The sequence below is a fragment of the Nonomuraea turkmeniaca genome (assembly GCF_005889735.1).
Lineage (GTDB): Bacteria > Actinomycetota > Actinomycetes > Streptosporangiales > Streptosporangiaceae > Nonomuraea > Nonomuraea turkmeniaca.
This window is the reverse complement of the sequence record NZ_VCKY01000055.1, coordinates 1-49,523: the sequence shown is the minus strand read 5'-3', so window position 1 is coordinate 49,523 and position 49,523 is coordinate 1. Positions and strand designations below refer to the sequence as shown.

Here is a 49,523-nt window from a genome sequence, read left to right as displayed (position 1 = left end):
GGGGGCGGCGGATCGCGGGCGCGTTGCCGGTCGGTCCCACGGCGGCCCCACGTCTGGCCGTCGCCGTCGGCGCGCTGCTTGCGCTGCTCGTGCTGCTCGCGCTGGCCGAGTCGATCAACGCGGGCAGTGAGACGCAGCCGGCCATGGGATACACGGTGAGCGTGCCGGCGGGCGATCCGGCCGCGCGCATCGGCGGCCCGCCTCCGGCGTACACCCCCGAGGCGGTGCCCACAAGCGCCGCGGAGACGCAACCGACCGGGGCAGGGCCGCGCGGCGGCGGCGCCGGTGCGCCGCTCAACATCATGATCTTCCCGTTGCTCGCCCTGGCCACCACGCTTCCGCTGCTCCTGCTGTGGAGGCAGCCGCGGGTCGCGGCCGTCCTGATCTGCGCGGCGAGCGTGTTGTCGATCGTGGGTTTCCACGCGCTGACGGTGGCCGGCCTGATTGCGCAGCTGATCGCCGCTTACCGGTGCGGCCGCCATGGCGCGCCCGCCCCGGCCGTGCTCGTCACCGTGCCGTTCCCGGTGCTGGCCGTGGTGCTGGAGCTGACCGGTGCGACGGGTGGTGACCAGGTCCGGGTGCTCACGCTGGTGGCCGCCTGCCTGGCTCCGGCCGCGGCGCTGGGCGGGATCGCGCGCCGGGCTCACGGCAAGGCCCTGGCCGACACCGTCGCGCGACAGGTTGTCGCGGACAGCCTGCTGGAGCACACCGCCCGAGGGGAGCGGGCGCGCATCGCCCGTGAGTTGCACGATGTCGTCGCGCACCACATCTCCATGGTGGCCGTACAGGCGGAGACCGCCCGGCTGGCGGTCCCCGGGATGCCCGCCGCCGGAGCGGATCGGCTGCTGGCGATCGGCGACACCGCCAGAGCGGCGCTGACCGAGATGCGGCGGCTGCTCGGCGTGCTGCGTGAGGACGCGCAGGCGGAGGCGACCTGGCGGCCGCAGCCAGGCCTGCGCCTGCACGAGCTCAACGAACTGCTCGACGAGTCACGTGAGGCGTCGGGCGCCGGGACGCGGCTGATACTCCGCGGCACGCCGGTCGAGCTCGATCCGGGGGTGGAGCTGGCGGCGTACCGGATCATCCAGGAGGCGCTCACGAACGCGCGGCGGCATGCGCGGGGGGCCGCCGTGGACGTGGAGCTGCACTACACTGACGACGCCCTGCGGCTGGCCGTCCGTGACAACGGGCCCGGACCGTCCGGCGCGCAACAGGCCGGGCACGGCCTGGCGGGCATGCGCGAGCGCGCCGCGGCCGTCGGCGGCGAGCTGCGCACCGGTCCCGCACCCGGTGGCGGCTTCCTCGTCGAGGCTCGACTGCCGGGGAAGGACGCCGACGACGCGTCCACGACAGGCAGTGTCTCCGTGACAGGAAAGGACGCCAGCGACCCATGATCCGCGTGGTCATCGCCGACGATCATCTGGTCGTCCGGACCGGGTTCGCCGAGTTGCTCGACACCCAGCCGGACTTCGAGGTCGCCGGGACCGCCGCCGACGGGGCCGAGGCGGTGCGGGTCTGCCGGGAGGTGGCCCCCGACGTCGTGCTCATGGACGTGCGCATGCCGGGCATGGGCGGCATCGAGGCCACCAGGCGGCTCGCCGGCGCGGATGGGCCTCGCGTGCTCATCCTGACGACGTTCGACCTGGACGAGTACGTCTACGACGCGCTGCGCGCCGGGGCCAGCGGCTTCCTGCTGAAGGACGTCACCGCGGAGCGGCTCTTCGACGCGGTACGCGTGATCGCCGCCGGCGAGGCGCTGCTGGCTCCAGCGGTCACCAGGCGGCTGATCAGCGAATTCGCCCGCTTCGGGCCGAGATCCGAGGCGCCCGCGCTGTCGGCGCTGACGCCACGCGAGACGCAGGTGCTCCGGCTGGTCGCCGAAGGGCTGTCCAATCCGGAGATCGCGGCCCGGCTGATGGTCACGGAGGAGACGGTCAAGACCCACGTGAGCAGGGTGCTGAACAAGCTCGGGCTGCGCGACAGGACGCAGGCCGTCGTCGCCGCGTACGAGACGGGCCTGGTCGTGCCGCGCAGCCGGTCATGAGCTAGAAGTCGAAGTCGTCGATGTTGTCCTTGTTGAACACGGTCGGCTTGCCGAGCAGCACCTCGCCCTTGGCCCCGATCGTGTAGTCGCCCAGCTTGCCCGCCTTGAACTTCTCGCCCTCGGCGCCGGTGATCTGCCCGGAGGCCAGGGCCGCGGCCGCGTACGAGGCCAGGTAGCCCAGGTCGGCCGGGTTCCACAACTCGAACGCCTCGATGGTCCCGTCCTTGACGAACTTCCGCAGCTGGTTGGGGGTGCCGAGCCCGGTCAGCTTGACCTTGCCCTTGTACGGCGAGTCCGACAGGTAGCGGGCCGCCGCCGCGATGCCCACGGTGGTGGGCGAGATGATGCCGGCCAGGTCCGGGTACGAGCGCAGCAGGCCCTGGGTCTCGGTGAACGACTTCTGGTCGTCGTCGTTGCCGTAGGCGACCTTGACCAGCTCCATGTCCTTGTACTCGGGCTTCTTCAGCTCGTCCTTCATGAACTCGATCCAGGTGTTCTGGTTCGTCGCGTTCGGCGTGGCGGACAGCACCGCGATCTTGCCCTTGTGGCCGATCTGCTCGGCCAGGAGTTGCACCTCCGTACGGCCGAGGTCCTCGGCACTGGCCTGGTTGACGAACACGTGCCGGCCATCCGCGGCGGTGTCGGAGTCGTAGCTGACGACCTTGATCCCGGCGGCCATGGCCTGCTTGAGCGCGGGCACCACGGCGTTCGGGTCGTTGGCGGAGATGACGATGGCGTCCTGCTTCTGCTGCGTGAGCGTGTTGATGTAGGACACCTGCGAGGACGCGCTGGCGTCGGACGGGCCGACCTCCTTGCCTTCGCCGCCGAACTCCTTGGCCGCCTCGATCCCGCCGTCGTCGGCGATCGTGAAGTACGGGTTGTTGACTTGCTTGGGCAGGAAAGCGATCTTCAGCCCCTGCTTGAGCGGGGCGTTCGGGTTGGCCGCGGCCGACGACGCGGCGGTGGCGGCCGGAGCGGAGGACTGCTGCTGCTGTACGTCGGTCCTGGTGGTGCCGCCGCCGCACGCGGCCGTCAGCAGCACAAGTCCGGCTAGAAGCGCCGTCGGGCGCCAGGGGGTGCGCGTGGTCATGAAACGGACTTCCCTTCCAGTGGTGGTGATGTGCGCCGTCGCCGGATCGCCCCCAAGTTCGGCGCCAGCACGGATGCGACGAGCAGCAGGCCCGTCACGAAGTTGAGCACCTCGTTGGCCACGTCCGCCAGGATCAGCGCGTTGCGGACGACGCCGAGCAGCAGCACCGCCATCAGCACCCCCGGCAGCGTGCCCCGCCCGCCGAAGATGGAGACCCCGCCCAGCAGTACGGCGGCCACCACGGCCAGTTCCAGGCCGACGCCGTTGTCGGCGCGGGCGCTGGCGTACCGGAACGTGTAGACCAGGGACGCCAGCGAGGCCATCACGCCGGAGGCCACGAACAGCCAGAACTTGATGCGTTTGACCCGGATGCCGGAGAAATACGCCGCTTCCTCGTTCGAGCCGAGTGCGAAGATCGACCGGCCCAGGCCGGTCGCGTGCAACACCACGGCCGCCACCGCCGCCAGCACCGCGACCAGCACCGTCATCAGCGGTACGGGGCCGATCGAGGACGTCGCCAGGCTGGTGTAGGCAGGCGGCAGGTCGGCCACCGCCTGGTCGCCGAGCATCACGTACGCCAGCCCGCGGAACAGGGCGAACGTCCCGATCGTCACCGCCAGCGAGGGCAGCCCGAGCCGGGTGACCAGCAGCCCGTTGAACGCGCCGCACACCGCGCCGACCAGCAGGCAGATCGGCATGATCGCCTCGATCGGGAGCCCGGCGTTCCAGAGCCAGCCGAGCACCGCGCAGGACAGGCCGAGTGTGGAGGCCACCGACAGGTCGATCTCGGCTGCCACGATGACCAGGGTCATGGTCAACGCCATGAGGGCGATCTCGGTGGTGTCGAGCAGCAGGAACGAGACGTTGGAGGTGTTGGCGAAGCCGTCGACCCCGAGCGCCGCCCAGCCGGCGACCCCGACGAGCAGGACCAGGATCAGGCCCTCCCAGCGGCGGGCCAACCTGGTGAGGTCCCGTTCGGCGGGACGGCTCAGGTCAGTGGTCATCGTGGAACCTCCGGCGGCGCAGGGCGGCGGCCACCCGCAGCGCGAGCAGCCTGTCGAGGACGATGGCGGCGATCAGCAACGCGCCGTTGATCGCCGTCTGGGCCAGGGCGTCGACCCGCAGCACGGCCAGCGCGCTGGTGATGCTCGCCAGCAGCAACGCGCCCAGCGCGGCCCCGTACACGGTGCCGCTGCCGCCGAAGATGGCCACCCCGCCCACCACCACGGCGGCGATCACGTCGAGCTCCTTGCCGGTCGCCACGGTGGCGTCCACGGTGCCGAAGCGGGCCGCCCACATGACCCCGGCCAGCCCGGCCAGGGCACCGTTGGCCACGAACGCCGCGATGATCCTCCGCCGTACCCTGATCCCGGCCAGCACCGCGGCCTCGGGGTGGGAGCCGATGGCGTACAGCTCGCGCCCGGAGCGGAAGTTACGCAACATCCAGCCGACGACCAGCAGCACGGCCAGGGCGACCAGCGCGGGCAGGGGGACGCCGAGCACCGAGCGGGTGCCCAGGGACAGGAAGCCCTCGGGCATGTCGGCCGCGTTCACCTGCCGGCCGCCGGCCCAGGCGTAGTCGATGCCGCGGAAGGCGTACAGGGTGCCGAGTGTGGCCACCAGCGCGGGCACCTTGGCCGCGCCGACGAGCAGCCCGTTGACGGCGCCGCAGGCCGCGCCGAGCAGCACGCACCCGGCGATCACCACCGGGATCGGCACGCCGGGGTGGTCGGCGAGGATCAGCGCGCCGCCGAACGCCGACAGTCCCACGACCGAGCTGACCGACAGGTCCACGTTGCGGGTGATCACGACGAGTGTCTGGCCGACGGCGAGCAGGGCCACGATGGAGGAGTTGAGCAGGATGTCGCGCAGGCTGCCGTAGGTCAGGAAGCTCGGGTTCACCGCGCCGGTGACGCCGAACAGGGCGGCGAGCGCGACCACGATGCCCAGCTCCCGCACCCGCGCGACCCGGTCCACGAGCCGCCTGCCCCCGTTGCGCCGCACGGTCTCGGTCTTGGTGGCGGTGGCGGTCACGTGACGCTCCTTCCGGTGGCGGCGGCCATCACGCTCTCCTCGGTCGCCGCCGCGCGGTCGAGCTCGGCCACCAGCCGCCCTTCGTGCATGACCAGCACCCGGTCCGCCATGCCCAGCACCTCCGGCAGCTCCGATGAGATCATCAGCACCGCCACCCCGCTGCCCGCCAGCTCCGACAGCAGCCGGTGCACCTCGGCCTTGGTGGCCACGTCGATCCCCCGGGTGGGCTCGTCCACGATCAGCACCGACGGCCTTCGCGCCAGCCACTTGGCCAGCACGACCTTCTGCTGGTTGCCGCCGGACAACACGTTCACGGGATCCGTCAGCCGGGCGAACTTCAGCCGCAACCGCACCGCCCAGTCCCTGGCCCGCTCCCGCTCGGCCGGCCGCGAGATCAGCGGCCCCTTGTGGAGGGCCGCCAGCCCGGCCAGCCCGATGTTGCGCTCGATCGACAGGTCCATGACCAGGCCCTGCTGCCGCCGGTCCTCGGGGACCAGCGCCAGCCCCGCCGCCATCGCCGCCGTCGGGCTGGCCGGCCGCAGCCGTCTGCCGTCCACCTCCACGCTCCCGGCGTCCCACCGGTCGATGCCGAACACGGCCCTGGCGACCTCGCTGCGCCCGGCCCCCACCAGCCCGGCCAGCGCGACGATCTCGCCCCGCCGCACCTCGAACGACACGTCGGTGAAGATCCCCTCGCGGGTGAGCCGGCGTACGCTCAGCGCCACCTCCCCGGTGTCCGTCTCCTGCTTGGGGAACAGGGATTCCAGCTCCCTGCCGACCATGCGGCGTACCAGGTCGTCGGGGGTGATGTCGGCGATCGGGTGGCTCGCCACGAAGCCGCCGTCCCGCAGCACGGTCACCCGCTGGCAGAGCTTGAAGATCTCCTCCAGCCGGTGCGAGATGAACAACAGCGCGCAGCCCTGCCCACGCAGCGCCTCCGCCACGCCGAACAGCCGGGCGACCTCCTTGCCCGACAGCGCGGCGGTCGGCTCGTCCATGATCAGCACCCGCGCCTGCCGCGACAGCGCCTTGGCGATCTCCACGAGCTGCTGGTCGGCGATGGACAGCCCGCGGGCGGGCCGGTCGGGTTCGAGCTGCACGCCCAGCCGGGCGAACAACTCGGCGGCGGCCGTACGCATGGCTCGCCGGTCGATGCCGAAACGGGACCGCGGCTGGCGGCCCATGAAGATGTTCTCCATGACCGACAGGTCAGGGAACAGGGTCGGCTCCTGGTAGATCACCGCGACCCCGGCCTGCTGCGCGTTCGCGGGCCCGCCGAACTCCACCGGCTCGCCGTCCAGCAGGATCCGCCCGGCGTCCGGCTGGTGCACGCCTGAGAGGATCTTCACGAGGGTCGACTTGCCCGCGCCGTTCTCGCCGGCGAGGGCGTGCGCCTCGCCGGCGTACAAATCCAGAGAGACCTCGCGTACGGCGCGCACCGCGCCGAACGCCTTGCTGACCTGTGAGAGGGACAGAACGGGAGTGTCTTCCATTGCCGAACTCCCGGCAAAATCGTTTTAAGCGGTGGGAGGACGTTAGATCAGCGAATGGCGGTGCGTCAATGGTCGGTTGAACGGATATTTCCCGAACGTCTGGAGTCGCGGGCGCGTGCGCAAATTGTTACGTTTTAACAGCGTCTCTCGTGGGAAAGTTGGGACATTCGGTACGGCGATATTTGCCGGGTGGCATGCCGTACGCCCGCTTGAAGGCGTTGGCGAAGGCGAACTCCGAGCCGTACCCGACCCGGGAGGCGATCTCGCTCAGCGCGGCGTCCGACTCCCGCAGCAGCCGACCGGCGCTGGCCAGGCGCCACCACGTGAGGTACGTCAGCGGCGGCTGCCCGACCAGCGTGGCGAACCGGCGGGCGAACGCCGCCCGTGACAACCCGGCCCGCGAGCCCAGCTCCGCGACCGTCCACGGGCGGGCCGGATCGCGGTGCATGGCGTCCAGCGCGATGCTGATGCCGGGATCGGCCAGCGCCTGCGACCAGCCCGCGACCGTGCAGTGCTCAGGCTCACCCTCGTGCCAGGCGCGCAGGATGAACAGCAGCAGCATGTCGAGCAGGGACGCGACGACCGTGTCCGCGCCCAGCCGCGGGCGCTGGATCTCGGCTCCCAGGAGCTCCACGGCGGCACGCAACTCGGGGTGGCGGCCCAGCCTGGCCGGGAGGTGGATCATCGCGGGCAGGTCGCGCAGGATCGGGTGGGCCCGGGTCGGGTCGAGCTCGTAGCCGCCGCAGAGCAGGACCGTGGCGGCGCCGGGGCCGTCGATCGACGCGGAGGCGAACAGGTTGCCCTCCTCGCTCAGCGGATCGCACTCCGGCTCGGCCACCGGCGTGGACGGGCTGTCGGCCATGGCGAAGCCGTCACCGTGCGGGAAGAACACCACGTCGCCCACGGAGAGCGCGATCGGCGGGCCGTCCGGCGGGAGCAGCCAGCTCGACCCCTGCAGGACCACCTGGAAGCCGGCCGAGCCGGGCACGGAGGGGAAACGTTGTCCCCAGGGGGCGTGCCACTCGATGCGGGCCGAGCGGGGCCGCCCGGTGCGCATGATGGAGATCACATCGCTGAGCACGTCCATAGCGGCACTCTATACCGTGAGACGACGACGTATAAACAGAAGACATCAGCGCATTGGTTGTCTCGCATCGGGCTTCTACGGTTGATCGCGACAGAAGGAGTGCGTTGTGAGGCGAGTCTTGGTGGCCGGCGCGACCGGAACGGTCGGCCGGCACGTGGTGGCGTTGACGCGAGCGGCTGGGGCCGAGGTCACGGCTTTGAGCAGGAGCACGGGTGATCTGACGGATCCTGGCTCGCTGCCGCTCGACGGGGCGGAGTCAGTCTTCCTGGTGTGGCCGTTCGGCACGGCGAAGGGCGCGCGGGAGGTGATCGAGGCACTCTCCGGGCGGACCCGGCGCTCCGGGGGGTCGGTCGGGGCCGGTTGGCCGGGGAAAATCGTCTACCTCTCCTCCGCCGCGCTGCGCGACCATGAGCGCGAGGTGGAGCGGCTGATCGAGGAGTCGGGGCTGGAGTGGACGTTCCTGCGCCCGCACGCGTTCGCGGCCAACGCCCTGCGGTGGGCTCGGCAGGTGCGGGCGGGGGCGGTCCGCGGCGCGTACGGCCAGGCCGCCATGCCGGTGGTGCACGAGCGGGACATCGCGGCCGTGGCCGTGCGGGCGTTGCTGGACGACGGGCACCATGGTGCGGCGTACGAGCTGACGGGGCCGGAGCTGATCACGCAGGCCGAGCAGGTGCGGATCATCTCCGAGGTCACCGGGATCCCGGCCCGATGGGAGGAGATCCCGCCGGACCGGGCGCGCGCCGGCCTGCTGGCCAGGGGCTGGCCGCCCGAGGCGGTGGACGGTGTCCTGCGGGCCCAGGCGACCATGGCGGCATCGGTCACCTCCACGGTGGAGGAGGTCACGAAGAGTCCCGCGCGCACGTTCCGGGAATGGGTGGCGGAGCAGGACTTCCGGACGCTTCCCGAAGCGGCGCCCACGATGCGCGCGGCACGCATCCACCGGTTCGGGGACGCGTCGGTGATCCGCCAGGACGAGGTCCCCACGCCCCGGCCGGGCCCCGGGGAGGTGCTCGTCGAGGTGGCGGCCACGTCGTTCAACCCGTCGGAGGTCGGCCTGCGGTCGGGGCTGCTGCCCGAGGTGTTCCAGGCGACCCTGCCGCACACGCTCGGCTGGGACGTCTCCGGCACGGTCGTCGAGGTGGGCACAGACGTCACCACCCTGGCGCCGGGCGACCGGGTCTTCGGCATGGTGAGCGGCGCCGCGGCCGAGTACGTCGTCGCCCCCGCTGACGTCCTGGCCAAGGCCCCGGAGAGCATCCCGCTCGCCGACGCGGCCACCGTTCCCGTGGCCGGGCTCACCGCCTGGCAGGCGGTCTTCGAGCATGCCCGCGTCACGCCGGGACAGCGCGTGCTGATCAACGGCGCCGGCGGCGGCGTGGGCCGGTTCGCCGTGCAGCTGGCCAAGGCGGCAGGCGCGCACGTGACGGCCACGGCCGGCCCGCGCAGCGCCGCCGCGGTGAAACGGCACGGCGCCGACGCGGTCGTGGACTACACCGTGGCCGCGCTGCCCGGCGGCATGGACGTGCTGCTGAACCTGGCCGCGGTCACCGAGGACGCGGCCAAGGCCTTGGCCGGGCTGGGCCGGCTGACCGTCACGATCGCCGCTCCGATCGAGGGCGGCACGCACTTCGTGATGCGCTACGACCCAGAGCACCTGGCCGCCATGGCGGCCATGATCGACGAGGGGCGGCTCGTGGCCGAGGCCACGGAATCTCACCCTCTGTCGGAGCTTCCCGAGATCCACCGCAGGGCGGAAGCGGGCGACGTACACGGAAAGATCACGCTCTATCCCTAAGGATGCCGCTCAGGACCCCGGCCTGAAGTGCTGGAGCACCTCGGGATTCGCCATGGCGTCGGGATTGGCCGCCTCCTCCACCGGCGTGCCGAGCAGGATCTTGCGTACCGGAACCTCCAGCTTCTTGCCCGACAGGGTGCGGGGGATGCCGGGCACGACGCGGATCTCGTTGGGCACGTGCCGGGGAGACAGCTCCTCGCGCAGGGCCGCGCAGAGGGCGCGTTCCAGCGACTCGGTGAACTCGGCTCCCTCGGCCAGGGCCACGTACAGGAGCAGCCGCCCCTCCTGACCGAGCTTCCCCGTGTCGATCACGAGACTGTCGGCGATCTCCTCGAACCGCTCGACCACACGGTAGAACTCGCTGGTGCCCATCCGGACGCCACCGCGGTTGAGCGTCGAGTCGGAGCGGCCGTAGATCACGCAGCTGCCGTCCTGGTTGATCTTGATCCAGTCGCCGTGCCGCCACGCGCCCGGATAGACGTCGAAGTAGCTCTCGGTGTACCGCTCGCCGCCCGGGTCGTTCCAGAACATCACCGGCATCGACGGCATCGGTTGCGTCAGCACCAGCTCGCCCACCTCGCCGACGACCGGCTTGCCCATGGGGTCGAACGCCTCCACCTTCGCCCCCAGCGACCGGCACGGGATGATCCCCGCCCTGATCGGGTGGAGCACGGTGGCTCCGACGAACCCCGTGCACACGTCGGTGCCGCCGGAGAACGACCCGATCGGCACCCCGGGCAGCTCGGCCGCCACCCAGGCGAACCCTTCGGGCGGCAGCGGCGACCCGGTCGAGCCGACGCCCCGCAGCCGCTCCAGCCCGGACGGCCGCACACCTGCCTTCAGCGAGGCCATGATGTACGGCGCCCCGACCCCGAAGTACGTCACGCCCTCCGAATCGGCGATCCGCCACAACGCGCCGGGCGACGGATGCGTGGCCGAGCCGTCGTACATCACCGGCGTGGCCCCCACCAGCAGGGCGCCGATGAGGTAGTTCCACATCATCCAGCCCGTGGTGGTGTACCAGAAGAACACATCGCCCTCGCCCAGGTCCTGGTGGAACGAGAGCGACTTGAGGTGCTCCAGCACGACCCCGCCGTGGCCGTGCACGATCGGCTTCGGCAACCCGGTCGTGCCGCTGGAGTAGAGGATCCACAGGGGATGGTCGAACGGCACCCGCTCGAACTCCAGCGGCCACTCCTCGGCCCGCAGCCCCTCCCAGCCGATCACCTCGCCGTGCGGCATCTCCTGGGTGTGCGCCGGGGCGGGCTCGGCCTGCTGCGGCGCGCGGCCCTCCTCGGCCGCCGTCAGGTACGGGATCCACACGGTCGCACGGAGCGAGGGCAGCTCGGCGGCGATCTCGTTGACCGCGGCCGAGCGGTCGTAGCTCTTGCCGTTGTAGTGGTAGCCGTCGACCGCGATCAGCACCTTCGGCTCGATCTGCTTGAACCGGTCGACGATGCTCGGCACCCCGAAGTCGGGCGAGCCGGCCGACCAGATCGCGCCCAGCGAGGCGGTGGCCAGGAAGGCGATCAGGGCCTGCGGGATGTTCGGCAGGTAGCCGGCCACCCGGTCGCCCCGCGTCACGCCCAGCCGGACCAGCCCGGCACGCACGCGGGCGACCTCCTCGCGCAGCTCGGCGCGGGTCAGCTCCTGGCGGGCGCCGTCCTCGGAGACGAACACCAGGGCGGTGCCGTCAGTGCGGCGCAGCGCGTTCTCGGCGTAGTTGAGCGAGCTCCCGGCGAACCACTGCGCCCCGGGCATGGTGCCGGACACCACCGGCCCGTCGCCGCGCTCCCCGATCACGTCGAAGTAGTCCCAGATCGACGCCCAGAACTCCGCCGGGCGATCGACCGACCACCGCCACAAGTCCTCGTAGGACTCGTCCCGCCGTCCCAGCCATCCCATATAGCGGGTCAACCGGGCCCTTCCGACCACCTCTTCGCTCGGCTCCCAGAGAAGCTCGCCCTCAGCAACCATGTGCCCCATCCTGTCGCCCGATCAGTGGGAGGACATACCTGTACCCCTCACACAACTGACTATCTCCGTAGGTGGTCCACCGCCATACGCGCGGCCGTGCCGATGACGGCGTCGGCACGCGGCTGGTTGAGCGCGGTGCTGAAGGAACGGGTGAAGACCGCCACCGCGTAGCGCCGGCCGTCGGGATATTCGACGACACCGGACTCGGTACGCAAGGTGGGCAGCGTGCCGGTCTTGCCGCTGACCGCGACGTCGTCGTACGGGAAGCCGGAGGCCAGCCGATGCGGCCACACCTGCATGTTGAGCACGGTACGCATCCAGGCACAGGACGCGACCGAAGCCGCCTCGTCCCGCCAGATCAGCCCGAACAGCCGGGCCATCTCGCGCGGCGTGCTGCGGTTCGCCCGTGCCGGGTCGAGCGAGGTCAGCCTGGCCACCTCGTCGGCGTCCACGTACGGCCAGCCGTGGCCGGTGTCCCTGCGCATGCTCTCGTTGAGCTCCCGGCAGCTCTGCGACACCCGGGTCGAGCCGAGCCCGTAGCGTGCCAGCATGGCGTTGACCGCGTCCATCCCGACCCGCGCCAGCAGCACGTCCGCCGCGCTGTTGTCGCTCACCGCGATCATCAGGTACGCCAGGTCGCGCAGCGAGATCGTCACGTCGTCGAGCATGGCCGAGATCCCCGTCGGCCCCGGCACCCGGTCGCCGGCCGTCACCGTCACCCGGCTGGTCGGGTCGAGCAGCCCGGCGTCGGCCTGCCGGCAGAACTCGACCAGGAGCGGCACCTTGAACATCGACGCCGTGGGCAGCTGCTCGTCCGCCCCGTGACCGACCTCCCGCCCGGAGTCGAGGTCGGCCGCGTACAGCCAGCCGGTGACGCCCGCCATCCGGAACAACGTCTCGAAGTCCGGCCCACTCATGCCATCATCCCCGGCCTGCGGCTGATCCGCCGCGCGGGCACGGCGCCTTCGCCCGTCATCCCGGCGCTCTCCTTCAACGTCCGTACGGCCACGGCTGAGAAGTCGTCCACGCGCTTGTTCATGGGCATCGTGGTCGCCCGCCAGGCCGTGGAGATCCGGCACGCGATCGGCGAGCCTAGCAGCGGCCGCCATGCCAGCCCCGGAATCTCGACCTTCGGCCCGAACGCCACCGCCGCGCCCGCCAGCACCAGCCCGAGCCCGGCGCCCTCGTGCACCTGCGTAGGGACGTAACCGTGGCGTCGGCACTCCGACAGCGTCTCGGCGTGCATGCCGGGCTCGCCGTCCTTGGGCGGCATCAGCAGCTCCCGCCCCGCCAGGTCGGCCAGGTGCACCTCGCCCACGCCGGCCAGCGGATCGCCCGCGGCCAGCAGCACACCCTGGATCTGGACGAGCGGCTCGCCGAAGCGCAGTCCCGGCGCGGTCACGGGATGCCGGACGAGCCCGACGTCGATCACGCCCTCCGCCAGCGCGGTCACCTGGTCGGCGGTCCAGATCTCGGCGGGCGTGAGGCGTACCTCGGGATGGGTCTCGCGGAAGCCCGCGACCAGGGCGGCGATCACGGCGGCGCCCAGGTCGGGTGGGACTCCGACCTTGAGCATCGTGCCCTCGCCGTGCCTGGCCAGCTCGTGCAGGCGGTCCACTCTGGTCACGATCTCGCGGGCCTCGCCGAGGAGCAGCCTGCCTGCCTCGGTGAGGCGTACCTGGCGTGCGGAGCGGTCGAACAGGCGGGTGCCGAGCTCCTCCTCCAGGCGTTTGATGCGCTGGCTGAGCGGGGGCTGGGCCATGCCGAGGCGGATCGCGGCGTTGCCGAAGTGCAGTTCCTCCGCCACTGCGATGAAGTAGCGAAGATGGCGGACCAGGTCCATGACCAGCCACTATATCCAGATTCGTATCTATGAGGAGGTCATATCAGTATTGGACACACTTGCCGGACTTCTGGTGTTCTCTGCCCATGGCACCACAAACGGGGACAATACGACGGCGGCGGTCACGAAGGTGGCCGTGGATCACGGCGGGCCTGCTGGTTCCGGCCGTCGCGGCGGGAGGCGTGATCTGGGCGCTGCGCACGCAGGGCTCGCCGGAGGAGACCGCCGATCGCTACCTGGCGGCGTGGACCGCGCAGAATTACGGGGCGATGCGGGCGCTCGTCGCCGACCCGCCCGCCGACTTCGAGGCCCGGCACAAGCGTTTCCGCACCGATCTCAAGGTCACGCAGGCCGCCTTCCACCGGCCGCGCCCCACGGGCGTCTTCGCGAGCTCCGGCGGGGACACCGTGTCCTTCCAGGCCAAGCTCGCCGGCGGGCACGACTGGGACTACAGCGGCCGGCTCAAACTGGTCGAACGCGACCGCACCTGGAAGGTCGCCTGGACACCCGCCACCCTCCACCCCCTGCTCGCGCCCGGCCGCTCGCTGCGGGTGGTGGCGGAGAAGGGCGACCCGCTGCAGGTCTTGGCGGCCGACGGCACGCCGGTCAACACCCCGGACGCGCCCGGCTCGGTGCAGCAGCTCGTCGAGGGGCTCAGGCAGACCTACCCCGACCGCTTCAAGGCTCCCGACCGCTCCAGAATCGACCTCTACCAGGGGGACGAGCGCATCAGGACCGTCGTCGAAGCCGGCGGTAACCGGCCGCTCAAGACCACACTCGACCTGGCCGTCCACCGTGCCGGGGCCGCGTCCCTCGAGGGTGTGCGCAAGCCGGCCTCGCTGGTGGCGCTGCGGGCCTCGACGGGGGAGATCATGGCGGTGGTCAACAAGCCGGGCGGGTTCAACCGGGCGTTGCTCGGCAAGTATCCGCCGGGGTCGACGTTCAAGGTCGTGACGGCGTCCGCGCTGGTCGCGGGCGGGGTGTCGCCAGGTGAGCGGGTCACGTGCCCGGCCGAGAAGAACATCGGCGGTTTCCCGTTCCACAACGCCGGATTCAAGAATTACGGCACGTTGACGTTCCAGGAGGCGTTCGCGCACTCGTGCAACACGACGTTCGGCGAGATGAGCGTGGCGTCACTGAACGACGGGCGGCTGGAGGAGGTGGCCAGGAGTTTCGGCTTCGGGACGGCGATCATGCCGGGGGTGCCCGCCGTGCGCGCCGAGTTCCCCGCCCCCAAGGACGACACCGATCTGGCCTCCGCCTCGATCGGGCAGGGCCGGGTCCTGGCCAGTCCGCTGAACATGGCGTCGGTGGCCGCCGCCGTCGCCTCCGGCGCCTGGATCCCGCCCCGCCTCGTCACCGAGGAGCTGACCGGCCAGGACTCCGGGCCCCGGCCGCTCGATCCCGCGGTGGTGTCCGCCCTGCGCAAGCTCATGCCCGCCGTCGTCACGGACGGCACCGCCCACGCCGTACGCTTCCCGGCCGGCACGGCCGGCAAGACCGGCACGGCCGAGTACGGCTCCGGCGCGGAACCGCCGGCCCATTCGTGGTTCATCGGCTACAAGGGCGACGTGGCCTTCGCGATCATCGTCGAAGGCGCCGGCGCCGGCTCCACCGTCGCCGCCCCCGTCGCGGCCCGCTTCCTCACCGCCCTGCCCTGACCGCCCTGCCCTGACCGCCCGCCGCCTGCCGTGCGGTGCGGTGCGGTGGCAGGCGCGTCACCCAGAGCGCCCGGCCGGCCGGCGGTGACGATGGGATCAGCCGGCTTTGCGGCCGGCTGGGGAGGTGAGGCCGGCCACGGCGGCCACCACCTCCGAGGCGTTGGACAGGTCGGGCAGGACCAGGTCGGCACCGGCCTCGCGGAGCTCGGAGGTCATGGAACGCCCCGAGGCGACGCCGATCACCGCGGCCCCGCCGATCTTGGCAGCCTGCACGTCCCGCGTCGAGTCCCCGATCATCACGGTGTTGGCCGCCGTGAAGGGTGTCCCCAGGCGCTGCTTGGCCCGCCCCTGGGCGACCTGCAGCAGCGTCGCCTTGGGATAGGGCTCCTCGCCGTACCCCCCGAGCTCGAAGTCGATGTACTTGTCGAGCCCGAACGCCTTGAGCTTGTGCACGGCGTTGCTCTTGACCGTCCCCGTCAGCACCGTCTGCACCACGCCGTCCAGCCGGGACACCGACTTCAACGCGTCCCTCGCCCCCGGCATCATCCGCCCCTCCTTGGCCAGCCGCCCGCGCCGGTCGGCGAAGGCCGCGGCGAGGGCCGACAGGAACCGGGGCAGATGATCGTCCTCGGCCTGGATCCCGTTGACGGCGAGCGTCTCGAAGACGATCTCGGAGTCCGGACGGCCCATCGGCGGGACGAGCTTGACCAGTGGCCGGCCGGTCACGGCGCGGAACGCCTCGGCGTAGGCGTCTCTGGACACGATGGCGACGTCGACCAGCGTCAGGTCGACGTTCCACAGCACAAGGCGATTAATGGCAGCCTCCTGAGGGGGACAACTGCAAGGGTACGGGTGCTGCCCCGCCAAAGTTCTCCACCCGGACGATTTCGGTCGCGGATTATGCGTAGTCCAGGGCGTCGGCCAGCGTGTCGGTCACCGGGAACCCCGTGCTCTCCAGCTCGGCCCGCGTCGTCATCCCGCCGGTGTAGAGCACGGCCTTGGCCCCCACGTGCTTGGCCGCGAGCCCGTCGTCCACGCTGTCGCCGATCACCAGGATCTCGCCGGGGTCCACGCCCATGGCCTGGATGTGCGCCACCATGTGCGCGGCCTTCTCGCCGCCCGTGGTGCCGAGCAGTCCGTCGATCCTGGTGAAGTGTCCGCTGATGCCGAACGAGTCGACCTTGGGCACGAGGTGCGCGTGCGGCGCCATCGAGCAGAGCGACTGGGTGCCGGTCCAGCTGGCGAGCACGAGCTCGGCGTCGGCGGCCAGCCCGCAGGCGTCGCTCAGCCGGAAATAATGCTCGTGGAACCCGTCGTCCAGCAGCTCCCACTCACCCTCGGTGAGCGGACGGCCCAGCAGGCGCTCATAGGCGACCCAGATGGGCCGCGTGTAGACGGCGCGGAAGCCGTCGGCGGTCAGCGCGGGCAGCGCGTACGGTCTGAAGACCTCGTTGGTGGCCCCGACCACGGCGTCGATGTCGTGGAAGAGCGTGCCGTTCCAATCCCAGATGATGTGCTTCGTCATTTGACGTTCAGCCTAGTGGGCGGCTGTGACATTCCCATGAACAGAACGTGCTGGGTCGGGACCTTGCGAGGGGCGGCTCCGCAAGGTCCCGTCGAAGTGATCCATGTCATGGTCTCAGCAGGTCAGGGATCTCCTGGGTCGCGTACCACATGAGCTCGTGGGCCTCCGCCCCGTCCACCTTGAACCGGGCGTCGTCATCGCCCTGGTCGGAGGCGGGCAACGCGTCGATCGCGGCCTCGATGTCGGGCGTCGCGCCGAGGTCGTCGATGTGCACCGACGCCACCTTGGCCATGGGGACCGGCTCGGAGAGGCGTACGCGTGCGCGTTCCTCGAGATCGACGCCCGCGGAGACCGAGTGGTCCGGCACCTCGGCCGCGACCACCACCCTGCGGGGCGCGGCGGCGACGCCGTCGGCGCGGTCGGCGGTCAGCATCCGCAACGAGGCGCGGGCCGCCTCGGTCAATGCGACGTATTCGAGCTCCTCGGTGTCTCCCGAGGCGTACCACTCGGTCAGCGCGGGGGTCACCGCGTAGCCGGTCAGCGGGGCCGGGCCCAGCTCTCCCGCTTCGACGGCCGTGGCCAGTGCTGGGAGAGTGCACGGCAGATAGACGCGCATCACGAACCTTTCGTGCCTTCCGGCCGAGCTCTGCTCGGCGCGCTGAGACGGATGTCCTCGCGTGGCTGCGGATCCATCTCAGCCGTTGAGGTCACTATGATGCCCGCCGCAACGTGAGGCGTAGGAGAGACTCGAGTTCTGTGATGGTTGTGTCCGCGTCGCGGTGGTGGATGCCGGTCATGCCGAGTGCGCGGGCGGCCAGGATGTTGGCCTCGATGTCATCGATGAACACGCACTCCTCGCCCGTCAGCCCGACCTGCCCGAGGGCGTAGTGAAAGATGCGCGGCTCGGGCTTGCGCATGCCGATCTCGCCGGAGATCACCACCGCGTCGAAGAACTCGTGCCAGTCGTCACGCGGGTATTCGTTGGACCAGGAATTGGACACCAGGCACGTCTTGACGCCGTGCTCGCGTACGTCGCGCAGCATGTCGTACATGGCCTCCACCCGCTCGAACCCCGCGAACATGCGTTCGAGCAGGCCTTCGGCCACGGGCGGCACCCCGTCCAGGGTCAGCAGCCGGACGGCGAGATCGCGTTCGAAGGCGGGCCCGTCGAGCTCGCCCCGTTCGAGCGCGTGGATGGTGCTCTCCCCGTCGCCGTTGTAGGCGTGGTCGACCATCTCGCGCATCACGTGGCGGTAGTGCTCGCCGTCGATCCGGTCCCCCTCGATCCACTTGGCGATGGCGTCGGTGAGACCGGTGGTGAGCACCCCGCCCCAGTCGATCAGCACACCCGTGACCACGGACACCTCCTGGCTCGAATCTCGTTCTAGGGTAAGACCTCCATGGAACCGGCCGGCCCGGCGACATGCCTCACGAGGCTGTGCTACGAGGCGGTCGGCTGGTCGAGGCCGAAGAGCGGCAGGCACGCGGACAGGCCGTGGATCTCGAAACCGGGCGGCTCCGTCCAGTCCTCGGCGAACAGGCGGAAACGGCGGCTGACGGCAGGCTCGCCCCTGCGGTCGTAGATCGTGATCCCGTCCTCCCGGTAGCCGAGCTTCCGCGTCACCGCCAGCGAGGCGGGGTTGTCGTCGAACGCCTCCGTGACCGCGTGCGTCGCGCCGAGGCCGGCGAAGGCGAGGTGCAGGACGGCCGTACGCATCTCCGTGCCGATGCCCTTGCCCTGGAAGCGCCTGCCCAACCAGGAGCCTGAGCTGACGCCGCGGGTGACGGGGAAGTTCTTGCCCGAGATCCCCTGGGTGCCGACGATCCGGCCCTCGTACACGACGACGAGCTCGAGCGCCCAGTCGGCCGCCGTGAAGGCCCCCCACGTGCGGAACTGGTACTGCACCGTGCTCCTGGCCCGCTCGGCCGGCTCGGCCTCCGACCAGGGGACCAGGAAAGGCATGAACCCGTCCTCGTGGATGCCTTCGGCGGCGCGCTCGCCCAGCTCGTCGAGGTCGTCGAGGGTGGGGAGACGCAGCACCAGGCGGGGCGTCGTGAGGGAGAGCTGGAAGAGCGGCCAGTGACGCATAACGCCATATGGTCCCAGCCCGCTTGGCCGGCTCGCGACTCATTTTCCGAAATGACGTATTTAACAGGATTCATGAGATCGACGAGCTTTTGCTTGGCAAAACCTCTATTGGAGGTGAATTCTCGGCGATCCGGGTACCCGTCGATATATGAGCACAAAGGTACGGGGAATTGCCGCTCTGGTCCTCGGGTGCGGCTTGCCGTTCCTGGTGGGCGCGCCTGCCGGAGCGGAGACGGGGACGGACACGGACACGGACACGGTCGTCCTGAGGCCTGGCGATCGTGGCGCGAGCGTCCGGCTGCTGCAGCAGCGGCTGCACCACAGCGGCTACTACTTCGGCAGGATCAACGGCGTGTACGACGAGCAGACGAAGTTCGCCGTCTGGGCCCTCCAGAAGAACCGCAAGCTGGCGCCGAGGGGAGCGGTCGGCCCCGAGATCTGGAAGGCGCTGGAGCGGGAGCGCCGCGACCGCCCCATGGTCCCCAACGGGGGCGCGAACAGGGTCGAGATCGACCTGACCCGTCAGCTGCTCACCGTCTACCGCAACCGCCGCTCCGTTCTGACCTCGCACATCTCCACGGGCGCCGAGGTGAGTTACTGCGAGAACGGGCACTGCGGGAACGCGGTCACGCCGACGGGGGACTTCCGCGTCACCCGGCGTGCACCCGGCTGGACGACCGGGCGCCTCGGCTCGATGTTCAACTCGCTCTACTTCGTGGGCGGCATCGCGATGCACGGCTCGACGCAGGTGCCGCTGCGGCCGGCCTCGCACGGCTGCGTACGCCTGCCGATGACCGTCTCCAAGCGCCTGTACGAGATCGTCGACATCGGCGACCCCGTGTACGTGCGCGGCGCGTTCTACAAGCCCTGGGGCAGCCGGAAGAGCCGGGCGGGGTCGTAGGTGGCCTTCACCTCGGCCAGCCGCGCCGCGTTCGGCCCGTAATATGCGGTCCGCCAATTTCCCACATCAGGATCGATGTAGTTCACATAGGCATTATTCCCGAAATATCGGGACATGTCAGTGTGTAGCGCGCGAAGCCAGCTCCGGTCCATTCCGTCCTGGTAATACTGCACGCTGAAAAGCGCCGCCCGATGCGGGAACGCCGTGGCCGTCGGATTCACCCGGCCGATCGCGCCTCCCATGGCGTCCATCAGCACCATGTGCCGCCCGCCCCGCGCCACCCCTTTCACGAGTGCCCGGATCCCGTCCTCAGGCAGCCTCTGGTACGCCATGTGCGACTTGGCGGAGAACGTCGTCCGCGGGATCCGCCGGCACTCGGCCACCGGCATCGACGAGCAGCCGCCCATGATCTTCATGGCCTCCAGATGGGAGACCGTCCGCACCGAGCGGGACGAGGGCCGCCCGGCCCGCCCCACGAGCGGCGCCAGCAGCCGGTCGAGCGAGGACTTCCGGCCGAGATACGTGCCGACGAGCTCCACGTCCAGGCCGCCCGCCGACCGCGCCAGGTGCAACGACGACCACAGCTCGTCGGGCGCCGACGGGGCCCACGACTGCCACGCCCGCACCACCGCCCGCGCCTTCGCCCACGGCCAATGCAGGAAGAACACGGTCGCGTCGCCGGTCTCGAAGGTCCGGAACGTGAAGGACACGGCCACGCCGAAGTTGCCGCCGCCACCGCCTCTGCAGGCCCAGAACAGCCCGGGATGGCGGGTGGCGTCGCAGGTCAGCACGCGGCCGTCGGCCGTGACAACCCGTACGGACTCCAGGGCGTCGCAGGTCAGGCCATGCTTGCGGCCCACGACCCCGAGCCCGCCGCCGAGCGTGAGCCCGCTGATCCCCACCGTGGGGCAGGTGCCCGCGGGCACGCTCACGCCGTGCCGGGAGAGCCGGTCGTAGACGTCGATCAGCTTGGCGCCCCCGCCGATCGTGGCCCGGCCGTCGGCGTAGGCGACCGAGCGCATCCTGGACAGGTCGATCACCAGCCCGGTGCCGGTGGACCAGCCCGCGTACGAATGGCCGCCCGAGCGGGCGGTGACCGGGACACGGCCGGCCCGCGCGAACGCCAGGCACGCCGACACGTCGGCCGCGTTCTCGCAGTACGCGACCCCGCCCGGCCTGACCCGGTCGTAAGCCGGGTTGTACAGGCGGCGGGCGGCGGCGTACCCGGCGTCGCCGGGCAACACGAGCGTCCCCGCCAGCCGCCGGCGCAACCGCGCCCAGTCGGGCGGCGGCGCGGCCGGCGTCACCAGCGGCGCCAGCGGGGTCAGCGCGGCGGCACGCAGGACATCGCGCCGATCCATGGGCGGCGCGTCGCGCCACTCCACGGATGTGTCCTGGCGCGGCGAATCCCGGCGGTCCATCGGCGCCTCCCTCGTCATCGACGTCAATCGACTGATGAGACGCCCGGATGGTCCACCGGGTTTGGCAAAACCCTCATGTCACCCAGAGCTCATCCGGCCGTCCCCCGGGCTCTCGGAGCGGCGCCTACCCGCGTCAGCCGCGGCGCACTCGCCCCTGTCTTCATCATGCCGTCCTTGACCAGCCGCAACGGCGACCCGTTCGGCTTCGGAGCCGGCCCGCCGTGCCCGTCCCCGCTGTTCGAGCCCAGCCGCAGCGCCAGCGCCGGGCACATGTCGACCGCTCGCCGCGCCTCCCTGAGCATGAACTGGGGGATCTTCCTGAACGACGGGAACCCGTAGTCGTCCAGCTTCACGAACTCGGGCAGTAGATGGGCGCAGAGCCCGTGCCCGACGCAGCGGGACCAGTCGACCTCCAGGCGGTACTCGGGCTCGGGCTCGCGCTCGGGCATCGGCATGACGCCGCGTACCGGCCGCCCGCACGAGCCCTGCTCCAGGTGGAGCGCGATCTCGGCCTCGAACGAGTCCAGCGCCGACAACACGAACTTGGCCGTGCCGTCGGGGTGGAAGCACGCACCGCGCCGCTCCACCATGCGCACGGCCCGCCGGATCGCGTCGACCGAGCCGCTGCCCTCGACGAGGTCGCACATGAGCCTGGCCACGTCCGGCAGGCCGAGGCGGCACGGGCCGCACTGGCCCGCCGACTCGGCGGCCAGGTAGGAGGCGACCCTGGCGGCCTCGCCCAGCGAGCACGTGGACTCGCCGAGCGGGACGATGATCCCGGCCCCCAGGGTGGCCCCGGCCGCCTTCATGCCCTCGCGCGAGATCACGGCCGTCTCGACGGCGTCGGCTGACAACCACGCGCCGTGGTAGCCGCCGATGAGCACGCCGTCGCCGATCTCCGCCTCGCACAGGTCGAGCACGTCGGCCAGCATGGTGCCGGTGGGGGTCTCGATGACCGCCCCCTCGGCGGCGCCGCCGCTGACGGTGAGCAGGATCGTGCCGGGCTCCTTGCTGGTGCCGATCTCGGCGTACTTCTGCGGCCCGTACTCGGCGAGCAGCGCGAGCTGCGCGTACGTCTCCGTGTTGGACAGCAGCGTCGGCAGCCCGTCCACGCCGGACTGCGCGGCCCGCCTCTTGCGGCCGGGTGGAATGCCGTTCTCGCCGTTCACGGCATTGACGAGCGCGCCGCCCTCCCCGGAGATGAACCGCTCCTTGATGCCGACCACGCGGATCGGCACCCGGCTCTCGGCGCCGCCGGACACGTTCGCGGCCCGGCGCTCGGCCACGGCGGCGTTGACGGACGCCTCGGCGACCTCGCCACCGGCCGTGGCGAGGACGACCTCGCGGGCGCCCAGCGCCTCGGCGGCCAGCACCGCTCCGTCGAGGACCAGGTGGGGGTTGCGGGTGAGCAGCATGGCGTCCTTTGAGCTGGCCGGCTCGCCCTCTGCTCCGTTGATGAGGACGACGCACTCGCCGCCCGAGCCCACCGCGTCGGCGACGGCCCGCAGCTTGCGGGCGAACGGGAACGCGGCGCCGCCCCGCCCCCGCATGTCCACCTCGTTGGCCAGCGAGATGAGCTCGTCGAGTGAGCGGGGCTCCACGACGCCGTGGAGCGTGCGGTGGGCGGGCAGGTCGAGGCGCCGGCAGTGGTCGAGCCCGGCGGTCAGCCGGGCCGGACCCATGCGTAACACCCGTGGTACTCGAGCCGGAATCACGGTCGCTCCTTGGCGGTTGCGGTGGGGTTCATCCGGCCTCCCGGTATCTGCGTCGCGCCTCGGCGAGGCTCACCGGTGCGTTCGTTCTGGCGGTCGCAGAGGCTGCCGCGGCTGCCGCCGCGTTCCGCGTCGCGACCTTCTCGGGCCGCTCGGCGGGCACGCCCACGGCGGCGGGGGAGGTCACCGCGGGTCCTTCGACCCATTCGGCCACGACCGGAGGCCGGCGCAGCGAGGCCAGCACGCGCACGATCAGCGCTCCGCCGACCGCCGCCAGGCTGGCCACGTACGACCAGGCCACCCATCCGGCCGGCGGGCGGCCGGCCGTCAGTCCGTGCATGATCCCGATGGGCCAGGCCACGTACGCGGACGAGTGCAGCACCCGCCACATCCACGGCTTGGCCCGTACGGCGAAGCGCCCCCTGAGCATTCCCGTGACCACGGCCACGATCATCAGATCGAAGGCCAGCGTCCCGAGTGCCACGTAGATCCCGGCCACCGGCACGACCGCGGCCCCCAGTGGCACATGCCCCAGACTGATCATGAGCGAGATGTGCGTGACCAGATAGGCCAGCCCGATGAGAGCGGTGGCCCGGTGCGCGAGCTGTGCCCTGACCCGGTTGGCCGGCGAGAGGAAGACGCGTTCGGTGGTGATGATGCCGAGCGCGACCGTGGCGGTCAGCAGAACCAGGGCGAACACGCCCGCGTAGTACTCGAGGAAGCTCACCCCACGGCCGAGCAGCGCGATGCCGCGTTCCGTCCTGGTCAGCGCGAAGGCGGACAGCAGGAGGGCCATGACGGACGCACTGGCTCCCAGCCGGATGCTTCGGGTGTCCAGCTTGGTGGGAGCGTGCCGGGGGTGTCGTCTGTGGAGCATCTATTTCCCTCCAAGGTCGAGTGAGGGTGCGACTCGGAAGGCGGAATTGCCCTTCAGGGCGCGTTTCGGATCAGCAACGGCGGCCCCGGTTGATGCAGTCGACGACGAAGCGCATCAGCCGATCGGGCATGACGTTGGCGAAGTCGGCGTGGTCGGTGACCGGGTTGTGCTTCTGCTCAGGGAAGGCGTCCAGCGCGAACGACTGGCCCTGCGGTACGGAGTACGCGAGGGTCATGCGAAGCTGCGGAATCGCCCGGGTGCCCTGAGGACAGGCACCGTTCTGGCCGGGGAAGACCACGTGGGTGCGGTGGTTGGCGCTGTCGGTGTTCTGACCGTCCCAGCAACTGGGGAAGTCCAGAATACGGAGAACGAGGCTGCCGCGCGGGCAAAGCGGGTATTTGTCGGTCGCTATACGGTTTTGGAATCCCGTGCAGCTCCAGGCGGCCCGGGCGTTGGCCGTGCCGTTGGTGGCGGCCTTGGCGTCACCGGTGATCAGCCTGAGGAACCTCGGCATGGCGACGACCCTGGAGGTCGCGTTGCCGCGGAACTGCAGCTGCACCGTGCGTGCCGTCAGCACCTGGCCGACGTTGCCGTCGGGGTCGTTGGCGTTCTGGTCCGAGTTGCGGTCTCTGAGGACGGGCCAGAAGTACGTGGACTTGTCACCCAGCCGGCAGGTGGTGCCCGCCGCCGCCAGGCTCTCGTCGGTGGAGAACGCGTCCGTCGACAGGTTGCCCACGTAGTCGTGCAGGTGGTGCGCCCCGTTGCTCACGCCGGGGGCGACGATGAAGTTGTCCGGGTTGTTGTGGCGGTTCTCGTTACGCCCGCACTGGGAGACGAACGTGCCGCGCGAGCCGCCCCTGCCGATCCGCGCGTCGAGCTGGCGCGGCTGCACCTGGCGGATGTCGATGAAGTCCTCGGGGAACGGGCCGAGGTCGGCGCACGCCTCCTCCTCGCCGTTGCCGGACGAGGTGGGCGAGGGCGACGCGGTTCCGGTCGGCTGCTCGTCGGGGTCCTCGGACTGGGTCGGGGTCGGCGTGGCGGTCCTGGTCGGCCGGCCGCGGCGGGAGAACGTCGAGGCGGACTCCTCCTCCGCGGGGGCCTGGGTCTGCTCGTCGCCCTCGGGCGCCTGGGTCTGGCCGTCGTCCTCGGGAGTGGGAGACGCGGCCGGGTCCAGGATCGCGGCGCCGCCGCCTTGGGGCGCCTGCTGATCGGCGCTCTGGTTCGGGTCCTGCTGGTTCGGGTCCTGCTGGTTCGGGTCCTGCTCCTGGTTGGGATCCTGCTGCTGGTTGGGGTCCTGCTGCTGACCCTGATCCTCTTGCTGGCCGGGATCCTGCTCCTGCTGGTTCCGGTTCCGCTGCTGCGCCGTGGGGCTCGGGCTCGCGGTGGCCTCTCCCGGGACGCAGTGGTCGGCGATCGCCGGACCGACGCCGATCACGGCCGCGGACACCAGCCCGGTGGCCGTGATGGCCAGGACGGACACAGCCGCGGCCATGCGTCTGGATCTACTCATATGTGTCTCCTTGTTTCGACCGCCAGAGCGACGGGTGGTGCAGGTGGGGGCGTCGGGGACTCGGGCAACTGGGTGTGGTCGACCAGGCCGGTGGACTCCAGGTACGTCATGTGCCGCATGACGAAGTTGATGCCTTCCTGGGCGAACTTCCGTATCTCGGAGTTGCGGGTCCCAGCCCGTACGCCTGCCACGACGGTGAAGACCTTGCCGTGCGCGGCACGCAACAGGTGCACGTAGTCCTTGTCGAAGGCAGGACCGCTCTCCGCTGCCAGCTGCGCGAGCCACCGTTGCTGGTCGGCGTTGGGCTCGTCGGGCAGGGCCACGCCGAGCTTCTTCGCTGCCTGGCGGGTCAGCTGATCCAGCTTCGCGTGCTCCTCCATGATCAGCCTGCCGACTTCCTTCACGCGCTGGGACTCGGCGCGAGTCCTGGCGTAGTCGCCGGCGGGCATCTCCCATAGGCCCGCCTGCCGCACCTTGACCAGGAGGTCGCGGTCGGCGGCGGTGAGAGGACCCGAAGGCGTGTCGGAGAACTGGGCGGCCGCTGGGTCGATCGACGGCGGCATGACCAGCACGATCGTCACGGCAGCGGCTAGGACGAAGCCGCCGAGCATGAAGAGCTCGCCACGCAAAAGCCTGTGCATGGTCGGAGGTACGCGGGCTTCCCGGGCCAGGTTCACCTATGGCCGGAGATAGTTAGAAATGACTGGAGTTATCGGAGTGGCTACCGAACCAATAACAAAGGTGTAAAGATGTGCCCCGTGCTAGGTCACCTCGACGGCAGGTTCGAGAGTGCGGATGCCGAGGCGGAGCATCGCATTGCGGTGCTTTACCAGGAGTTCGGCGGCCCTCTGCTGCGCCACGTACGCAAATCTACAGGTAACGACCTTCAATGGGCTGAAGACGTCGTGCAGGAGACGCTCGTCCGAGCCTGGCGTAACTCGGCAAGACTGCAATGGGAACCAAGCCTCATATGGGCATGGCTACTGACAGTGGCCCGCCGCATCGTTATCGATGGGCGTCGGCGGAAGAGCGTGCGGCCTCACGAGGTCGAACCGCCTGAAGTCGACATGATGGCGGTGCCTGACGGCTCGGAGCGAGCTCTGTCGGCGATCGTTGTCGCCGACGCGCTCCGCAGTCTGTCCGAAGAACACCGGGAAGTCATTGAGCAGACCTACCTTCGAGACCGTACGATAAGTGAAGCGGCGGAGATCCTGGGGATCCCGCCGGGCACGGTGAAGTCCCGGCTCTACTACGGCATCCGGGCTCTCCGTGAGCTGCTGCGGGACAAGGGGGTAGCCGGCTGATGCACGACGAGGTGGCCGCCTACGTCCTTGGTGTCCTCGATGAAGAGGAGCACGAGGCGTTCGAACGCCACCTCGACACGTGTGAGCAGTGCCAGGCGGAGCTCATCGAGCTCGCCGAGCTGCCCGATCAGCTCGACGAGCTCAAGAACACCCCTTCGGCCTCCGACGACGACCCCCCGATGTCCATGTCACGTTGACGTCTGTCCCCTTTTCGGGTGGTATCGGTACGGCGAGGCATGACGCCCGGCAACCGGAAACGCCGGGCGGTTCAGGGGGAGGTGTTCGGTGGGCATCGACGGTGATGCGCCCGGTCCCCCGGATCGGCAGTTCGGCGAGGAAGGCGGTCGGCTGTCGTACGGCGGCTACCTTTGCCTGCCCGCGCTGCTCACTCAGCAGCAGCCGCAGTCGGAGGCGCCGGACGAGCTGCTCTTCATCACCATTCACCAGGTCTACGAGCTGTGGTTCAAGCTGCTGCTCCATGAGCTGGAGGCCGCTCGCACCGCCATGTTCGGCGGCGAGCTGTGGCAGGCCAGGCACCTGTTCCAGCGGGTGCACGCGGTCGAACGGGTGCTGATCGAGCAGGTCGATGTCCTGGAGACGATGACGCCTCAGGACTTCCTGGAGTTCCGCGCGAAACTGGCGCCGGCGAGCGGTTTCCAGTCGGTGCAGTTCCGCGAGCTGGAGTTCCTCTCGGGCCTGAAGGACGAGAGGTACCTCGGCAGCTTCCGGCATGCCTCCGACGCCGAGCTCTCCAGGCTGCGCCGCAGGCTGGACGAGCCCACCCTGTGGGATGCTTATCTGGCTGCCCTCGCCCAGCGTGGCCTGCCTGTCTCGGACGACGAGATCATGGCTTCGCTGCTGACCGTGGCCAGAGACCGCCGGTCCCACGACGACTTGTGGCAACTGGCCGAGGACCTTCTGACCCACGACGAGACCACCGCGCTGTGGCGGATGCGTCACGTCCAGATGGTCGAGCGCCAGATCGGCACCAAGTCCGGCACCGGCGGCTCCACGGGCGCCCCCTATCTGCGCGGTAGAGCGCGCCTGCACTACTTCCCGCTGCTGTGGGAACTAAGGGCCTGGCTGTGAAACGCCATGGCGAACCCTCACAAAGGAGTGAGACGTACGATGCCCCTCGATGAGGCCAAGGATGAGCTGCTCGTGCGAGCCGCGGAGAGTTGCGCGGCGAGTAGCGAACACGTGACCACCGAGGAGGCGCTGGGCTTCCTCCGGTTCTACTACCGCCACGTGGCGCCCGAGGACCTGCTCGCGCGCAACCCGGTCGACGTGTACGGCCCCGCGATGTCGCAGCGGCAACTGGCCGAGGTCCGCCCGCAGGGCCGGGCGGTGGTCCGGGCCTACACGCCCACGTTGGAGGAGAACGGCTGGGACCCGGGACACTCGGTGGTCGAGGTGGTCACCGACGACATGTCGTTCCTGGTCGACTCGGTGACGATGGAGCTCGACCGGCACGACCTGGGCACGCACCTGGTGGTCCACCCGCAGATGCGGGTGCGCCGCGACATGACCGGCCGCATGCTGGGCCGCGGCCAGGAGGACGTCACCGGCCAGATGCTGGTCGAGTCGTGGATGCACATCGAGATCGACCGGCAGTCCGATCCCGGCGTGCTCAAGGGGCTCGAGGCCGACCTCCAGCGGGTGCTCGAAGACGTGCGCCACGCGGTCGAGGACTTCAGGAAGATGCGGGCCCTGGCCGTGCAGACCGCCGAAGATCTGAGCATGAACCCGCCGCCGCTGGAGCCCGCGGAGGTCGAGGACAGCATCGACCTGCTGCGCTGGCTCGCCGACGGGCACTTCACCTTCCTCGGCTACCGGGAGTACCGGCTCGAGGACACCGACCAGGGCGAGGCGCTGCGCTCGTTGCCGGGGGCGGCGCTGGGCATCCTGCGTGACGACCGGCCCGGCTCCGCGAGCTTCTCCGTGCTGCCGCCCGAGGTGCGGGCCAAGGCCCGCGAGAAGCACCTGATGATCATCACCAAGGCGAACTCGCGTGCCACCGTGCACCGGGCGACCTACCTCGACTACATCGGGGTCAAGACGTTCTCGCCCGAGGGCGAGGTGGTCGGGGAGCGGCGCTTCCTCGGCCTGTTCACGCACGTGGCCTACAACGAGTCGATCTCCAGGATCCCGGTGCTCCGGCGCAAGCTGGCCGACGTCCTCGACGCGGGCGGGCTGCAGCCCGACAGCCATGACGGCAAGGACCTGATCGAGATCCTCGAGACGTTCCCGCGCGATGAGCTGTTCCAGACCTCCGTCGAGCAGCTGCTGCCGATCGCCATGGGCGTGCTGCGGCTGCGCGAGCGCAAGCAGGTCAAGCTGTTCCTCCGGCGCGACGACTATGGACGCTACATCTCCTGCCTGATCTATCTGCCGCGCGACCGGTACACCACCAAGGTCCGGCTGAAGATGCAGGAGGTGCTGCTCAAGGCCCTGGGCGGCAAGTCGCTCGACTACAGCGCGATGATCGGCGAGTCGGTCCTGGCCCGGCTGCACGTGGTGGTGCGGGGGGAGCGGGGCAAGCAACTGCCGCCGCCCAGCGTGGACGTGGAGGAGCTGGAGGCCAGGCTGGCCGCGCTCACCCGCTCCTGGGAGGACGACCTGGCCACCGCGCTGACGGAGATGACCTCCGAGGAGGAGGCGCCCCCGCTCACCAGACGGTACGCGTCCGCGTTCCCCGAAGGGTATAAGGCGGACTTCCCGCCCAAGGTGGCCGTCGTGGACCTGCGCCGCCTTGAGGAGCTCGTCGCCGGCGGCGACGACGAGGAGGTCGGGATCAACCTGTACGAGCCGTACGACGCGACCGAGGGGGAGCGGCGGCTCAAGATCTACAAGGTCGGCTCGCCCATCTCGCTGTCCTACGCGCTGCCCCTGATCCAGCGGCTCGGCGTGGAGGTCGTGGACGAGCGGCCCTACGAGATCGACCGGGACAACGACCCCAACACCAAGAACGCCTGGATCTACGACTTCGGGCTGCGCTACACGCCCTCCGACGAGGTGGACAGGGACGACTTCAAGCGGCTGTTCCAGGACGGGCTCACCGCGCTGTGGAAGGGGCGGGTGCAGGGCGACAACTTCAACGCGCTCATCCTGCGGGCCGGGCTGACCTGGGAGCAGGTGGAGATCCTGCGGGTGTACGCCAAATACCTGCGCCAGGCCGGGAGCGCGTTCTCGCAGACCTACATCGAGCGGGTGCTGAACGGGAACGTGCGGCTGGCTCGGCTGCTGGTGAGCCTGTTCGAGGCCAAGCTGGATCCGCGGCGCGGGGACGACGTGCGGGACGAGCTCCTGGACGCGCTGCAGGAGGAGGCCCTGGGGGCGCTGGACGAGGTGGCCTCGCTGGACGAGGACCGCATCCTGCGGGCGTACCTGGAGATGATTCAAGCGACATTGAGGACGAACTACTTCCAAACGCATAACGGAGCGCGCAAACCGTACATTTCGCTCAAATTCGATCCGCAGGCCATCAGCGTGCTTCCGTTGCCGCGGCCGAAGTTCGAGATATTCGTTTACTCGCCGCGCGTCGAGGGCGTGCATCTGCGATTCGGGAAGGTGGCGCGCGGCGGGCTCCGGTGGTCCGACCGGATGGAGGACTTCCGCACGGAGATATTGGGCCTGGTTAAGGCGCAGATGGTGAAAAACACCGTCATCGTCCCGACTGGGTCCAAAGGTGGATTTGTCGTGAAAAATCCACCTGTGGGGGGCACGCGCGAGGACCTGCTCGCCGAGGGCGTGGCCTGCTACCGGACCTTCATCTCTGGCCTGCTGGACCTCACCGACAACCTCGTGGACGGCAAGGTCGTGCCGCCGCCCGACGTGGTCAGGCACGACGGCGACGACCCCTACCTGGTCGTGGCGGCCGACAAGGGCACCGCCACCTTCTCCGACATCGCCAACGGCGTGGCCAAGGAGTACGGGTTCTGGCTGGGCGACGCGTTCGCCTCCGGCGGGTCCATCGGCTACGACCACAAGGCCATGGGCATCACCGCGCGCGGCGCGTGGGAGTCGGTCAAGTACCACTTCCGCACCATGGGCGTGAACACGCAGACCACCGACTTCACCGTGGTCGGCATCGGCGACATGTCGGGCGACGTGTTCGGCAACGGCATGTTGCTGTCCGAGCACATCCGGCTGGTGGCCGCGTTCGACCACCGGCACATCTTCGTGGACCCCTCGCCCGACGCCGCCCGCTCGTACGCCGAGCGGCAGCGCCTGTTCGCGATGCCCCGCAGCTCGTGGGAGGATTACGACGCCAAGATGATCTCGACGGGCGGCGGCGTCTTCCCGCGTACCGCCAAGTCCATCCAGATCACGCCGCAGATGCGCGAGGCGCTCGGCCTCCCCGCCAGGGTGAGCTCGCTGGCGCCGAACGACCTGATCAGCGCCATCCTGCGGGCCCCGGTGGACCTGCTGTGGAACGGCGGCATCGGCACGTACGTGAAGGCCACCTCCGAGTCCCACGTCGACGTCGGCGACAAGGCCAACGACGGGCTGCGGGTCAACGCCGCCGACCTGCGCTGCAAGGTCGTCGGCGAGGGCGGCAACCTGGGCTTCACCCAGCTGGCCAGGATCGAGTTCACGCTGAACGGCGGGCTGGTCAACACCGACTTCATCGACAACTCGGCCGGGGTGGACACCTCCGACCACGAGGTGAACATCAAGATCCTGCTCGACCAGGTGGTCCGTGACGGCGAGCTGACCGACAAGCAGCGCAACCAGGTCTTCACCTCGATGACCGACGAGGTCGCCGCGCTGGTGCTGCGGGACAACTACGCGCAGAACGTGGTCCTGGCCGCCGCCCGGGCACAGGCCGTCGAGATGCTCCACATCCACGCCCGCTACCTGCGGCGGCTGGAGCGCGAAGGGCTGGTCAACCGGGAGCTGGAGTTCCTGCCGTCGGACAAGGCGCTGGCCGAGCGCCGGCAGGCCAGGCTCGGGCTGACCGCGCCCGAGTTCTCCGTCCTGCTGGCCTACACCAAGCTGGTGGCCGACGCCGAGCTGCTCGCCTCCGACCTGCCCGACGAGCCGTACCTGGAGTCGTGGCTGGTGTCGTACTTCCCGTCGGACCTGCGGGAACGTTTCCGTACCTACATGGACGCGCACCCGCTGCGGCGGGAGATCATCACCACCTGTGTGGTGAACGATCTGGTCAACTCCATGGGCACCACGTTCATGCACCGCTTCGGCGAGGAGACCGGCGCCTCGACGCCTGACATCGCGCGGGCCTGGCTGGTGGCGCGGGAAGTCTTCGACCTGCCGTCGTTCTACCGGGCCGTGGAGGCGCTGGACAACAAGGTGAGCACGGATGTCCAGATCGCCATGCTGCTGGAGGTCCGCAAGCTCGTCGAGCGCGGCACCCGCTGGTTGCTGGTCAACCGGCGGCCGCCGCTGGACCTGGCCGGGTCCGTCAGCTTCTTCATGAAGAACGTCAACGGGCTCGTCGCGCACATCCCGAAGTTGCTCACCGGGCCCGACCTGGCCGCGTACGAGGAGCGCCGGGACTCGTTCGTGGCCAGGGGCGTGCCGCTGGAGCTGGCCGAGCGGGTGGCCGGCATGGTGCCCGCGTACTCCACGCTGGACCTGGTCGAGGTCTCCTCGCTGACCGGACGGCCGGTGAACGAGGTGGGCGAGGTCTACTTCGACCTGGCCGATCGCCTCCAGTTGGCCCGCCTCAGGGAGCGGATCATCGCCCTGCCCAGGGACAACCGGTGGAACTCCATGGCCCGCTCGGCCCTGCGCGACGACCTGTACGCCGCGCACGCCTCCCTGACCAAGGACGTGCTGGCCCACAGCAAGCCGGGACTGCCGCCCGAGGAGCGGCTGGCCGGGTGGTCCGAGGCCAACTCGGCGGCGGTCTCCCGGGCCAGGCAGACGCTGTCGGAGATCTGGGAGAGCGACAACTTCGACCTGGCGACGCTCTCGGTCGCGCTGCGTGCCATCCGCACGCTGGTGGCCGCCAGCAACCTCCCGCACACGGAGGCGTAGCGGCGGTGACCGGCCCGCGGCGCGGGCCGGTCACAGCGTTCAGCAGGCGCGTCAGAAGGCGGTCAGCTGACGCTGCGCCGGACGTCTTCGCGGCGGTCAGCCGATCCTTTGCAGGGCGCGCTCGCGGCGGGCGGCCACGCTCGACCCCGACTCCCCGCGGGCCATCCTCCGCAACACCATCGGCGCCACGAGCAGCCCGAGCACCGCCCAGGCGCCCAGCACGCCCGCGGTCTCCAGGTGCCGCCAGGACTCGCCGATCTCGATGGCCGCCGCCGAGTCGGGCAGCAGGGCCGAGCGCATGCCGAGCCCCATCCAGTAGATCGGGAAAACCTGGGCGATCCCCTGCAGCCACTCGGGCAGGGCGGTGATCGGGTAGAAGATGCCGGAGATCCCGATCACGGCCAGGAACGGCAACTGGAGCAGCCCTTGGGCGCGGGCGCTGCCGAACACGGAGCCCAGTACCGCGCCGATGGGCAGGGTCGCCACCAGACCGAGCGCCAGCACCCAGGCCAGGGTCGGCCAGGAGCCCGGGCCGATCGCCAGGCCCTCGACGATGAGCACGCCCGGCACGAGGAAGATCACCAGGTCGGCGAGCAGCCCGCCGGAGACCGAGATGACCTTGCCGATGAGGTAGGCGGGCATCCCGTGCGGGGTCGCCTTGGCCCGCAGCAGGGTGCCGTCCTCGCGATCGGCGGTGAGCTGCTGGCTCATGCTGATCACGCCGACCGCGGCGTTCATGCCGAGGATGCTCGGCAAGGCCAGGGTGCTCAGCGGGAGCCCGCTGGACCCGAATGACATGTCCCGGATGAAGAACATGGTGGCCACCATCAGGCAGGGCCAGAGGAAGTGCGAGAACAGCTCAGGCCCGTTGGTGAACGACTGGCGCAGCTCGATCAGGCCGCGGGACCAGCCCGCGCGCAGTGCCGTCGTGGCGAGGTTCATCGGGCCGCCTCCGTGGTTGATCCCGTGGTTGATCGCGTGGTCGATTCCGTGGTCGATTCCTTGGTTGATCCCGCGGCCGATTCGGCCTGACGGACCAGGGCGAGGTATGTCTGCTCCAGCGAGGCCCGGTGGATCTCGAGCTCCTGGACGCCGTCGCCGTATCGGGCGAACAGGTCCTGGGCGAACCGGGTCGAGTCCGCTGTCTTCTGAACGAATCGCTGCCCGTCGAGGAGCCAGCGCACCTCGTCCTCGCCGGCGATCCGCCGCGCCAGCTCGCCGGCCGTGCCGTCGGCGATGATCCGGCCGCCGTTCAGCACGACGATGCGGTCGGCCAGCTTCTCGGCCTCGTCCAGGTCATGGGTGGTGAGCAACACGGTGGTCTCGTGGGCGTCGACCAGGCCGCGTACGAGGTCGTGGAACTCGCTCCTGGCCCGCGGGTCGAACGACGCGGTCGGCTCGTCGAGGAAGAGCAGCTCGGGCCGGCCCACGATGCCGACCGCCACGTCCAGCCTGCGCCGCTGACCGCCGGACAACGTCTTGATCTTCTTGCCGGCCTGCCCGGCCAGGCCGACGGCCTCGAGCAGCTCGCCGGTGTCCCACGGCCGCCGGATCCGGGGTGTGGCGTAGCCGGCGTAATAGCCGCCGAGGTGCTCCAGGAACTCGCGGACCCGCCAGTTGCCGTGGTCGCGCCACGACTGCAGCACCACCCCGAGCCGAGCCCGCCACCGCTCGTCGCCGTGCGCCGGATCGGTGCCGAGCACCTCGACCCGGCCCGCCGAGCGGATGCGGAAGCCCTCCAGGATCTCGATCGTGGTGGTCTTGCCCGCCCCGTTCGGCCCCAACAGGGCCAGCACCTCGCCGTGGCGGACCTGGAACGTGACATCGTGCAGGACGTCGACCGAGCCGTAACGCATACGCAGCCCGCCGACGTCGAGCACGACCTTCTCGCTCGTCGTCATGAATGACCCCTCTTGGTCGAATTGGTCGAAGCTTGATCGGACGTCCGCCCTCGCGCGGGGACTCATGCCGGCGGGTCCCGGCGTGAGGGCATGACGCATCGCGGCCCGGACCGGGGGCCCGCGTCATCGCGCGGGCGGCCGCCTCGGGGCCGTCGGGAACAGGGGATCGAGCCGGATTACCAGCTCTCGTGCGCGAGTGTCTCGCGGGCCCGCGCCATGAGATCGGCCCGGTCGACGCCCGCCAGGGCCAGGGCGCGGGGCACGGTGCCGATATGGGTGTCGAGAAGGCCGAGCAGCAGATGCGCGGGACGCAGGTCCTTCTTGCCGGTGGACGCGGCGAAGCCGCGCTCGAACGCGAGCCGGGCCGACGCCCCGATCTTCGGCGCCCGCTTCGGGTCCCGGCTCGGCTCCGGGAGGTCGAACGAGGCGACGGACACTCCGACGGCGCTCAGGCTGTGCTCGAACTCCCGGTCCAGCGCCTCCCTGATCGCCTGCCGCCCGAGCCCGGCCGCGAGCAGAACGCGGTGCGCGGCGGTGCCCTCGTGGGCGGCGATCGCCAGCAGGAGATGATGGGCCTCGATCGCCGCGGAGCCGTCCTCCAGCGCCTCCGCCCCACCTCCCACGATGATCGCGTTGATGTAGTGGTCGATGGCGCTCATTGTCGTCTCCTCAAGGTCACACCGGCTGAGATGAGCCGCTTGGAATGCTTCTTGTGGACCGCCTGACGCGTGACGCCGAGCGCCTCGGCGACGTCGGGCCAGCTCCAGCCCGCGCGCATGGCCTGCTCGACGGCGGCGTCCTCCAACTGGTCGGCCAGGCGCCGCAACGCCACCACGGCCGCGAGCGCGTCCGCGGGGTCCTTGGGTACGGGAGTCTCTTCTGCCGGCATGTAAGCAACCGTAGTTGACTAATTGGCGGCTAGTCAACTCCAGTTGCTTAACGGGCCAAGATGTCAGCGAAGAAGCAGGTAAAGACGACGCTCGTCACGGCGAGCAACCCGTGAGCCTTCACGACCGGCCATGACGGACAGAAGGGGCTACGGCGCGTGCGGGCAAGGTGGCTTGCCGTAAATGATGATGGACCTTATGCCTTCGCGGCCGGCCATGACGGACAGAAGGGGTTACGGCGCGTGCGGGCAAGGTGGCTTGCCGTAAATGATGATGGGTCTTATGCCTTCGGCCATGACGGAGGCTACGGCGCGGGTCTTATTGGCCGGAGGCCTTGGTGAGACCCCCGTCGTGGGCGATCACAGCGGCGGCGGACGGGCGGGAGAGCGGCGGAACCGCGGTGGCGTACTGGTGGGTTTCGATCAGGCGCAGGGTGCGGCGCAGCACCGGGGTGGTGATCGCCCAGCGGGCCGACTCCGGCACCGGGATGTAGTCGTCCTCGGCCGTCTTGGTGGTCGTGGTCGTCGTGCGCGACAGCGAGTACTGGATCAACGCCCCGCCGTCCTTGGTGCGCAGCGCGTACACGGGGAAGTTGTCGGCGCTGAAGATCGAGTCGTAGCTGAACCCGTTGCTCTTCGCCTTCTCCCTGAGCGAGGCGATCTGCTCGGCGATCTCCGTCGTGTACGGGCCCGGGGCCAGCAGCCCGGCCGTGACCCCGGCCGACCCGGTCTCGGCCACGCTGGCGTGCACGGGCTGGACGAACTGCGGGCTGATCGTGACGGTCTTGTCGTCGGGCGCCAGCGCCGTCGCGTACCCGTCGGCGTCCACCTCGATCTCCGGCATCTTCTGACCCGGCAGGAGCCGCGCCACGGAGCTGAGCCGCCAGCGGTCCGTCCTGGCGAACGTCAGCAGCGTCGGCCGCCCGTCGCGGGTCGCCAGCGCGGTGAACCAGGGCGCCTTCTCGCCCGGGGCGAACTTGGGCACGTAGAGCGTCGGCGAGCCCCACTCATACCGCGGCGGCGCGTAGTCGGAGGCCAGGAACGCGGCCACGGTCAGCGGCGTCTGCCCGCCGGTCGTCAGGTCCTTGACCTCCAGGTCCAGGCGGCCCTGGAGGTCGTTCGCCACCCGCAGCGCGTCGTCGGTGACGGTGATGTCGGCGAACTCCTTGGCCGCCTCTGCCCTGGTGACCTCGACCGCGTCCGCGGAGGGCGTGGGGGTCGCGGAGATCGCCGCGGCCTGCTTCGTCGGCGTCGCGGGCACATTGCCCGTGCAGGCGGTCGCCGCGGCCAGCACGCCGGCGGCGAGCGCCAGCACCTTCCGCCGCCCGTATGCACGCACGTCGCCATCGTATTCGGGTGGACGGCGCGGCGAGGCCCTTGGGTGGCTCCGGGCCAGAGGGTGAAGTCCGGTTCGGGTCCGACGGAGAAGGTCGGATTGAGCCAGAGGATGGAGCACGGTGGCCAGAGGATGGAGCCCCAGTGAAGGTGGGGCCGGGTTGGAGGACGGAGTTCTCCCGCGAGGCGCGTACCCTAGGGAGACGTGGCAGGCATCGATCCGGCAGAAGAGATCAACGAGCTCGCGGGCACGCTCCGCAGCATCCAGGACGTGCTCGACCTCGACGCGATGCGCAAGCAGATCGCGGAGCTGGAGCAGCAGGTTGCCGCGCCCGACCTCTGGGACGACCCCGAGCAGGCCCAGAAGGTCACGAGCAAGCTCTCCCACCTCCAGGGCGAGCTCAACCGCGTCGAGGGCGTCGCGCGGCGCCTCGACGACCTGACGGTCCTCTACGAGCTGGCGACGGAGGAGAGCGACGAGGACACGCGCGCCGAGGCCGACAAGGAGCTCGAGTCGCTCAAGTCCGATATCGGGGCGCTCGAGGTGCGCACGCTGCTCTCGGGCGAATACGACGCCCGCGAGGCGCTGGTCACGATCAACTCTCAGGCCGGCGGCGTGGACGCCGCCGACTGGGCCGAGATGTTGCTGCGGATGTATCTGCGGTGGGCCGAGCGCAAGGGCTACAACACGGAGGTCTACGACACCTCCTACGCGGAGGAGGCCGGCATCAAGTCGGCCACGTTCACGATCAAGGCGCCCTACGCGTACGGCACGCTGCGCGGCGAGCACGGCACCCACCGGCTGGTCCGCATCAGCCCGTTCGACAACCAGGGGCGCAGGCAGACGTCGTTCGCCGGGGTGGACATCGTGCCGGTCGTCGAGCAGACCGACCACATCGACATCAACGAGGACGAGCTCCGCATCGACGTCTACCGTTCGAGCGGTCCCGGCGGCCAGGGCGTCAACACGACCGACTCGGCCGTGCGGATCACCCACCTGCCGACCGGCATCGTCGTCTCCTGCCAGAACGAGCGCTCGCAGCTGCAGAACCGAGCCACCGCCATGGCGGTGCTCCAGGCCAAGCTGCTCGAGCGCAAGCGGCAGGAGGAGGCGGAGAAGATGTCGGAGCTGCGGGGCGCGTCCACGACGTCGTGGGGCACGCAGATCCGCAACTATGTGCTGCACCCCTACCAAATCGTCAAGGACCTGCGCACGGGCACCGAGGCCGGCAACCCGTCGGCGGTGCTCGACGGCGACCTCGACGAGTTCATCGAGTCCGAGATCCGCTGGATGCGGCGGCAGGAGTCGGGGGCGGAGTCCTAAAGTCCGCTGAGGTGCTTGAGCGCCAGGCTCGCGAAGAGCAGGACGATCAGCAGCAGGGCGATGAGAGCGGGTGACAGCCCGGCGAAGCCGTGGTTGTGCATCCGCTCCCTGTTGGCGCGGCAGAGGGCGCAGCGTCCCTCGATCACGGGGTGGGCGCACTGCGCGCATACGAGGTGTTCACAACTCATGACAGCCCCAAGTCTAGCCGCACAATCGTTTTGTTTCCGTTATGGACGTTCCATGCCAGTCTTCCCCCTAGACTGTCCTCTGGCCAATCGGAACGTCGATCATCAGTAAAGACGACGCCCCCGATCGGCCAGCGGCGGGAAGTGGGCATGTGCCACCCTCGCTTCCGTCCTGACCCCTAGACTGGCATGCCGTGATGCTCTCGTGATCCATTTCGATAATGTCACCAAGGTCTACGCGAACCAGAACCGGCCCGCTCTCGACCACGTATCTGTTGACGTGGACAAGGGCGAGTTCGTGTTCCTCGTCGGCCCTTCGGGGTCAGGCAAGTCCACGTTCCTGCGTCTGATCCTGAAGGAGGAGCGGCCCAACTCCGGTGCGATCCATGTCGCCGGCAAGGACCTCTCCCGCCTCTCCAACTTCAAGGTGCCGCACCTGCGCCGCCGCATCGGCTGCGTGTTCCAGGACTTCAGGCTGCTCCCGAACAAGAACGTCTACGAGAACGTGGCGTTCGCCCTCGAGGTCATCGGAAAGCCCCGGCGGTTCATCCGCAAGGTGGTGCCCGAGGTCATCGAGCTGGTCGGCCTGGAAGGCAAGGCACACCGCATGCCCGACGAGCTGTCCGGCGGCGAGCAGCAACGCGTCGCCATGGCCCGCGCGTTCGTCAACCGGCCGATGATCCTGCTGGCCGACGAGCCCACGGGCAACATCGACCCCGCGACGAGCATCGGCATCATGAAGGTGCTCGACCGCATCAACAGGACTGGCACCACGGTCGTCATGGCCACGCACGACGCGGCCATCGTCGACTCCATGCGCAAGCGTGTGGTGGAGCTGGAGGACGGCAAGATCGTCCGTGACCAGTCGCGTGGCGTCTACGGCCAGGCGTACTGACAGGGAGCTGCAGACAGAACATGCGGGCGAATTTCATCTTCTCCGAGGTCTGGATCGGCCTCCGTCGCAACCTGACCATGACGGTCGCGGTCATCATCACCGTGGCGGTCGGCATGGCGATGCTGGGCGTCGGCTTGATGATCAACGCCCAGGTCGGCTTGCTGAAGGGCTACTGGGGCGACAAGGTCGAGATCTCGGTCTTCCTGTGCAACAAGGGGACCGCCATGCCGGCGTGTAACGGCAAGGCGATCACACAGACGCAGACGAAGGCCCTCGAGACCCATCTCGAGGGGCTGCGCGGCAAGGGTGTCAGGGAGTGGTTCTTCGAGGACCAGGCGACCGCCTACCAGAACTTCCAGGAGGCGTACGCGTCCAACCAGGCGCTCGTGAAGGCCACCCAGGTTGAGGACATGCCGCAGTCGTTCCGCATCAAGGTGTCAGACCCGGACAACTATCAGTCCGTCATCCAGGCTGTTCAGGGCCAGCCGGGCGTCTCCCAGGTGACCGACCACAAGCAGCTGATCGGGCCCTTCTTCCAGATGCTCGACAAGCTGGCCTACTACGCGCTGGCCGTCGCGATCATCCTGGTGCTGGCCGCGGCGCTGCTGATCGGCAACACGGTCCGGCTCTCGGCGTTCAACCGGCGCAGGGAGACGGGCATCATGCGGCTGGTCGGCGCGTCCAACCTCTACATCCAGCTGCCGTTCGTCATGGAAGGCGTGATCGCGGGCCTGATCGGCGGCGTGTTCGCGGCGGTCATCCTGATCGTGACGAAGGTCCTGCTGTTCGAGGAGCTCGGCAGGTTCTTCGCCGGGCCGACCGCTCAGCTGGGCTGGGACGCCGTGGCGCAGACGATCACGTACACCATGATCATTGGTGTGGTCATCTGTGTTCTGGCCTCGTTCGTGACGCTTCGCCGCTACCTCAGGGTGTAGCAGGATCCCCGTACGGAGGATCGCCGGTAAAGTCGAAGCATGCCACGTGAGACCGGGCGGAAGGTCATCGCCCAGAACAAACGTGCTCGGCACGACTACCACGTCGAAGACACCTTCGAGGCGGGTCTCGTGTTGCAGGGCACCGAGGTGAAGTCGCTCCGCGAGGGCCGCGCCTCGCTCGTCGACGGCTACGCCAGCATCGACGGCAACGAAGCGTGGCTGCTCAACGTGCACATTCCCGAATACTCGCAGGGCACGTGGACCAACCACGCCGCCCGCCGCAAGCGCAAGCTGCTGCTGCACCGCAAGGAGATCGACAAGCTCGCCGCCAAGACCAAGGAGGGTGGGCTCACGATCGTGCCGCTGGCGCTCTACTTCAAGGACGGCCGCGCCAAGGTCGAGATCGGCCTCGCCCGCGGCAAGAAGGACTGGGACAAACGGCAGTCGCTGGCGGAGCAGCAGGCCAAGCGGGAGATGGCCCGGGCTCTACGCCACCGCAACCGATGAGATCGGCATGACACGCCTGCGCCGCACGCTCGCCGCGACCGTCACCTTGGTGGTCGCGTGCACCACGCTGACCGGCTGCTTCGAGGAGCCGTCGCCGCATGACGCGGTGCGCGACTTCCTCGTGGGCTGGCAGACGGAGGACTACGACCTGGCCGCGGGACGCACCGACGGCGACCAGGCGACCGTACGCAAGGCCCTGTCCGACGCCAAGCTGGAGCTGGACGCGGCCTCGTTCCGCTTCAAGATCAAGAGCTTGAACGTGAACGGCGACGAGTCCGCGGCCGCCTTCCACGCCGAGGTCGACCTGGGCGAGAACAACCCGCTCTGGCAGTACGACGGGATGTTGCCGCTGCACCTGGTGGACGGCACGTGGAGGGTGCGCTGGTCGCCCTCGGTGCTGCACCCGGATCTGAAGGAGGGGCAGCGGTTCGCGGTCGACATCGAGCCCAAGCCGCGCCAGCCGGTGGTCGACCGGACCGGCGACCCGCTGCAGACCGACACCGTCGTCTACAGCGCCGGCGTCTATCCGGCCCAGCTGGGCGATCAGGCGGAAGAGGTCGTCGCGAGGTTGTCGGAGATCACGGGATACGCCCAGGACCGGCTGCTGAGCCGCATCCGCTCCTCGCCGCCTGACAAGTTCGTCCCGCTGGTGACGTTCGGCCGCTCCCTTTACCAGAAGATGAGGCCCAAGCTCGACGCCATCTCCGGGATCGAGACCAAGCCACAGGACCAGCCCGTCAACCCCGACGCGCCCCGGCAGATCGTCGGCTCCGTCAGCGCGCTCACGCCGGAGTACGAGCAGAAGCTCGGTGGCCCCCAGCGAGCCGGTGACTCGGTGGGCAAGAGCGGGCTGCAGCAGGCCTACCAGAGCTACCTGACCGGCTCCACGCAGACCAGGGTGATCACGCTCGATCTCAAGACCGGCAAGGAGGTCGCCCAGCTGGAGGAGTGGCCGGGCCGGCAGAACGTGTCGGTGCAGACCACCATCGACCGTGGCATCCAGACGGCGGCCGAGCTGGCGGTGGACGACAGCGAGGAGAGCGCGCTGGTGGCCGTGGACCGCGAGACCGGCGAGATCCGCGCCGTCGCCACCAAGGGCGGCATGCATCAGGAGAAGGACGCGCTGGCCGGCAAATATCCGGCGGGCACGGCGTTCTCGATCGTTGCCGCGGACGCGCTGGTCAAGGCCAGGATGAGCCCCAAACAGCGGCTGGACTGCCCGCAGGAGCGCACGGTCGGCGGTGCCAAGTTCGTGGCCGCAGGCCAGTCCGCGGGCAGCACGTCGTCTGCCACGTTCCAGGAACACTTCGCCAAGGGCTGCGTCACCGCCCTGGCTTCGCTCGCCCGCCGCGTCAACGCCGACGCCCTGGAGAAGAGCGCCCAGGCGTTCGGCGTCGGGCAGCCGTGGCGGCTGCCGCTGAAGTCGTTCAACGGCTCGTTCCCCGAGCTGTCCAGCGACGCCGACAAGGCCAAGGCCATCGCGGGCCAGAACGTCGAGGTGAGCCCGCTGGGCATGGCGCTGGTGGCCGCCGCGGTGTCCTCGGGCACCTGGCGCCCGCCCGTACTCGTCACCAACCCGAAGTCGCCCGACCCGGCGGCCGAGACCGTGCCGATCGTCCAGCCCGACCCCGTGCCCGTCGATCCACGGGTGCTCGCGGCGCTCAGGCCGATGATGCGGGCCGGCGCCTTCGGCACGCCCGCCCAGGCAGGCAAGGGCAAGGTGTACGGGGTGACGGCGACGGCCGGGGACCAGCTGACGTGGTTCGTCGGCTGGCAGGGGGACGTGGCGATCGCGGTGCTGTCGAAGAACTACAACGCTCCGGCGATCGCCGGAGGCTTCTTCGCGGCCCTCCAGAACCCATCGTGAAATAGTCGCAACCCTGAGCAACCATCAGGGCGCGTGGTGGCGTCTTACTGAATGACTGGGCCCGCTCGGGGGGTTGCGGATCCAGTCGCCGTGATGAGATCAGGACTTCATCTCGGGGGAAGTCCTGCCGTCCGGACCGGCTCGACCCTGCCGGTCGGCCCCCGGGAGCGCGTGCGACTGTGCCACGCTCCCGGGGGTTTCGCCATGGGGAATTAAGTTGGCGTTGAGGGCGTTGTCCCCTGTACATTCATGTTGCTCGCCTTCCGGCGGAGGGCGTGTTGACAACTGCACAGGGGGTGACTGGCTTCGACTTCGATCTTGCAAGCCAGGTGAAGCGGGCCGAGGACTGCGGACATAACCTCGTTAATCCTGTGACCGCAAACAACAAGTGCCAATTCCAAGCGCACTGTGGTAGCCCAGGATTCCCTGGGCCTCGCTGCCTAAGTAGCGAAACCACTGTCAGCCCGGGAGTGCCTTCGGCCCGGTGTCTGGCATCGTTAGAAGGCTCAACCGCTCGACCCGGCCACGGGGGAGAGCGGGAAACCAAACAGTGGCTGAGCCCGTCGGCGACTCGCCTGCGTGATCGCCGGGGCTGAGAAAAGCACAGCAGGCTGCGCCCGGAGAAGCCCTGACTTGGGGTTGAAGGACGCGGGTTCGATTCCCGCCACCTCCACCTATAACGAAACGGCCGATGTCGTGACATCGGCCGTTTCGTGTTGTTGTGTCGGTTGCCGAGCGGTCCACCCTGGCAGGCTTGTCGTCATGTTCGAGTCAGGTGCCCGTGACCGTCGGCGCTTACACCCGGCCTCCAGGCCGGAGACCCCGATCGGCCGCGTGTTCTGGGAGCGGCTGATGGGCTGAAACACGTACCACCCGGCTTCCTTGTGGGCCGGGTTTTCTTATGTCTAGGCACATGCCGTTGCGAAGGCAGCCGAATGCGCGACGAGGCACTGCCTGATCTCACGTCATCAGCGGCGGTGTCCTTGTGGACACCGCCGTTCTGCGTTCAGGTGGACCGACTCGGGATCTTCGGGCCGCAGCGGGGCGTAGGGCTCGGTCGCGAGCTACCAGCGCAAGGGAAGAGTGGCGATGAAGTCGCCGAGCCGGTCGGCGATGATCTGGTGGTCGTGGGCGGAGGGGTGCCAGTGGCAGCCCATGTAGTCCAGGCCGGCATTGCTGTAGTACCAGTAGCGGATCCGGTTGTCGCCGTTGTCGTTGCGCTCCTGGACGATCTGCTCGGCGAGTTCGGCGTACACGGTGGTGTTGGACAGGTAGGTGGCGCTGACCACGATGGTCGTGCGGGGGCCGTACTGGGCGCGGAGTTTGTCGAGGAAGGCGTGGTAGGCGGTGCGGTAGGCGGCTACCAGGGTGTCCGGGGTCCACTGCTCGCCTGGGTTGATGGCGGTGGAGAAGTCGTTGATGCCCAAGCCGACCACGACAAGTTGCGGTCGCCAGGTGCCCGGGTTCTGCCAGACGTCGCCGTCGACGGCCAGCAGCGCTCGGTCGTAGTAGGTGCGGTAGTCGACCTGGGGGTTGCTGCCGTTGTAGTTGCGCACCATGCCGAGGCCGGAGAAGGCGTTGATCTGGTAGTCGGCGTTCAGGCGGCGCGCGGTGAGAGCGCCGAAGCTCAGGTTGGCGTCGGTGGTCCGGTGGAGCTGGTCGTTGGTGCAGTCGCGGCTACCGGAGCGGTTGCCGTAGCCGACGGTGAAGGAGTCGCCGATGAACTCGATCTGCCGGTGCCGCGCGGGGGGCTTGTGCAGGATGGCGCCGCCCGGGGCGGCGACGAAGCCGCCGAAGGCGCTCGTGGCCCACGGGCTCTCCGTACGTTTGACGAGCCGCACGCGGTGGACGCCGGGGGTGAGGCCGTTGACCCAGTACGTGGTCCGGCCAGGGGTTACGAGGGTGGCGACGGTCGTACCGTCCACTTCGACGTCGTAGTCGTTGTCGGAGTCGTTGAGGACGATCCCTACGCCGGTGCCGCGGAAGCGGCCTTCGAAAGAGACGCCGGGCCAGCTGTACTGAACCGAGGCCTCGGCGACCTTGACGCGTCCGGCGGTGTGCGCTTTGGCCATGACGCCGGATGCCGGCGCCACAGCGGCGTCGGCGGCGCCGGGCAGCAGCATCGTGCCCACCAACGCGGTTATTGCTGCGGTCACACGTACGGGTCGCACAGTACTCCTTCACAACGGCCGGCCGCGGCATCACGCCTATGTAACGAGCGCTTGCCCGGGCAGCGCAAGATCCGATTTGGCGCCGTACACCGACGTGGGCCCTTACCAGGGACAACCTGGTGAGGCCAGGCCGGCCGGATGAAACGAGCCTGAAACCAAGCCGGCGCAGCTGGGTGCTGTCCCGGGCCGCCAGATGATCTCCTTGCGCCAGTCTCCGTACAGGTCGGTCTGGAGGGTCGGCGTCCCTTTGGTGGAGTTGTTGGAGTAGGTGCCCTCCGCGCGGAGGATCTCCTTGACGGCGGTGCCGTCCCACTTGGCGATGGTGCCGACGCCCGCGCCCCTTGGCCTGGTCGTAGGCGTGGTCGACGATCTCGCGGCGGCGGGTCGGCTGCCGGCGGCGCCTTGGAACGCGGTCAGGTACTCGGGGCTCGAGAGCACGTAGCCGCTGGAGTTGCGGTAGTCCTTGCTCGTGGTCACCTCCGCCGAACTCTGCTCATCACTGCCCACTGTGGTGCGATTCGCCGTACATTGAGTCCTCACTGTCACCAATGATTGCTCTACGTGTGCTTAGGTTGTCCTTTGACAACTGGTGTGGCTGATGGGGTTGAAGCGTGTCAAGGTACGATTGGCGGCATTCGCTGTTCGCACCCGTGGTGGGACTGATCGTCTCAGCGGTGCTCTTGGTGGCCGGTGTGGTGGAAGCCTTGCTGGTGTCCGTGGGTGCGACCACGGCGCCGGCGGCCGCTGAGCTGGTGGTCACGCTCATCATCGTGGTGTTCCTGACCGCCGTTCTCAGGATCGCCAGGGCCGCGCCGGACATCCGGCGGGAGAACGCCGCGACGGCGCGAGCCGTGGCGAACGTTCAGACGGTGAAGCCGACCGAGGACACGCTGGTGGGGCGGCGGCTGAGGCTGTTCAAGGAGGCGGCCGAGGCGGGGAACGACTGCGAGGCGGTGTTGAGCGCCCGGTCCGCGCTTGACGAGACCGAGATGGCCAACAAGCATCACCTCGACCACGCGCTCATCTGGGCGCTGCCGGTCTTCGGGTTCATCGGCACGGCGCTGACGATGGGCGCGATGGTCAACTCGTTCTCGAACGCCCTGGACAACCAGGCGGACCCTGGGGTGCTGATCGCCGCGCTCAAGCAGCACGTGCTGCCGGAGCTGGCGTCCGCGTTCGGCGTCACCCTGATCGCGTTGTTCCTGAGCGTGCTGGCGTTCGGTGCGATGGCGCTGGTCGAGCGGGCGGAGCGAGCCGGCGTCGCGGCCGCCGACGAGGTGTTCCTCATCTATATCGCGCGCCTGCCCGCGAAGGAGTCGGCTCCGGCCATGCACGGGCTCACCCAGGAGCTGGCGCAGTCCAGGGGTAGGACCGAGGAGCTCGTCAAGGGGCTGGACGCGCTGCGTACCGCGGTGGAGCGGCTGAGCGCCGTGGAGAGCCGGCCGCAGAAGTACACCCTGGTGAGGGAGCCGTGAGGAAGCGGCCCGTCAGGTCGTTCGCGCCGCCGCTGGACCTGCGCTTCATCGACCTCTTCATGGCCATCGTGCTGGCGTTGTCGTTCGTGGCGATCATGCTGACCGTGGTGGCGCGGATGTTGCCGACGGAGGTGTCCTCGCCGCTGACGCGTCAGGAGAAGAGCGTGGCGCAGCTGCGGAAGCAGCTCGACGCCGCCGTCGAGGCCCAGCGGAAGGCCGAGGCCGAGCTGCGTGTCACGCAGCGGCAGATCGCCGATCAGACGGCCTTCGCCCTGCCGTGGTGGCTGATCGGGTTCTGTGCCCTGCTCGGGGTGCTCGCCGTGTTCATGAGCTGGCGTATCCGGCTGTGGAACAAGGGGAATCTGCCGCGCCTGCGGAGCTGGCTGCTGGTCACCTTAGTGGTGGCCGGGGTCACGATGGTGATCAGGTCACTGAGCGACCGCGACGGCAACCTGCTGCTCGCCGAGATCCCCTGGTGGGCGGCCGACGCCCTTTGCCTGGGGTTGCTGCTGGTCTCGTACGTGTTGATCTCCGACATCAGGGCCAGCCGCACCACGCTCGGCGAGATCAGGGCGCGGGCGTTGCCCGACCGGTAGCTCGGTCACGGCGGGCCGGCTCGCGCCGGTGACCACGAATTCGGCTGAACTTCACTTCTGTCACATCTGACGCAAATAGCCTTACCGGCATCCCTGACCTCGTAAGGAGATGCGATGTTGCGTCGAGTCCTGGGCGTGCTGGCCGTTGCCGGAGCCGTCCTGCTGACGGCCGGTCCTGCCACGGCCGCCGCCGAGCCGCTGCCGCGGGCGCACGCCCACAACGACTACGAGCACGAACGGCCGCTCCTGGACGCCCTCGACCACGGGTTCACCAGCGTCGAGGCGGACATCTACCTGGTGGAGGGCGAGCTGCGCGTCGGGCACGACCCCGAGGACCTGCGGCCGGGGCGCACGCTCCAGTCCCTCTACCTGGACCCGCTGGCCCAGCGCGTACGCCAGGGCCACGGGCATGTCTTCCCGCGCAGCCGCCAGCAGCTCCAGCTCCTGGTGGACATCAAGAACAACGGCGCGGCCACGTACACCGAGCTCGACAAGGTGCTGGCGTCGTACAGGAAGATGCTCACGAGCTTCCACAAGGGCAAGGTGAAGCCCGGCGCGGTGACCGTGGTGATCAGCGGGGACCGGCCGCGCGAGCTGATGGCCGCCCAGGAGCGGCGCCACGCCTTCTACGACGGACGCATGTCCGACCTCGGGCAGGGCGACCCGGCCCTGATTCCGCTGATCAGCGACAACTGGACGAACCACTTCACCTGGCGCGGCGAGGGCGAGATGCCGGCCGCCGAGCGGGACAAGCTGCGGCAGATCGTGGCCACCGCGCATCGCGACGGGCAGCGGGTCAGGTTCTGGGCCACGCCGGACGCGGCCGGTCCGGCCAGGGACACGATCTGGCGGGAGTTGATCGCGGCGGACGTGGACCACATCAACACCGACGACCTGGCGGGGCTCGAGCGGTTCCTGCGTGCGCATGACGCCGCCAGGGCCGCGGCGGCGTAACCGGAGCGGCCACCGCAACGTCCTCAATGGGCGCAACCGGCGTACTCGTCGAGTCGGCGGAACATCGCCGCCAGCATGAGCGGGAACATCGCCACGTGCGCCACCGTCATGAGCACGTGGCCATCGATCACGCCGAGCCACAACAGCGGGAAGAGCGGCACGATCGGGACGAACATGGCCGCGCACATCTCCAGGGTCGAGGCCCAGCCGTGCCCGCGGATGCGCATCCACACGGCCATGCCCACGGACATGTTGACCGCCATCACCAGGTAGCCCAGCTCCGGGTACTCGCTGTGGGAGAAGCCGAGGCCGAGGAGGTCGAGGAGCGCGCCGAGCGCGAACATCCCGACGAACATCGCGATGATCATCTCGAGGTAGTGGAGCGCGAACCTGCCCCAGCGGCGGCGCGGCTTCGATGCTGCTGTCGTCATGTGCCCGACTGTCCTGGACACCATGGTCGCCCGCCAAGGCGGGCGACCGGACGTGTCCGGAAACTTGGGTTCTTCGTCCTTCGGACCTACAGTCGGGGCATGGAGGTACGACGGGTCGTCGTGGTGGCGTACGACGCGGTCGCGCTGCTCGACCTCGCCTGCGTCATCTCGACGCTGGAGGAGGCCAACTGGCGCGGCGCGGCGCCGCCCTATCAGGTGCGCCTGGTCACCCCCGGCGGCCACGCCGTCACCACCGGCACCGCGCAGGTCATCCAGGCCCAGGACGTCCTGGAGCGGGTCAGCGGGCCGCTCGACACGCTCATCGTCTCCGGTGGCATCGGCCATGCGGACGCCGCCGCCAACCCGCTGCTCGTCGCCCACGTCCGCCGGCTGGCCCGGGAGAGCCGGCGCGTCGCGTCCGTCTGCACCGGAGCGTACGTCCTCGCCGCCGCCGGCCTGCTCGACGGGCGGCGTGCCACCACGCACTGGGAGCAGGCCCAGGACATGGCCGCCCGGTACCCCGGCGTCGCCGTGGACCCGGACCCGATCTTCATCCGCGACGGCGACGTCGCCACCTCGGCCGGCGTCACCGCCGCCCTCGACCTCACCCTGGCCTTCATCGAGGAGGACAACGGTACCGAGCTGGCCAGGACGGTGGCCCGGCACCTCGTCACGTACCTGCAGCGGCCCGGCAACCAGGCCCAGATGAGCATGTTCGTCAGCGCGCCGCCGCCCGCCGACGGGCTGGTCAAGCGGGCCGTCGACCACATCGGCGCCCATCTCGCCGAGGACCTCGGCACGGCCGCGCTGGCGGAGGTGGCCGGGGTCAGCGAGCGGCACCTGACCCGGCTGTTCCTCAAGCACATGAGGCTGACGCCCGGGCGGTACGTCCGTCAGGCCCGCACCGAGGCCGCCGCCCACCTGCTGGTGTCCACGTCGTTGCCGATGTCCGCGATCGCCGCGCGGTGCGGGTTCGGGACGGCGGAGACGTTGCGGCAGGCGTTCATGGACCGGTACGGCATCCCGCCGTCGCGGTACCGCCTGACGCAGTCGTCCGCCGCCAAGTGACACCTGGCTAATGTGTCTGCGATGGATGGTGATCGGGTCATAGGCGGGTACACGCTGCGGCGTGTGCTCGGCCGGGGTGGCATGGGCGAGGTGCATCTCGCGGCCACGCCTACCGGGGGCCTGGCCGCGGTCAAGGTCATCAATCCGGCGTTAGCCCGGGATCCGGCGTTCCGGCGGCGGTTCGAACGGGAGGTGGCGGCGGCGCGGCGGGTGGCCAGGTTCTGCACCGCACCTGTGCTCGACGCTGGGATCGACGGGGATGTCGCGTACCTGGTCACCGAATATGTGAAAGGGCCGGATCTGGCGGAGGTCGTACGGGATCAAGGGCCTTTGTCGGGTGGGAACCTGGAGGCGCTGGCGGTCGGGATCGCCACCGCGCTGAGCGCCATCCACGGGGCCGGGGTGATCCATCGTGACCTGAAGCCGTCCAACGTGCTGCTGTCGCCGCTCGGGCCGCGTGTGATCGACTTCGGTATCGCTCAGCTTGTGGACAACGACAGCCTGGCCAGCCAGGCGATTCTCGGGACGCCTGCGTTCATGGCGCCCGAGCAGGTGCGTGGTGAGGTGCTGACGCCCGCTGCCGATGTCTTCGCGTGGGGCGGGGTGATCGCGTACGCGGGGACCGGG

At 69.6% G+C, this 49,523-nt stretch carries 46 protein-coding genes and 1 other RNA gene; 20 read left to right on the top strand and 27 right to left on the bottom strand.

Annotated elements, in window-relative coordinates:
- Both ETD86_RS18410 and ETD86_RS18405 read left to right on the top strand, forming a co-directional pair.
- A partial coding sequence (locus ETD86_RS18410; protein WP_211370128.1) for a sensor histidine kinase occupies positions 1-1,394 on the top strand: 1,394 nt, incomplete at its 5' end.
- Complete coding sequence (locus tag ETD86_RS18405) at positions 1,391-2,044, top strand: response regulator (protein ID WP_138667384.1); 654 nt, start codon at positions 1,391-1,393, stop codon at positions 2,042-2,044. The genes ETD86_RS18410 and ETD86_RS18405, both read left to right, overlap by 4 nt.
- A gap of 1 nt (position 2,045) precedes the next feature.
- Here the strand turns inward: ETD86_RS18405 and rhaS are convergent, their stop codons facing one another.
- The 5 genes from rhaS to ETD86_RS18380 form a co-directional block, all read right to left on the bottom strand.
- Positions 2,046-3,134: a rhamnose ABC transporter substrate-binding protein gene (gene rhaS, locus ETD86_RS18400; RefSeq protein ID WP_138667383.1), complete on the bottom strand. Its 1,089-nt coding sequence runs from the start codon at positions 3,132-3,134 to the stop codon at positions 2,046-2,048.
- Positions 3,131-4,138, bottom strand: a complete 1,008-nt coding sequence (locus ETD86_RS18395; protein WP_138667382.1) for an ABC transporter permease — start codon at positions 4,136-4,138, stop codon at positions 3,131-3,133. Before ETD86_RS18395 ends, rhaS begins: the two co-directional genes overlap by 4 nt.
- Entirely contained in the window at positions 4,128-5,168 is a 1,041-nt protein-coding gene (locus tag ETD86_RS18390; protein WP_138667381.1) for an ABC transporter permease, read from the bottom strand. Before ETD86_RS18390 ends, ETD86_RS18395 begins: the two co-directional genes overlap by 11 nt.
- A complete protein-coding gene (locus ETD86_RS18385) occupies positions 5,165-6,661 on the bottom strand; it encodes a sugar ABC transporter ATP-binding protein (protein ID WP_138667380.1) in 1,497 nt (498 codons plus the stop codon). The genes ETD86_RS18390 and ETD86_RS18385 overlap by 4 nt, the downstream gene beginning before the upstream one ends.
- A 127-nt stretch (positions 6,662-6,788) precedes the next feature.
- Positions 6,789-7,748: an AraC family transcriptional regulator gene (locus tag ETD86_RS18380; protein ID WP_138667379.1), complete on the bottom strand. Its 960-nt coding sequence runs from the start codon at positions 7,746-7,748 to the stop codon at positions 6,789-6,791.
- Between the two features lie 106 nt (positions 7,749-7,854).
- On the opposite strand from ETD86_RS18380, the gene ETD86_RS59635 reads away from it, so the two are divergent.
- Positions 7,855-9,543, top strand: a complete 1,689-nt coding sequence (locus ETD86_RS59635) for an alcohol dehydrogenase catalytic domain-containing protein (RefSeq protein WP_342779284.1) — start codon at positions 7,855-7,857, stop codon at positions 9,541-9,543.
- A gap of 9 nt (positions 9,544-9,552) precedes the next feature.
- On the opposite strand, the gene ETD86_RS18365 is transcribed toward ETD86_RS59635, so the two are convergent.
- The 3 genes from ETD86_RS18365 to ETD86_RS18355 are packed head-to-tail and all read right to left on the bottom strand — an operon-like array spanning position 9,553 to position 13,363.
- The gene (locus ETD86_RS18365; protein ID WP_138667378.1) at positions 9,553-11,520 is read right to left on the bottom strand and encodes an acetoacetate--CoA ligase; all 1,968 of its coding nucleotides are present in this window, start codon (positions 11,518-11,520) and stop codon (positions 9,553-9,555) included.
- A 59-nt stretch (positions 11,521-11,579) separates the two neighbouring features.
- Complete coding sequence (locus ETD86_RS18360; protein WP_138667377.1) at positions 11,580-12,437, bottom strand: serine hydrolase; 858 nt, start codon at positions 12,435-12,437, stop codon at positions 11,580-11,582.
- Entirely contained in the window at positions 12,434-13,363 is a 930-nt protein-coding gene (locus ETD86_RS18355) for a LysR family transcriptional regulator (RefSeq protein WP_138667376.1), read from the bottom strand. The genes ETD86_RS18360 and ETD86_RS18355 overlap by 4 nt, the downstream gene beginning before the upstream one ends.
- Positions 13,364-13,545: 182 nt before the next feature.
- On the opposite strand from ETD86_RS18355, the gene ETD86_RS18350 reads away from it, so the two are divergent.
- Complete coding sequence (locus tag ETD86_RS18350; protein WP_246147984.1) at positions 13,546-15,024, top strand: penicillin-binding transpeptidase domain-containing protein; 1,479 nt, start codon at positions 13,546-13,548, stop codon at positions 15,022-15,024.
- Positions 15,025-15,120: 96 nt separating this feature from the next.
- On the opposite strand, the gene ETD86_RS18345 is transcribed toward ETD86_RS18350, so the two are convergent.
- The 5 genes from ETD86_RS18345 to ETD86_RS18325 form a co-directional block, all read right to left on the bottom strand.
- Positions 15,121-15,828 carry an HAD family hydrolase gene (locus ETD86_RS18345; RefSeq protein ID WP_138667374.1) on the bottom strand — a complete coding sequence of 236 codons (708 nt, stop codon included), beginning with the start codon at positions 15,826-15,828 and terminating at the stop codon, positions 15,121-15,123.
- Between the two features lie 94 nt (positions 15,829-15,922).
- Positions 15,923-16,549, bottom strand: coding sequence for an HAD family hydrolase (locus ETD86_RS18340; protein WP_138667373.1), 627 nt, complete (start codon positions 16,547-16,549; stop codon positions 15,923-15,925).
- 106 nt (positions 16,550-16,655) lie between these two features.
- Positions 16,656-17,165, bottom strand: a complete 510-nt coding sequence (locus ETD86_RS18335; protein ID WP_138667372.1) for a DUF6912 family protein — start codon at positions 17,163-17,165, stop codon at positions 16,656-16,658.
- A 94-nt stretch (positions 17,166-17,259) separates the two neighbouring features.
- A complete protein-coding gene (locus tag ETD86_RS18330; protein WP_211370127.1) occupies positions 17,260-17,907 on the bottom strand; it encodes an HAD family hydrolase in 648 nt (215 codons plus the stop codon).
- An 83-nt stretch (positions 17,908-17,990) separates the two neighbouring features.
- Positions 17,991-18,638: a GNAT family N-acetyltransferase gene (locus ETD86_RS18325; RefSeq protein WP_138667370.1), complete on the bottom strand. Its 648-nt coding sequence runs from the start codon at positions 18,636-18,638 to the stop codon at positions 17,991-17,993.
- 148 nt (positions 18,639-18,786) lie between these two features.
- On the opposite strand from ETD86_RS18325, the gene ETD86_RS18320 reads away from it, so the two are divergent.
- Positions 18,787-19,539, top strand: coding sequence for a L,D-transpeptidase family protein (locus ETD86_RS18320; RefSeq protein WP_138667369.1), 753 nt, complete (start codon positions 18,787-18,789; stop codon positions 19,537-19,539).
- On the opposite strand, the gene ETD86_RS18315 is transcribed toward ETD86_RS18320, so the two are convergent.
- From ETD86_RS18315 to ETD86_RS18295, 5 genes are all read right to left on the bottom strand, one after another.
- A complete protein-coding gene (locus ETD86_RS18315; RefSeq protein WP_170223136.1) occupies positions 19,497-20,960 on the bottom strand; it encodes an FAD-binding oxidoreductase in 1,464 nt (487 codons plus the stop codon). The two genes, ETD86_RS18320 and ETD86_RS18315, sit on opposite strands and share 43 nt — an antisense overlap.
- A gap of 89 nt (positions 20,961-21,049) precedes the next feature.
- Positions 21,050-22,675, bottom strand: coding sequence for an NADH-ubiquinone oxidoreductase-F iron-sulfur binding region domain-containing protein (locus tag ETD86_RS18310; RefSeq protein WP_342779283.1), 1,626 nt, complete (start codon positions 22,673-22,675; stop codon positions 21,050-21,052).
- Between the two features lie 28 nt (positions 22,676-22,703).
- Positions 22,704-23,549 (bottom strand): ferric reductase-like transmembrane domain-containing protein, encoded by an 846-nt coding sequence (locus ETD86_RS18305; protein ID WP_138667367.1) that lies wholly within the window; start codon positions 23,547-23,549, stop codon positions 22,704-22,706.
- A 70-nt stretch (positions 23,550-23,619) separates the two neighbouring features.
- Positions 23,620-25,059 (bottom strand): DUF1996 domain-containing protein, encoded by a 1,440-nt coding sequence (locus ETD86_RS18300; RefSeq protein WP_246147983.1) that lies wholly within the window; start codon positions 25,057-25,059, stop codon positions 23,620-23,622.
- Entirely contained in the window at positions 25,056-25,700 is a 645-nt protein-coding gene (locus tag ETD86_RS18295; protein ID WP_138667366.1) for a DUF4142 domain-containing protein, read from the bottom strand. Before ETD86_RS18295 ends, ETD86_RS18300 begins: the two co-directional genes overlap by 4 nt.
- 117 nt (positions 25,701-25,817) lie before the next feature.
- Between ETD86_RS18295 and ETD86_RS18290 the strand changes: the two genes are divergently transcribed.
- The 4 genes from ETD86_RS18290 to ETD86_RS18275 all read left to right on the top strand — a co-directional run bounded on the left by ETD86_RS18290 (position 25,818) and on the right by ETD86_RS18275 (position 32,366).
- Entirely contained in the window at positions 25,818-26,363 is a 546-nt protein-coding gene (locus ETD86_RS18290; RefSeq protein WP_127939938.1) for a sigma-70 family RNA polymerase sigma factor, read from the top strand.
- Positions 26,363-26,560 (top strand): zf-HC2 domain-containing protein, encoded by a 198-nt coding sequence (locus tag ETD86_RS18285; protein WP_138667365.1) that lies wholly within the window; start codon positions 26,363-26,365, stop codon positions 26,558-26,560. Before ETD86_RS18290 ends, ETD86_RS18285 begins: the two co-directional genes overlap by 1 nt.
- An 88-nt stretch (positions 26,561-26,648) precedes the next feature.
- Positions 26,649-27,452 (top strand): tryptophan 2,3-dioxygenase, encoded by an 804-nt coding sequence (locus tag ETD86_RS18280; RefSeq protein ID WP_211370126.1) that lies wholly within the window; start codon positions 26,649-26,651, stop codon positions 27,450-27,452.
- A 39-nt stretch (positions 27,453-27,491) separates the two neighbouring features.
- A complete protein-coding gene (locus tag ETD86_RS18275; RefSeq protein ID WP_138667364.1) occupies positions 27,492-32,366 on the top strand; it encodes an NAD-glutamate dehydrogenase in 4,875 nt (1,624 codons plus the stop codon).
- A 96-nt stretch (positions 32,367-32,462) separates the two neighbouring features.
- Here ETD86_RS18275 and ETD86_RS18270 read toward each other — a convergent pair whose 3' ends face one another.
- The 5 genes from ETD86_RS18270 to ETD86_RS18250 all read right to left on the bottom strand — a co-directional run bounded on the left by ETD86_RS18270 (position 32,463) and on the right by ETD86_RS18250 (position 36,492).
- A complete protein-coding gene (locus ETD86_RS18270; protein WP_138667363.1) occupies positions 32,463-33,308 on the bottom strand; it encodes an ABC transporter permease in 846 nt (281 codons plus the stop codon).
- Complete coding sequence (locus ETD86_RS18265) at positions 33,305-34,267, bottom strand: ABC transporter ATP-binding protein (protein ID WP_138667362.1); 963 nt, start codon at positions 34,265-34,267, stop codon at positions 33,305-33,307. Before ETD86_RS18265 ends, ETD86_RS18270 begins: the two co-directional genes overlap by 4 nt.
- 176 nt (positions 34,268-34,443) lie before the next feature.
- On the bottom strand, positions 34,444-34,926 hold the full coding sequence (locus ETD86_RS18260) for a Clp protease N-terminal domain-containing protein (protein ID WP_138667361.1): 483 nt from the start codon (positions 34,924-34,926) through the stop codon (positions 34,444-34,446).
- Positions 34,923-35,156, bottom strand: a complete 234-nt coding sequence (locus ETD86_RS18255; RefSeq protein WP_138667360.1) for a hypothetical protein — start codon at positions 35,154-35,156, stop codon at positions 34,923-34,925. Before ETD86_RS18255 ends, ETD86_RS18260 begins: the two co-directional genes overlap by 4 nt.
- 316 nt (positions 35,157-35,472) lie before the next feature.
- A complete protein-coding gene (locus ETD86_RS18250) occupies positions 35,473-36,492 on the bottom strand; it encodes a DUF8094 domain-containing protein (protein ID WP_138667359.1) in 1,020 nt (339 codons plus the stop codon).
- A 201-nt stretch (positions 36,493-36,693) separates the two neighbouring features.
- Between ETD86_RS18250 and prfB the strand changes: the two genes are divergently transcribed.
- Entirely contained in the window at positions 36,694-37,812 is a 1,119-nt protein-coding gene (gene prfB, locus ETD86_RS18245) for a peptide chain release factor 2 (RefSeq protein WP_138667358.1), read from the top strand.
- Here the strand turns inward: prfB and ETD86_RS18240 are convergent.
- Positions 37,809-38,000 (bottom strand): hypothetical protein, encoded by a 192-nt coding sequence (locus ETD86_RS18240; RefSeq protein WP_138667357.1) that lies wholly within the window; start codon positions 37,998-38,000, stop codon positions 37,809-37,811. The genes prfB and ETD86_RS18240 overlap by 4 nt on opposite strands.
- Positions 38,001-38,202: 202 nt before the next feature.
- Between ETD86_RS18240 and ftsE the strand changes: the two genes are divergently transcribed.
- From ftsE to ssrA, 5 genes are all read left to right on the top strand, one after another.
- Entirely contained in the window at positions 38,203-38,892 is a 690-nt protein-coding gene (ftsE, locus tag ETD86_RS18235; protein ID WP_127939948.1) for a cell division ATP-binding protein FtsE, read from the top strand.
- A gap of 20 nt (positions 38,893-38,912) precedes the next feature.
- Complete coding sequence (gene ftsX / locus ETD86_RS18230) at positions 38,913-39,827, top strand: permease-like cell division protein FtsX (RefSeq protein ID WP_138667356.1); 915 nt, start codon at positions 38,913-38,915, stop codon at positions 39,825-39,827.
- Positions 39,828-39,866: 39 nt separating this feature from the next.
- A complete protein-coding gene (gene smpB / locus ETD86_RS18225; protein ID WP_138667355.1) occupies positions 39,867-40,334 on the top strand; it encodes an SsrA-binding protein SmpB in 468 nt (155 codons plus the stop codon).
- A gap of 7 nt (positions 40,335-40,341) precedes the next feature.
- Complete coding sequence (locus ETD86_RS18220; protein WP_138667354.1) at positions 40,342-42,201, top strand: penicillin-binding transpeptidase domain-containing protein; 1,860 nt, start codon at positions 40,342-40,344, stop codon at positions 42,199-42,201.
- A 292-nt stretch (positions 42,202-42,493) separates the two neighbouring features.
- Positions 42,494-42,877, top strand: a transfer-messenger RNA (tmRNA) gene (gene ssrA, locus ETD86_RS18215).
- A 388-nt stretch (positions 42,878-43,265) separates the two neighbouring features.
- Here ssrA and ETD86_RS18210 read toward each other — a convergent pair.
- Together ETD86_RS18210 and ETD86_RS59145 are read right to left on the bottom strand one after the other, a co-directional pair.
- A complete protein-coding gene (locus ETD86_RS18210; RefSeq protein WP_211370124.1) occupies positions 43,266-44,372 on the bottom strand; it encodes an SGNH/GDSL hydrolase family protein in 1,107 nt (368 codons plus the stop codon).
- Between the two features lie 102 nt (positions 44,373-44,474).
- Positions 44,475-44,849 carry a rhamnogalacturonan lyase family protein gene (locus ETD86_RS59145; RefSeq protein WP_138667353.1) on the bottom strand — a complete coding sequence of 125 codons (375 nt, stop codon included), beginning with the start codon at positions 44,847-44,849 and terminating at the stop codon, positions 44,475-44,477.
- 134 nt (positions 44,850-44,983) lie between these two features.
- On the opposite strand from ETD86_RS59145, the gene ETD86_RS18200 reads away from it, so the two are divergent.
- From ETD86_RS18200 to ETD86_RS18190, 3 genes are all read left to right on the top strand, one after another.
- Positions 44,984-45,847: a hypothetical protein gene (locus tag ETD86_RS18200; RefSeq protein WP_138667352.1), complete on the top strand. Its 864-nt coding sequence runs from the start codon at positions 44,984-44,986 to the stop codon at positions 45,845-45,847.
- Positions 45,844-46,443 carry a hypothetical protein gene (locus ETD86_RS18195; protein ID WP_138667351.1) on the top strand — a complete coding sequence of 200 codons (600 nt, stop codon included), beginning with the start codon at positions 45,844-45,846 and terminating at the stop codon, positions 46,441-46,443. Before ETD86_RS18200 ends, ETD86_RS18195 begins: the two co-directional genes overlap by 4 nt.
- 114 nt (positions 46,444-46,557) lie before the next feature.
- A complete protein-coding gene (locus ETD86_RS18190; protein WP_138667350.1) occupies positions 46,558-47,397 on the top strand; it encodes a phosphatidylinositol-specific phospholipase C/glycerophosphodiester phosphodiesterase family protein in 840 nt (279 codons plus the stop codon).
- A 23-nt stretch (positions 47,398-47,420) separates the two neighbouring features.
- Here ETD86_RS18190 and ETD86_RS18185 read toward each other — a convergent pair whose 3' ends face one another.
- Positions 47,421-47,828, bottom strand: coding sequence for a hypothetical protein (locus ETD86_RS18185; RefSeq protein WP_138667349.1), 408 nt, complete (start codon positions 47,826-47,828; stop codon positions 47,421-47,423).
- Positions 47,829-47,927: 99 nt separating this feature from the next.
- Here ETD86_RS18185 and ETD86_RS18180 point away from each other — a divergent pair, with 99 nt between their 5' ends.
- Together ETD86_RS18180 and ETD86_RS18175 are read left to right on the top strand one after the other, a co-directional pair.
- Positions 47,928-48,896 (top strand): GlxA family transcriptional regulator, encoded by a 969-nt coding sequence (locus tag ETD86_RS18180; protein ID WP_138667348.1) that lies wholly within the window; start codon positions 47,928-47,930, stop codon positions 48,894-48,896.
- 21 nt (positions 48,897-48,917) lie between these two features.
- Positions 48,918-49,523: serine/threonine-protein kinase (locus ETD86_RS18175; protein ID WP_138667347.1), on the top strand; the 606-nt coding region annotated here is incomplete at its 3' end.

Coding starts and splice junctions, on each gene's coding strand:
- ETD86_RS18325 (WP_138667370.1), bottom strand. CDS start 18,638: ATGCGTCACTGGCCGCTCTTCCAGCTCTCCCTCACGACGCCCCGCCTG.
- ETD86_RS18360 (WP_138667377.1), bottom strand. CDS start 12,437: ATGAGTGGGCCGGACTTCGAGACGTTGTTCCGGATGGCGGGCGTCACC.
- ETD86_RS18315 (WP_170223136.1), bottom strand. CDS start 20,960: ATGGACCGCCGGGATTCGCCGCGCCAGGACACATCCGTGGAGTGGCGC.
- ETD86_RS18355 (WP_138667376.1), bottom strand. CDS start 13,363: ATGGACCTGGTCCGCCATCTTCGCTACTTCATCGCAGTGGCGGAGGAA.
- ETD86_RS18300 (WP_246147983.1), bottom strand. CDS start 25,059: ATGAGTAGATCCAGACGCATGGCCGCGGCTGTGTCCGTCCTGGCCATC.
- ETD86_RS18305 (WP_138667367.1), bottom strand. CDS start 23,549: ATGCTCCACAGACGACACCCCCGGCACGCTCCCACCAAGCTGGACACC.
- ETD86_RS18260 (WP_138667361.1), bottom strand. CDS start 34,926: ATGAGCGCCATCGACCACTACATCAACGCGATCATCGTGGGAGGTGGG.
- ETD86_RS18365 (WP_138667378.1), bottom strand. CDS start 11,520: ATGGTTGCTGAGGGCGAGCTTCTCTGGGAGCCGAGCGAAGAGGTGGTC.
- ftsX (WP_138667356.1), top strand. CDS start 38,913: ATGCGGGCGAATTTCATCTTCTCCGAGGTCTGGATCGGCCTCCGTCGC.
- ETD86_RS18285 (WP_138667365.1), top strand. CDS start 26,363: ATGCACGACGAGGTGGCCGCCTACGTCCTTGGTGTCCTCGATGAAGAG.
- ETD86_RS18190 (WP_138667350.1), top strand. CDS start 46,558: ATGTTGCGTCGAGTCCTGGGCGTGCTGGCCGTTGCCGGAGCCGTCCTG.
- ETD86_RS18275 (WP_138667364.1), top strand. CDS start 27,492: ATGCCCCTCGATGAGGCCAAGGATGAGCTGCTCGTGCGAGCCGCGGAG.
- ETD86_RS18380 (WP_138667379.1), bottom strand. CDS start 7,748: ATGGACGTGCTCAGCGATGTGATCTCCATCATGCGCACCGGGCGGCCC.
- rhaS (WP_138667383.1), bottom strand. CDS start 3,134: ATGACCACGCGCACCCCCTGGCGCCCGACGGCGCTTCTAGCCGGACTT.
- ETD86_RS18255 (WP_138667360.1), bottom strand. CDS start 35,156: ATGCCGGCAGAAGAGACTCCCGTACCCAAGGACCCCGCGGACGCGCTC.
- ETD86_RS18395 (WP_138667382.1), bottom strand. CDS start 4,138: ATGACCACTGACCTGAGCCGTCCCGCCGAACGGGACCTCACCAGGTTG.
- ETD86_RS18340 (WP_138667373.1), bottom strand. CDS start 16,549: ATGACGAAGCACATCATCTGGGATTGGAACGGCACGCTCTTCCACGAC.
- ETD86_RS18185 (WP_138667349.1), bottom strand. CDS start 47,828: ATGACGACAGCAGCATCGAAGCCGCGCCGCCGCTGGGGCAGGTTCGCG.
- ETD86_RS18320 (WP_138667369.1), top strand. CDS start 18,787: ATGAGCACAAAGGTACGGGGAATTGCCGCTCTGGTCCTCGGGTGCGGC.
- ETD86_RS18295 (WP_138667366.1), bottom strand. CDS start 25,700: ATGCACAGGCTTTTGCGTGGCGAGCTCTTCATGCTCGGCGGCTTCGTC.
- smpB (WP_138667355.1), top strand. CDS start 39,867: ATGCCACGTGAGACCGGGCGGAAGGTCATCGCCCAGAACAAACGTGCT.
- ETD86_RS18240 (WP_138667357.1), bottom strand. CDS start 38,000: ATGAGTTGTGAACACCTCGTATGCGCGCAGTGCGCCCACCCCGTGATC.
- ETD86_RS18180 (WP_138667348.1), top strand. CDS start 47,928: ATGGAGGTACGACGGGTCGTCGTGGTGGCGTACGACGCGGTCGCGCTG.
- ETD86_RS18405 (WP_138667384.1), top strand. CDS start 1,391: ATGATCCGCGTGGTCATCGCCGACGATCATCTGGTCGTCCGGACCGGG.
- ETD86_RS18335 (WP_138667372.1), bottom strand. CDS start 17,165: ATGCGCGTCTATCTGCCGTGCACTCTCCCAGCACTGGCCACGGCCGTC.
- ETD86_RS18270 (WP_138667363.1), bottom strand. CDS start 33,308: ATGAACCTCGCCACGACGGCACTGCGCGCGGGCTGGTCCCGCGGCCTG.
- ETD86_RS18220 (WP_138667354.1), top strand. CDS start 40,342: ATGACACGCCTGCGCCGCACGCTCGCCGCGACCGTCACCTTGGTGGTC.
- ETD86_RS18385 (WP_138667380.1), bottom strand. CDS start 6,661: ATGGAAGACACTCCCGTTCTGTCCCTCTCACAGGTCAGCAAGGCGTTC.
- ETD86_RS18265 (WP_138667362.1), bottom strand. CDS start 34,267: ATGACGACGAGCGAGAAGGTCGTGCTCGACGTCGGCGGGCTGCGTATG.